This window comes from Micromonospora cabrerizensis, assembly GCF_022230955.1.
In the GTDB taxonomy this organism is placed as follows: domain Bacteria; phylum Actinomycetota; class Actinomycetes; order Mycobacteriales; family Micromonosporaceae; genus Micromonospora; species Micromonospora cabrerizensis.
In genome coordinates this window covers 57,353-112,499 of the sequence record NZ_JAKKFI010000077.1, presented here as the reverse complement: position 1 = coordinate 112,499, position 55,147 = coordinate 57,353, and the positions used below count along the sequence as shown (strand labels likewise).

58 protein-coding genes and 1 pseudogene (2 of these 59 cut by a window edge) are annotated in these 55,147 nt (G+C 70.5%); 32 read left to right on the top strand and 27 right to left on the bottom strand.

Features of this window, described 5'->3' with window-relative positions; all coding sequences use genetic code 11:
* Window positions 1–3,389: the 3' portion of a methionine synthase gene (gene metH, locus LADH09A_RS19680; RefSeq protein ID WP_274529811.1), read on the top strand. The gene continues 112 nt to the left of window position 1, outside the view; the window shows 3,389 of its 3,501 coding nt (coding positions 113–3,501); its start codon lies off the left edge, out of view; its stop codon occupies window positions 3,387–3,389.
* Between the two features lie 71 nt (window positions 3,390–3,460).
* On the opposite strand, the gene LADH09A_RS19675 is transcribed toward metH, so the two are convergent.
* A complete protein-coding gene (locus LADH09A_RS19675) occupies window positions 3,461–4,147 on the bottom strand; it encodes a hypothetical protein (protein WP_238646937.1) in 687 nt (228 codons plus the stop codon).
* Window positions 4,148–4,756: 609 nt separating this feature from the next.
* Between LADH09A_RS19675 and LADH09A_RS19670 the strand changes: the two genes are divergently transcribed.
* From LADH09A_RS19670 to LADH09A_RS19660, 3 genes are all read left to right on the top strand, one after another.
* The gene (locus LADH09A_RS19670) at window positions 4,757–5,083 is read left to right on the top strand and encodes a zinc finger domain-containing protein (protein ID WP_238646936.1); all 327 of its coding nucleotides are present in this window, start codon (window positions 4,757–4,759) and stop codon (window positions 5,081–5,083) included.
* Between the two features lie 204 nt (window positions 5,084–5,287).
* A complete protein-coding gene (locus LADH09A_RS19665; protein ID WP_238646935.1) occupies window positions 5,288–5,974 on the top strand; it encodes a Type 1 glutamine amidotransferase-like domain-containing protein in 687 nt (228 codons plus the stop codon).
* A gap of 229 nt (window positions 5,975–6,203) precedes the next feature.
* The gene (locus LADH09A_RS19660) at window positions 6,204–7,427 is read left to right on the top strand and encodes an NsdA family TPR-like regulatory protein (RefSeq protein ID WP_372492315.1); all 1,224 of its coding nucleotides are present in this window, start codon (window positions 6,204–6,206) and stop codon (window positions 7,425–7,427) included.
* On the opposite strand, the gene cutA is transcribed toward LADH09A_RS19660, so the two are convergent.
* Window positions 7,381–7,704 (bottom strand): divalent-cation tolerance protein CutA, encoded by a 324-nt coding sequence (cutA, locus tag LADH09A_RS19655; protein WP_238646932.1) that lies wholly within the window; start codon window positions 7,702–7,704, stop codon window positions 7,381–7,383. The genes LADH09A_RS19660 and cutA overlap by 47 nt on opposite strands.
* A 178-nt stretch (window positions 7,705–7,882) precedes the next feature.
* Here cutA and LADH09A_RS19650 point away from each other — a divergent pair, with 178 nt between their 5' ends.
* The 3 genes from LADH09A_RS19650 to LADH09A_RS19640 all read left to right on the top strand — a co-directional run bounded on the left by LADH09A_RS19650 (window position 7,883) and on the right by LADH09A_RS19640 (window position 8,742).
* Window positions 7,883–8,068 carry a hypothetical protein gene (locus LADH09A_RS19650; protein WP_238646931.1) on the top strand — a complete coding sequence of 62 codons (186 nt, stop codon included), beginning with the start codon at window positions 7,883–7,885 and terminating at the stop codon, window positions 8,066–8,068.
* Window positions 8,065–8,331: a hypothetical protein gene (locus tag LADH09A_RS19645; protein WP_238646929.1), complete on the top strand. Its 267-nt coding sequence runs from the start codon at window positions 8,065–8,067 to the stop codon at window positions 8,329–8,331. Before LADH09A_RS19650 ends, LADH09A_RS19645 begins: the two co-directional genes overlap by 4 nt.
* A 222-nt stretch (window positions 8,332–8,553) precedes the next feature.
* On the top strand, window positions 8,554–8,742 hold the full coding sequence (locus tag LADH09A_RS19640; protein WP_238646927.1) for a DUF397 domain-containing protein: 189 nt from the start codon (window positions 8,554–8,556) through the stop codon (window positions 8,740–8,742).
* A 175-nt stretch (window positions 8,743–8,917) separates the two neighbouring features.
* Here the strand turns inward: LADH09A_RS19640 and LADH09A_RS19635 are convergent, their stop codons facing one another.
* Complete coding sequence (locus LADH09A_RS19635) at window positions 8,918–9,247, bottom strand: hypothetical protein (protein ID WP_238646926.1); 330 nt, start codon at window positions 9,245–9,247, stop codon at window positions 8,918–8,920.
* Window positions 9,248–9,393: 146 nt separating this feature from the next.
* On the opposite strand from LADH09A_RS19635, the gene LADH09A_RS19630 reads away from it, so the two are divergent.
* The 6 genes from LADH09A_RS19630 to LADH09A_RS19605 all read left to right on the top strand — a co-directional run bounded on the left by LADH09A_RS19630 (window position 9,394) and on the right by LADH09A_RS19605 (window position 12,370).
* Window positions 9,394–9,993 (top strand): hypothetical protein, encoded by a 600-nt coding sequence (locus tag LADH09A_RS19630; RefSeq protein ID WP_238646925.1) that lies wholly within the window; start codon window positions 9,394–9,396, stop codon window positions 9,991–9,993.
* Between the two features lie 86 nt (window positions 9,994–10,079).
* Window positions 10,080–10,436, top strand: a complete 357-nt coding sequence (locus LADH09A_RS19625) for an ArsR/SmtB family transcription factor (protein WP_238646923.1) — start codon at window positions 10,080–10,082, stop codon at window positions 10,434–10,436.
* Complete coding sequence (locus tag LADH09A_RS19620) at window positions 10,437–10,664, top strand: hypothetical protein (RefSeq protein ID WP_238646922.1); 228 nt, start codon at window positions 10,437–10,439, stop codon at window positions 10,662–10,664.
* Window positions 10,661–11,251 carry a CDP-alcohol phosphatidyltransferase family protein gene (locus LADH09A_RS19615; RefSeq protein WP_238646921.1) on the top strand — a complete coding sequence of 197 codons (591 nt, stop codon included), beginning with the start codon at window positions 10,661–10,663 and terminating at the stop codon, window positions 11,249–11,251. The genes LADH09A_RS19620 and LADH09A_RS19615 overlap by 4 nt, the downstream gene beginning before the upstream one ends.
* Window positions 11,248–11,748, top strand: a complete 501-nt coding sequence (locus LADH09A_RS19610) for a hypothetical protein (protein ID WP_238646920.1) — start codon at window positions 11,248–11,250, stop codon at window positions 11,746–11,748. The genes LADH09A_RS19615 and LADH09A_RS19610 overlap by 4 nt, the downstream gene beginning before the upstream one ends.
* Before the next feature lie 181 nt (window positions 11,749–11,929).
* The gene (locus tag LADH09A_RS19605; protein WP_238646918.1) at window positions 11,930–12,370 is read left to right on the top strand and encodes a VOC family protein; all 441 of its coding nucleotides are present in this window, start codon (window positions 11,930–11,932) and stop codon (window positions 12,368–12,370) included.
* A 176-nt stretch (window positions 12,371–12,546) separates the two neighbouring features.
* Here LADH09A_RS19605 and LADH09A_RS19600 read toward each other — a convergent pair whose 3' ends face one another.
* The gene (locus LADH09A_RS19600) at window positions 12,547–13,266 is read right to left on the bottom strand and encodes an SDR family oxidoreductase (protein ID WP_238646917.1); all 720 of its coding nucleotides are present in this window, start codon (window positions 13,264–13,266) and stop codon (window positions 12,547–12,549) included.
* Between the two features lie 121 nt (window positions 13,267–13,387).
* Here LADH09A_RS19600 and LADH09A_RS19595 point away from each other — a divergent pair, with 121 nt between their 5' ends.
* A complete protein-coding gene (locus tag LADH09A_RS19595) occupies window positions 13,388–14,290 on the top strand; it encodes a LysR family transcriptional regulator (protein ID WP_238646916.1) in 903 nt (300 codons plus the stop codon).
* Window positions 14,291–14,490: 200 nt separating this feature from the next.
* Window positions 14,491–14,970, top strand: a pseudogene (locus LADH09A_RS19590) (GNAT family N-acetyltransferase); the annotation flags it as partial.
* Here LADH09A_RS19590 and LADH09A_RS19585 read toward each other — a convergent pair.
* Window positions 14,967–15,881: an NAD-dependent epimerase/dehydratase family protein gene (locus LADH09A_RS19585; protein WP_238646913.1), complete on the bottom strand. Its 915-nt coding sequence runs from the start codon at window positions 15,879–15,881 to the stop codon at window positions 14,967–14,969. The pseudogene LADH09A_RS19590 and the gene LADH09A_RS19585 sit on opposite strands and share 4 nt — an antisense overlap.
* A 67-nt stretch (window positions 15,882–15,948) precedes the next feature.
* Window positions 15,949–16,986: a trypsin-like serine peptidase gene (locus LADH09A_RS19580; RefSeq protein ID WP_238646911.1), complete on the bottom strand. Its 1,038-nt coding sequence runs from the start codon at window positions 16,984–16,986 to the stop codon at window positions 15,949–15,951.
* Window positions 16,987–17,177: 191 nt separating this feature from the next.
* On the opposite strand from LADH09A_RS19580, the gene LADH09A_RS19575 reads away from it, so the two are divergent.
* A complete protein-coding gene (locus tag LADH09A_RS19575; RefSeq protein WP_238646909.1) occupies window positions 17,178–17,762 on the top strand; it encodes a hypothetical protein in 585 nt (194 codons plus the stop codon).
* A 119-nt stretch (window positions 17,763–17,881) separates the two neighbouring features.
* On the opposite strand, the gene LADH09A_RS19570 is transcribed toward LADH09A_RS19575, so the two are convergent.
* The 5 genes from LADH09A_RS19570 to LADH09A_RS19550 all read right to left on the bottom strand — a co-directional run bounded on the left by LADH09A_RS19570 (window position 17,882) and on the right by LADH09A_RS19550 (window position 24,861).
* Window positions 17,882–20,710 (bottom strand): PQQ-dependent sugar dehydrogenase, encoded by a 2,829-nt coding sequence (locus LADH09A_RS19570; RefSeq protein ID WP_238646908.1) that lies wholly within the window; start codon window positions 20,708–20,710, stop codon window positions 17,882–17,884.
* Between the two features lie 84 nt (window positions 20,711–20,794).
* Entirely contained in the window at window positions 20,795–21,973 is a 1,179-nt protein-coding gene (locus LADH09A_RS19565) for a ThuA domain-containing protein (protein ID WP_238646907.1), read from the bottom strand.
* Between the two features lie 485 nt (window positions 21,974–22,458).
* Window positions 22,459–23,187, bottom strand: a complete 729-nt coding sequence (locus tag LADH09A_RS19560) for an alpha/beta fold hydrolase (protein ID WP_238646906.1) — start codon at window positions 23,185–23,187, stop codon at window positions 22,459–22,461.
* An 83-nt stretch (window positions 23,188–23,270) separates the two neighbouring features.
* The gene (locus LADH09A_RS19555) at window positions 23,271–24,080 is read right to left on the bottom strand and encodes a CPBP family intramembrane glutamic endopeptidase (protein ID WP_238646905.1); all 810 of its coding nucleotides are present in this window, start codon (window positions 24,078–24,080) and stop codon (window positions 23,271–23,273) included.
* A gap of 37 nt (window positions 24,081–24,117) precedes the next feature.
* A complete protein-coding gene (locus tag LADH09A_RS19550; RefSeq protein ID WP_238646904.1) occupies window positions 24,118–24,861 on the bottom strand; it encodes an SAM-dependent methyltransferase in 744 nt (247 codons plus the stop codon).
* A 74-nt stretch (window positions 24,862–24,935) separates the two neighbouring features.
* On the opposite strand from LADH09A_RS19550, the gene mug reads away from it, so the two are divergent.
* Window positions 24,936–25,505 (top strand): G/U mismatch-specific DNA glycosylase, encoded by a 570-nt coding sequence (gene mug / locus LADH09A_RS19545; RefSeq protein ID WP_238646903.1) that lies wholly within the window; start codon window positions 24,936–24,938, stop codon window positions 25,503–25,505.
* Window positions 25,506–25,523: 18 nt separating this feature from the next.
* On the opposite strand, the gene LADH09A_RS19540 is transcribed toward mug, so the two are convergent.
* Entirely contained in the window at window positions 25,524–26,039 is a 516-nt protein-coding gene (locus LADH09A_RS19540) for an SRPBCC family protein (RefSeq protein WP_238646902.1), read from the bottom strand.
* A complete protein-coding gene (locus LADH09A_RS19535; protein ID WP_238646901.1) occupies window positions 26,036–26,398 on the bottom strand; it encodes a metalloregulator ArsR/SmtB family transcription factor in 363 nt (120 codons plus the stop codon). Before LADH09A_RS19535 ends, LADH09A_RS19540 begins: the two co-directional genes overlap by 4 nt.
* 111 nt (window positions 26,399–26,509) lie before the next feature.
* On the opposite strand from LADH09A_RS19535, the gene LADH09A_RS19530 reads away from it, so the two are divergent.
* Window positions 26,510–27,610 (top strand): calcium:cation antiporter, encoded by a 1,101-nt coding sequence (locus LADH09A_RS19530; RefSeq protein WP_238646900.1) that lies wholly within the window; start codon window positions 26,510–26,512, stop codon window positions 27,608–27,610.
* Window positions 27,611–27,646: 36 nt separating this feature from the next.
* Here LADH09A_RS19530 and LADH09A_RS19525 read toward each other — a convergent pair whose 3' ends face one another.
* Both LADH09A_RS19525 and LADH09A_RS19520 read right to left on the bottom strand, forming a co-directional pair.
* Complete coding sequence (locus tag LADH09A_RS19525) at window positions 27,647–28,903, bottom strand: RNA polymerase sigma factor (RefSeq protein ID WP_238646899.1); 1,257 nt, start codon at window positions 28,901–28,903, stop codon at window positions 27,647–27,649.
* A gap of 4 nt (window positions 28,904–28,907) precedes the next feature.
* A complete protein-coding gene (locus LADH09A_RS19520) occupies window positions 28,908–29,300 on the bottom strand; it encodes a YciI family protein (protein ID WP_238646970.1) in 393 nt (130 codons plus the stop codon).
* A 316-nt stretch (window positions 29,301–29,616) separates the two neighbouring features.
* Between LADH09A_RS19520 and LADH09A_RS19515 the strand changes: the two genes are divergently transcribed.
* Together LADH09A_RS19515 and LADH09A_RS19510 are read left to right on the top strand one after the other, a co-directional pair.
* Window positions 29,617–30,360 (top strand): neutral zinc metallopeptidase, encoded by a 744-nt coding sequence (locus tag LADH09A_RS19515; RefSeq protein WP_238646898.1) that lies wholly within the window; start codon window positions 29,617–29,619, stop codon window positions 30,358–30,360.
* A 120-nt stretch (window positions 30,361–30,480) separates the two neighbouring features.
* Window positions 30,481–31,137, top strand: a complete 657-nt coding sequence (locus LADH09A_RS19510; RefSeq protein ID WP_238646969.1) for an HAD family hydrolase — start codon at window positions 30,481–30,483, stop codon at window positions 31,135–31,137.
* A 14-nt stretch (window positions 31,138–31,151) separates the two neighbouring features.
* Here the strand turns inward: LADH09A_RS19510 and LADH09A_RS19505 are convergent, their stop codons facing one another.
* From LADH09A_RS19505 to LADH09A_RS19485, 5 genes are all read right to left on the bottom strand, one after another.
* The gene (locus tag LADH09A_RS19505) at window positions 31,152–31,529 is read right to left on the bottom strand and encodes a carboxymuconolactone decarboxylase family protein (protein WP_238646897.1); all 378 of its coding nucleotides are present in this window, start codon (window positions 31,527–31,529) and stop codon (window positions 31,152–31,154) included.
* Window positions 31,530–31,689: 160 nt separating this feature from the next.
* Entirely contained in the window at window positions 31,690–34,245 is a 2,556-nt protein-coding gene (locus LADH09A_RS19500) for an ABC transporter permease (RefSeq protein WP_238646896.1), read from the bottom strand.
* On the bottom strand, window positions 34,245–35,012 hold the full coding sequence (locus LADH09A_RS19495) for an ABC transporter ATP-binding protein (protein ID WP_088948102.1): 768 nt from the start codon (window positions 35,010–35,012) through the stop codon (window positions 34,245–34,247). Before LADH09A_RS19495 ends, LADH09A_RS19500 begins: the two co-directional genes overlap by 1 nt.
* Window positions 35,013–35,370: 358 nt before the next feature.
* Entirely contained in the window at window positions 35,371–36,057 is a 687-nt protein-coding gene (locus LADH09A_RS19490) for a response regulator (protein ID WP_238646894.1), read from the bottom strand.
* A gap of 227 nt (window positions 36,058–36,284) precedes the next feature.
* Window positions 36,285–37,199 (bottom strand): RecB family exonuclease, encoded by a 915-nt coding sequence (locus LADH09A_RS19485; protein WP_238646893.1) that lies wholly within the window; start codon window positions 37,197–37,199, stop codon window positions 36,285–36,287.
* A gap of 77 nt (window positions 37,200–37,276) precedes the next feature.
* Here LADH09A_RS19485 and LADH09A_RS19480 point away from each other — a divergent pair, with 77 nt between their 5' ends.
* The 3 genes from LADH09A_RS19480 to LADH09A_RS19470 are packed head-to-tail and all read left to right on the top strand — an operon-like array spanning window position 37,277 to window position 40,039.
* Window positions 37,277–38,431: a site-2 protease family protein gene (locus LADH09A_RS19480; protein ID WP_274529774.1), complete on the top strand. Its 1,155-nt coding sequence runs from the start codon at window positions 37,277–37,279 to the stop codon at window positions 38,429–38,431.
* Window positions 38,428–39,420: a tRNA (adenine-N1)-methyltransferase gene (locus LADH09A_RS19475; protein WP_238646892.1), complete on the top strand. Its 993-nt coding sequence runs from the start codon at window positions 38,428–38,430 to the stop codon at window positions 39,418–39,420. Before LADH09A_RS19480 ends, LADH09A_RS19475 begins: the two co-directional genes overlap by 4 nt.
* 46 nt (window positions 39,421–39,466) lie before the next feature.
* Complete coding sequence (locus LADH09A_RS19470) at window positions 39,467–40,039, top strand: hypothetical protein (protein ID WP_030491082.1); 573 nt, start codon at window positions 39,467–39,469, stop codon at window positions 40,037–40,039.
* 52 nt (window positions 40,040–40,091) lie between these two features.
* On the opposite strand, the gene LADH09A_RS19465 is transcribed toward LADH09A_RS19470, so the two are convergent.
* Window positions 40,092–40,385 carry a ferredoxin gene (locus LADH09A_RS19465; protein ID WP_053661350.1) on the bottom strand — a complete coding sequence of 98 codons (294 nt, stop codon included), beginning with the start codon at window positions 40,383–40,385 and terminating at the stop codon, window positions 40,092–40,094.
* 177 nt (window positions 40,386–40,562) lie between these two features.
* Here LADH09A_RS19465 and arc point away from each other — a divergent pair, with 177 nt between their 5' ends.
* From arc to prcA, 7 genes are all read left to right on the top strand, one after another.
* On the top strand, window positions 40,563–42,347 hold the full coding sequence (gene arc, locus LADH09A_RS19460; protein ID WP_238646891.1) for a proteasome ATPase: 1,785 nt from the start codon (window positions 40,563–40,565) through the stop codon (window positions 42,345–42,347).
* 173 nt (window positions 42,348–42,520) lie between these two features.
* Window positions 42,521–44,488: a hypothetical protein gene (locus LADH09A_RS19455; protein ID WP_238646890.1), complete on the top strand. Its 1,968-nt coding sequence runs from the start codon at window positions 42,521–42,523 to the stop codon at window positions 44,486–44,488.
* A gap of 110 nt (window positions 44,489–44,598) precedes the next feature.
* The gene (gene dop, locus LADH09A_RS19450) at window positions 44,599–46,116 is read left to right on the top strand and encodes a depupylase/deamidase Dop (protein ID WP_372492313.1); all 1,518 of its coding nucleotides are present in this window, start codon (window positions 44,599–44,601) and stop codon (window positions 46,114–46,116) included.
* Between the two features lie 104 nt (window positions 46,117–46,220).
* Complete coding sequence (locus LADH09A_RS19445) at window positions 46,221–46,436, top strand: ubiquitin-like protein Pup (RefSeq protein ID WP_088948111.1); 216 nt, start codon at window positions 46,221–46,223, stop codon at window positions 46,434–46,436.
* Window positions 46,437–46,698: 262 nt separating this feature from the next.
* A complete protein-coding gene (locus LADH09A_RS19440) occupies window positions 46,699–47,145 on the top strand; it encodes an endonuclease VII domain-containing protein (RefSeq protein WP_308194624.1) in 447 nt (148 codons plus the stop codon).
* Complete coding sequence (prcB, locus tag LADH09A_RS19435) at window positions 47,064–47,903, top strand: proteasome subunit beta (protein ID WP_238646888.1); 840 nt, start codon at window positions 47,064–47,066, stop codon at window positions 47,901–47,903. The genes LADH09A_RS19440 and prcB overlap by 82 nt, the downstream gene beginning before the upstream one ends.
* 61 nt (window positions 47,904–47,964) lie before the next feature.
* Window positions 47,965–48,795, top strand: a complete 831-nt coding sequence (gene prcA, locus LADH09A_RS19430) for a proteasome subunit alpha (RefSeq protein ID WP_238646887.1) — start codon at window positions 47,965–47,967, stop codon at window positions 48,793–48,795.
* 94 nt (window positions 48,796–48,889) lie between these two features.
* Here prcA and LADH09A_RS19425 read toward each other — a convergent pair whose 3' ends face one another.
* Genes LADH09A_RS19425 through rfbB form a run of 6 tightly spaced genes read right to left on the bottom strand, consistent with a single transcriptional unit; the run spans window position 48,890 to window position 54,169 of the window.
* Window positions 48,890–49,915, bottom strand: coding sequence for a glycosyltransferase family 2 protein (locus LADH09A_RS19425; protein WP_238646886.1), 1,026 nt, complete (start codon window positions 49,913–49,915; stop codon window positions 48,890–48,892).
* 2 nt (window positions 49,916–49,917) lie between these two features.
* Window positions 49,918–51,225, bottom strand: coding sequence for a lipopolysaccharide biosynthesis protein (locus LADH09A_RS19420; protein ID WP_238646885.1), 1,308 nt, complete (start codon window positions 51,223–51,225; stop codon window positions 49,918–49,920).
* Complete coding sequence (locus tag LADH09A_RS19415; RefSeq protein ID WP_238646884.1) at window positions 51,222–51,923, bottom strand: glycosyltransferase family 2 protein; 702 nt, start codon at window positions 51,921–51,923, stop codon at window positions 51,222–51,224. Before LADH09A_RS19415 ends, LADH09A_RS19420 begins: the two co-directional genes overlap by 4 nt.
* The gene (locus LADH09A_RS19410) at window positions 51,916–52,287 is read right to left on the bottom strand and encodes a DUF2304 domain-containing protein (protein WP_238646883.1); all 372 of its coding nucleotides are present in this window, start codon (window positions 52,285–52,287) and stop codon (window positions 51,916–51,918) included. Before LADH09A_RS19410 ends, LADH09A_RS19415 begins: the two co-directional genes overlap by 8 nt.
* Complete coding sequence (gene rfbD, locus LADH09A_RS19405; protein ID WP_238646882.1) at window positions 52,284–53,171, bottom strand: dTDP-4-dehydrorhamnose reductase; 888 nt, start codon at window positions 53,169–53,171, stop codon at window positions 52,284–52,286. Before rfbD ends, LADH09A_RS19410 begins: the two co-directional genes overlap by 4 nt.
* Window positions 53,168–54,169, bottom strand: coding sequence for a dTDP-glucose 4,6-dehydratase (gene rfbB / locus LADH09A_RS19400; protein WP_238646881.1), 1,002 nt, complete (start codon window positions 54,167–54,169; stop codon window positions 53,168–53,170). The genes rfbD and rfbB overlap by 4 nt, the downstream gene beginning before the upstream one ends.
* An 85-nt stretch (window positions 54,170–54,254) precedes the next feature.
* Between rfbB and rfbA the strand changes: the two genes are divergently transcribed.
* Both rfbA and rfbC read left to right on the top strand, forming a co-directional pair.
* On the top strand, window positions 54,255–55,145 hold the full coding sequence (rfbA, locus tag LADH09A_RS19395) for a glucose-1-phosphate thymidylyltransferase RfbA (RefSeq protein WP_238646880.1): 891 nt from the start codon (window positions 54,255–54,257) through the stop codon (window positions 55,143–55,145).
* Window positions 55,142–55,147: the start of a dTDP-4-dehydrorhamnose 3,5-epimerase gene (gene rfbC / locus LADH09A_RS19390; protein ID WP_238646879.1), read on the top strand. It continues 618 nt past the right edge of the window; the window shows 6 of its 624 coding nt (coding positions 1–6); it begins with the start codon at window positions 55,142–55,144; its stop codon lies off the right edge, out of view. Before rfbA ends, rfbC begins: the two co-directional genes overlap by 4 nt.

The window sequence follows — 55,147 nt, the reverse complement described above, 5'->3', positions numbered from 1 at the left end:
TCCTCAACGTCACCCGGCCGGACGTGGTGCGTGGGGTCCACGACGCCTACCTGGCCGCCGGCGCGGACTGCGTGGAGACCAACACGTTCGGCGCCAACCTGGCCAACCTCGCCGAGTACGACATCCCGCAGCGCATCCGGGAGCTGTCCGAGGCGGGCGCGCGCATCGCCCGGGAGGCCGCCGACGCGGCCAGCACCCCGCAGCGACCCCGGTTCGTGCTCGGCTCGATCGGGCCGGGCACCAAGCTGCCCACCCTCGGGCACGCCGGGTACGCGACCCTGCGCGACGCGTACCAGGAGAACGCCGCCGGTCTGATCGTCGGTGGCGCGGACGCGTTGATCATCGAGACCTGCCAGGACCTGCTCCAGGTCAAGGCGGCCGTGGTCGGGTCGAAGCGGGCGATGGCCGAGCTGGGCCAGACGGTGCCGATCATCTGTCACGTCGCGGTGGAGACCACCGGCACCATGCTCGTGGGCAGTGAGATCGGTGCGGCCCTGGCGGCGATCGAGCCGCTCGGCGTGGACCTGATCGGGCTCAACTGCTCCACCGGCCCGGCCGAGATGAGCGAGCACCTGCGGTACCTGTCGCAGCACTCCCGCATCCCGCTGTCGGTGATGCCGAACGCCGGCCTGCCGGTGCTGACCGCCGACGGTGCGTACTTCCCGCTGACTCCCGTCGAGCTGGTCGAGGCCCTGGAGCGGTTCATCACCGAGTACGGCGTGGGGCTGATCGGTGGGTGCTGTGGCACCACGCCGGAGCACATCCGGGTGCTGTCCGAGCGGCTGCACGGCGTCACCGCTCCGCCGCGCGAGCCCCGGCACGAGGCGGGTGTCTCCTCGGTGTACCACCCGGTGCCGTTCGCCCAGGACGCGTCGGTGTTGATGGTGGGGGAGCGGACCAACGCCAACGGTTCCAAGGCGTTCCGCGAGGCGATGCTCGCCGGTGACTGGCGGGCCTGTGTGGAGATCGCCCGCAGCCAGGCCCGCGACGGCTCGCACCTGCTCGACCTGTGCGTCGACTACGTCGGCCGCGACGGCACGCAGGACATGCGCGAGCTGGCCGGCCGGTTCGCCACCGCGTCCACGCTGCCGATCATGTTGGACTCCACCGAGCCGGCGGTGATCGAGGCCGGGCTGGAGATGCTCGGCGGCCGGTGCGTGGTCAACTCGGTGAACTTCGAGGACGGCGACGGCCCGGAGTCCCGCTACGGGCGGGTGATGCCGGTGATCCGGGAGCACGGTGCCGCCGTGGTGGTCATGTGCATCGACGAGGAAGGGCAGGCGCGCACCGCGGCGGACAAGGTCCGCATCGCCTCGCGCACCATCGACGACCTGACCGGCCGGTGGGGGATGGACCTGTCCGACATCCTGATCGACACGCTGACCTTCCCGATCGCCACCGGGCAGGAGGAGACCCGCCGCGACGGGCTGGAGACCATCGAGGCGATCCGGGAGATCGCCCGGCGTTACCCAGGGATCAACTTCACCCTCGGCATCTCCAACATCTCCTTCGGGCTCAACCCGGCGGCCCGGCAGGTGCTCAACTCGGTGTTCCTGCACGAGTGTGTGCAGGCCGGCCTGACCTCCGCGATCGTGCACGCCAGCAAGATCCTGCCGATGGCGAAGATCCCCGACGAGCAGCGGGAGGTCGCCCTGGACATGGTCTACGACCGTCGCCGCGAGGGGTACGACCCGTTGCAGCGCTTCCTGGAGCTCTTCGAGGGCGTCGACGTGACCAGCGCCCGGGCCAGCCGGGCGCAGGAGTTGGCCGCGCTGCCGTTGGACGAGCGCCTCAAGCGGCGGATCATCGACGGTGAGCGCAACGGCCTGGAGGCCGACCTGGACGAGGCGATGGCCGGCGGCCGGTCCCCACTGTCGATCATCAACGACATCCTGCTGGACGGCATGAAGGTGGTCGGTGAGCTGTTCGGCTCGGGCCAGATGCAGCTGCCGTTCGTGCTCCAGTCCGCCGAGGTGATGAAGACCGCGGTGGCCTACCTGGAGCCGCACATGGAGACCATCGAGGACGGCGGCAAGGGTCGCATCGTGCTGGCCACCGTGCGCGGCGACGTGCACGACATCGGTAAGAACCTGGTCGACATCATCCTGTCCAACAACGGCTACGAGGTGGTGAACATCGGCATCAAGCAGCCGATCAGCGCCATCCTGGACGCCGCCGAGCAGCACCGGGCCGACGCGATCGGCATGTCCGGGCTGCTGGTCAAGAGCACCGTCATCATGAAGGAAAACCTCGCCGAGATGGCCACGCGCGGGGTCGCGGAGCGCTGGCCGGTCCTGCTGGGTGGGGCGGCGCTGACCCGCGCGTACGTCGAGGACGACCTGCGGTCGATGTTCCCCGGGCAGGTGCACTACGCCCGGGACGCCTTCGAGGGGTTGTCCCTGATGGACAAGGTGATGACCGCCAAGCGTGGCGGCGCGCCGGTGATCGACCCGGAGCGGGAGGCGGCGCTCGCGGCGCGGCGGGCCCGCCGGGAACGGCAACGGTCCATGGTCAGCGAGTCCCTGCCGGAGCTGCACGACTCCTCGATCCGCTCCGACGTGGCCGTGGACGTGGCCGTGCCCACCCCACCGTTCTTCGGCACCCGGGTGATCAAGGGCGTGCCGATGGCCGACTACGCGGCGCTGCTCGACGAGCGGGCCACCTTCCGTGGGCAGTGGGGGCTCAACGGCGCCCGAGGCGGCAACGGTCCGTCCTACGACGAGCTGGTGGAGACCGAGGGTCGGCCGCGTCTGCGGTACTGGCTGGACCGGCTGATCGCCGACCAGGTGCTGGAGGCAGCCGTGGTGTACGGCTACTTCCCCGCGTACTCCGAGGGCAATGACCTGGTGGTGCTCGACGAGAACGGGCACGCGGAGCGCGCCCGGTTCTCGTTCCCGCGCCAGCGCCAGGAGCGGCGGCTGTGCCTGGCGGACTTCTTCAAGCCCAAGGGCGACCAGCTTGATGTGGTCGCGTTGCAACTGGTCACCGTCGGCCAGCCGGTCAGCGAGTACGCGGCGAAGCTGTTCGCCCGCAACGAGTACCGCGACTACCTGGAGGTGCACGGCCTGTCCGTGCAGCTCACCGAGGCGCTCGCGGAGTACTGGCACCGGCGGATCCGGGCCGAGTTGACGCTGCCCGACGGCCGTCCGCTGGGCCACGACGACCCGACGGACCTGGCCGGTCTGCTGCGCAACGACTACCGGGGCTGCCGGTACGCGTTCGGCTACCCTGCCTGCCCCGATCTGGAGGACCGGGCGAAGATCGTGGACCTGCTCGGGTCGGAGCGGATCGGGGTCGAGCTGTCCGAGGAGTTCCAGCTGATGCCGGAGCAGGCCACCGACGCGATCGTGGTCCACCACCCGGAGGCCAGCTACTTCAACGCCAAATAGCGGTTGGGGCGGTCAACAGGCCGCAGAGTCATCGACGCGTTCGCGTGTCCGAGCCGGGCGGCGACCGCCGCTCAGACAAGCGGGAACGTCACCGCCCGTTCCTCTGCGGGGTAGGGCTCGGTCGTCCGCGACACCTCGCCGTCGCTCGCTATCTGCCACGCCTGGTTGGTGTGATCGATAAAGCAGACCGTGACGGTTGCCTCCAGCGTGCCGATTTTCGAAGGGCCCGGATACGGAACGGGCTTGCCGGACTTCTCCTTGATCTGCCCTCGCCCACCTGGCCCGATCATCGCGACTCGGGGAAGAAGCAGGCGAGGTCCTCCCTCGGGCAGGGAAACGATGAACGCGACGTTCCGGACGCCCGTCGAGCCGTGGTTGTAAATGGCGGTTTCTACCTCGTAGATGTGCTGCTCCCCGCTCGGGCTTGCACCGCCACTGAGGAGAGCGGGGAGGACGACGATCGCCCTGGGCACACTCAGGGCGCTCTCTGCCCGCTCCTCCGCGAGTTGTCGCTCCGCCACCTCGGCTCGTCGCCACTCGTGCAGTAGCAGCGCCGTGGCGGCCCCTGCGGCAGCCAAGCCAGCGACCACCCCCGCGATGCTGCCCCACGCCTGCATCCAGTCGGTGACCTTCGGCTGTTCCTCGTCCGACGGGGCCCTGTACGCCGCAGAGATGGCGGCGGCGAAGAGCGCCAGGGCGAGCACGATCAACGCTACGGATCCGGCGGCGAGCAGCCACGTCTTCCGATCCAGCTTCACCAAGGCATCGTGACAGGTTCCGTCAAGGGCGAGCATGGTCGCCTCAGTGCCCTGACCTGCGGAGTCTCATCTACGGGACTGCGCATCGCACCGCCTGTGCGACGGTCATTCACGTCCCCGCCGTTGATCGCCCCGCCAGGCAACTGGGTCTGGCAGGGGGTTGGAAGGGGCGGTGCACCGCGGACACGATGCACCGCCCCGGCCTCTGCTCCATTGGGAGGGCATCGGCAATGTCGGAAACGAAGGGCAAGGGGTCCCGGGTACGCCATAGACGGGGCCGGATCGCCAACCGTGTGGAACTTGCGCGCCTGGTGGTGACCGCTGCCGGCGTCGCGGTGGGGTTGGCAGAGCTGATCGCTGGCTGCTCGGCGTGAGGTAGCAGGGCGCCCGCCAGTTCAGCTACTGGCGGGCGCCATTCGCTGGGCCAACAGGGGGTCGGGATCCCAGGCGGGGGCGTAACAGCAGCTCAAGAGCAAGTCGTTCGCTTCGATTGACTGCGCCCCGCCGCTGATCAATCAACGCCAAGGGACGGGCGGCTGAGATCTCTGGTGTGGACAAGCCGGAGCCGTTGCTGAGGTTTCGTCGGCCCGGTGGCGGGCAGGCGCAGGAGTGCGCATCAGGGTGGAAGAGCCAAGGGCTGCCGAACGGTTCTGGGAAGGGATGCGGGAGGTGGCTGCTGCCGCTGCCCGGCATCAGGATCCCGACTTGTACCACTCGATCGTCAAGATCGGCAGAGCGGCGCTGGCCCAGGGCGTCGAGCTGGTGCCGTCGAGTGGGCAATTCCTGGAGTGCCCTGTGTGTGAGGTCCTGCCTGGTCAGCGGTGTGTCAACGTGCCCAAGCACCCTCTGGAGGACAACGTCCTTCATGTGGAGCGAACGGAATTGGCCGAGAAGGCGCTGAGGGGGGAGATCCCCTTCCCCATTCCCCTTCGCTGACGCCGCCGGGCCGGACCCGGAGGTGTCGCGAGGATCGTGCCGCTCACCGAAGCACTCGCGGAGTCCTGCGGGCGTCGGCGATTGACGGTTGGACGGCCGCGAGCGGATGATCCAGCGATGCGTTGCTTCGGTCAGCGAGCCGGGGCGCTGGCCTCATGGACATCATGATCGCCGTCGTGCGGTGGCTTCAGGGGAGCGGACGTCATGAAGTTTCTTCTCACGTCGTCGGGCATCTGTAACCCGAGCATCTCCGACGCGCTGGTCGACCTGCTGGGCAAGCCGATCGCCGAGTCCACGGCCCTGTTCATCCCCACCGGTGTCTACCCCTTCCCCGGCGGAGGAGAAAGGGCGTGGAAGGCGATTCACGGCCACGCCTCCATCCCGCTGTGCCAGCTGGGTTGGAAATCCCTGGGGATGTTGGAGCTCACCGCGCTGCCGACCATCCGAGAAGAGAACTGGGTCCCGGCGGTCCGGGAGGCAGATGCCCTCCTCGTCTGGGGTGGCGATGTGCTGTACCTGACCTACTGGCTGCGCCAGTCGGGCCTGGCTGGCCTGTTGCCGTCGCTGAGTGACACGGTCTATGTGGGGGTCAGCGCCGGGAGCATCGCGGTCACCCCGTACAACTGCGACTCCGAATTCGACAGGCAGTTCGTCCCTGATGGCAGCGACATGGCGCAGGGCGCTGATCGGGCGTTGGGGTTGGTGGACTTCACGCTGTACCCCCACCTCGATCATCCGGACATCGAGGACGTCACGCTGTCCCACATCCAGAAGTGGGCCTCCGGAATCCCGGTCCCGACGTACGCCATCGACGACAACACTGCCATCAAGGTGGTCGATGGCACCGTCGAGGTCATCTCCGAAGGCGACTGGAAACTGATCAACCCCTGACCGAGGCGTCCCATTAGCCGAGCCAGCCCTACAGGTCAGGTCAGCAACTCACGAATACAGCAGTCGGGGCCCGCTGGTGAGGATCACCGGCGGGCCTGTTCGTCTGTCGCAGGCGGCGAGGAGGCGTGACGGGCGGGCACACCGGCGGTACCGTCAGTGATGGCGCGAAGCCGTTGTAGAGGCCGGTGGTGCCGCCGCCCAGTCCAGTCCTCTACCTGGGGTGGCAGCTGTGACTGAACCATCGTTTCCTGGCCGGATGCGCCAGCTCCGCGCAGAGCGCGGCCTGTCCCTGCGCGACCTGGCCAAGCTCACCTACCACGGCAAGACGTACCTGCACGAGCTGGAAACCGGCGCGAAGATGCCCACCTCGCAGGCCGCACAACGCGTCGACGACGCCCTCCAAGCCGGCGGGGAGCTGGCCGCGCTCGCCGCGGTACGTCCGGGTATCCGACGCCGCGAGTTCGTCGCCGCCGCCGGCCTGGCCGCTGCTCTCCCGCACACCTTGCTCGCCCACGGCCGCCATGTTGGCAACGCCGTTCCCCGCCGGCTTGCTGATCGCACTGCCCGCCTGCGCCGGCTCGACAACTACCTCGGCGGTGCCGACACCCACCAGCTGTACAGGGCTGAGGTTGCTTCCACGACACGGCTGATTCAGGACGGTTCTTACAGCGAGGCAACCGGCAGGCAGCTGCTGGCGATTCTTGCCGAACAGGCGCAGTTGGCCGGGTGGGCGGCATTCGACGCTGGTGACCATCCGGACGCCGAGAGGCTTTATCGGATCAGCCTCGCCGCAGCCCGCGACGCCGAGGACCACGCGCTCACGGGCAACGGACTGGCGTTCCTGGCCTATCAGCAGCTCGCCAGCGGTGGCCGGGCGGCCGACACCGCCAGCGCGGCCTGCGATGCTGCTGGCACCACCGCTACGCCGAAAGTTCGGGTTCTGCTGAATCTGCGGGCCGCGTGGGCATTCGCTGTCACGGGTGACGCGACGGCCGCGGACCGGCACCTCGGCATCGGATTGACTTTCCTCGCCGAGCACGACGACCGGCCCGAGCCAGATTGGGTGTACTGGGTCGATCGCCTCGAAGGCGAGATCATGACGGGTCGGTGTTGGACGGTACTTCATCGGCCAGTCCGGGCGATCCCCCTACTGGAGCGCGCTCTGGGCACCTATTGCGACACGCAGGCCCGTGACAAGGCTCTCTACCTGTCGTGGCTTGCCGACGCCTATCTCGACGCGAACGAAATCGAGCAGGCCTGCCAAGCAGCCGGTAGCGCCGTCCGCCTCGCCGGCGGCGTCGGGTCCGTCCGTCCGGGTCAACGCCTCGACGCGTTCCTACACCGCCTGGAGCCGCACGCCGCGATGCCTTGCGTAGTCGACCTGCAGGCCCTCGCCGCAGCCGCGTCTACGCGTCCTCGACTGAGCGGCTCAACCACGTCAGGTACTCCGTAGAACCCTGCACGATCGGCACCGCGCTGAGTTGCGGGTTCGTCCAAGGATGCTGATCGAGAACGAACCGCTCCAGCTGCGGGTACCGCTCTGCCGTGGTGTAGAGCAGCACCTGCCACTCTTCGCCCGAGCCCTGCTCCCCGTGGTGCCAGAACACGCTCGTGACCGGGCCGATGACCTGCGCGCTGGCGGCGAGCCGAGCGCCGACTGCCCCTTCAGCAAGCCGCACGGCGGCGTCGCGCGTTTCGATGGCCGTTGACACCTGCAGGTAGCCGCTCACCCGCACACCCTAACGGCGCTGCTGTCCGCGGACAGCGCGGACAACCAGCGGACATTGTCAGTCTGGATCAGCCCGGCTGCCGGGGAGACGCTGTTTGCACAGGCAGCGTGCAGGACCCCGGCGAACGATGCCCGCACTGAGGCCGGGCCGCGTCCACGAGTGGAGGGAGCCGATCCTGATGAAGACCATCGTCGGGCTGTGGCGGAGGCTGTGGCACCGACCCGTACCCCAACGGCAGGCACCGATGTTCCTTGACATCGGCCAGCGCATTCAGGCCCGCGAGCAGGCCGCCGCCCGGGGGCGGGTGCGTGCGCTGGGCCGGCAGCGGCGGGCGGAGCACCTGTACGACGGGCTGACCCGTTGACCGCCCGGACGATGCCCGGCCCGGGCACCCGGCTGTCGGTGCGGCCCGGCGAGTGGAAGCCCGGCCCCGACGGCGATGGCCACACCTACCACGACATTGTCGTCGTCTCCGTCCACGAGTCCCACGAGCCCGCCTACTGGTGGGTGTACGGGCACGGCCCTGAGTGCTCGTGGGAGTCCGCCGACTGCACACAACCGTGGTGCTTCGAGGTGCTGGTCGACCTTGACGTCCTGGCCGCGACCGCCGCGGGTGAGCGGCCGTGAAGGCGTCGGCGCTCGCCCGCCTGGCGGAACGCTGGCAGCGGACCCTCGTCGAGCACCAAGGCGTGGGTGGCCGCTGCCCGCGCTGCCGCACCGTCGCCCGGTGCCGCGAATGGGCGGAGGCCTTCGGGCAGCTCATCGCCTACGACCTCCCGCTATCCCGATAGACCCCTCACCCAACGACCAGCCGCACCCGACGGCCGGCGGACAAGAAGGAGCGACACCGTGGAGCAGCTCAATTTCGTCAAGCCCGCTCAGTGCGAGAGTGGCACCTCGAACTGTGTCGAGGTCGCCATCGACGCCAAGCTCAACCGGATTGTCCGGAGTTCCCAGCGGCCGGGTGAGCAGGTCATGTTCGACCAGACCGAGTGGGCGACGTTCGTCGCCAGCGTGCAGGCCGGTCAGACCTTCTGACCGATGGAGGGGCCGGCCAGCACCATGCCTGGTCGGCCCCTCCCGGCCGGCGAGTTGCGGTGCGAGGGCTACGTGCCCGGATCCCCGTCGATGGCACCGTCGAGGTCATCTCCGAAGGCGACTGGAAACTGATCAACCCCTGACCCGAGACGTCCCTTGAGCCGGGCCAGTGAAGTCAAGGCCGCCTGCGCCCCTTCCTGATCACCGCGACGAACACGCCGGCGCAGACAACCGAGCAGGCGCCCATGACTGTCGCCGCGAACGGATCACCTCTCGGGCTCGCCAGGATGCTCACGGAGGTCATTCCGAGCACGATGGCGAGCATGGGCAACACAACCCGTACGGCACGACGGTGATGACGTTGGTTGTGCGCGAGGTTGATCCGACGTTGCTCGGGGCTGAGCTTCTTCGCCCACGGGGTGTGGAAGGGCCAGTTGGCGATCCAGATTATTGCGGCCAACCCCGCAAGGGGCACCAGCGCGACGGTGATGGCTTTGAGGAGCATGTTCTACCTCCAGACGCCCTCAGCCCTGACCGCAAGGTGTTGGTAAGGGTCTTGATCAAGGGTGTGGGGTGATGGTGACGGGTGAGCCGGCGGTCTGTAAAGCGGCGCCGTCGGGGTGGCCAACCAGGTGATCGAGGAGGCTACGGTTGGCGGGCATGGGGAGACGTTCGAAGGTTCGGCTGTCGCTGGGTGCCGGCACGGCGCGCAAGGTCAGGGCGGCGGTGCTCGCGTCACCCGTGCTCTTCGTGGCGGGTGTCCTGATCTGGATGCCCGCTGACCTGATCGTCGAGTCCCTCACCGAGGACCCCGTCAACGTGTGGGGCTCGCTGGTGCCGCACCTGTTTGTCGCGGTCGGGTTCATGCTCGGCGTGTACATCGTGGGGGCGGTCGGTCTGGCGATACTGGCGGTGATCCCCTACGCCTGGTGGCTGGACGGGACGCTGCTCGGCGAGCGCCGGTGGCTCCGGCCGAGGTGGGTGGACCTCTCGACGGCGGATGTCAGCTCACGCGACGACCCGCGACGTGATGTCGTGTCGGTGCTGGTCGCCCACTCCGCGGAGTCGGGGATTGTGCTGAAGCTGCCCGTCAGTCAGGGAGGGAGCAGCCTGCCGTCGGCGGAACTGATCGCGTTGGCAGATGCGCTGACCGGTGCGAGGGTAAGGGACGACTCGGACGACGCGGCCTTCGCGATCGCCGATCGTCTGCGCGGCATGGCAGCACGGCACGACGCGCGGGCGCACGCGTAGCGACACGGACCACGCGACAAGCCCCCCTTCTCCCGTAGCTCAACCCGGTTTGACGTTCGCGCTTGCGTATGCCAATAATAGTTGGCATGAGCCAAGGTGAGGTATGGGAGCTGAGCGGTGACCGGCTGGTCGAGGTCCTCGCCACGCTGGCCAGCCCGCACCGACTGCGCGTGCTCGCGGCGCTGACCGACGGACGCACGTACGTCTCGCAACTCGCCCGTGACCTGGGCATCAGCCGGGCCCTGTTGCAGGTGCACCTCAAGAAACTGGAGAAGGCCGGGCTGGTCACCGCGCACCTGGAGTTGTCCCCGGACGGCAAGGCACTCAAGTACTACGAGGCCACCCCGTTCTCACTGCACCTCACGCCCGACGTGGTGGCGGTCGCCGCCACGACCCTGAGCACCGCCGGAGACGGCGACGCCGCACCCAAAGGAAACAGTTAGATGGACATCGCCGCTTCGGTTTTCCTCATCGTCATCGCCGCCGTGGTCATCGCGGCCATCTGGTATGCCGGCGTCCGCAAGCGGGTCGCCGTCTCCGGTGAAATGCAGCGGCAGTACGCCGAACAGGCCGCCGAAACGCAGCGCCTGCTCGCCGACATGGGCGCGCAGCTGGCCGATCTGAACCGGCGCACCACGGAGATGCACCGCATCCTCAAGGACGCCGAATGACCGCCCTGGGCCTCAGCCCGCCGGTCACGCTGGTCAACGTCCCCAACGCCATCACCGCCGTCCGCACGGCCATCTCGGTGGCGCTCGCCGTGGCGGCGCTGACCCACCGCAGCGTCCACCTGCTCGTCGCCGCGTACCTGATCTATTGGATCGGCGACATCCTGGACGGCGCCGCCGCCCGGGCTTTCATGCAGGAGACGCGCACCGGCGCGGTCTTCGACATCGTCGCCGACCGGGCCTGCACCTCGGCCTGCGCTGCCGCGCTGGTCGTGCTGCGGCCCGACACCGCTCTGCCGGTCGCGGTGTTTCTGGTCCAGTTCATGGTCGTCGACCAGTTGCTGAGTCTGATGTTCCTGCGCTGGCCGCTGCTGAGCCCGAACTACTTCGCCAGCGTCGACCGCCGCATCTACTGGTGGAACTGGTCGCCCCCGGCGAAGGCGTTGAACACCGCCGCGGTGGTGATCCTGGCGATCGTCGCGCCGACGGCCGTGGCCGTCACGTTCGCCCTCGCGGTCGCCGCGGTGAAGGTCGTCTCGTTGGTCTGCGCCGCCAAGCTGCCGGCGGGCCTGCCGCACACCCGGCCATGATTGCCGTCCTGACGGCTGCCGCCGTCGGGCTCCTGTCGGCCTTCCTGCCGTTCACCCCGGCCGAGCCGTACCTGATCGCGGCGGTGGCGACGACCGGCGCACCGTCGGTGGCGCTGGGAGTCGCCGCAGCGGCCGGTCAGACGGCCGGCAAGGTCCTGATCTTCCTCGCCGCCCGCGGCGCGATCCACTCGTCCTGGCTGCAAGGCCGGCTGCGCAGGCGCACACCCACCGTACGGGAGCCAGCCGGCCGGCTGGCGACGATGCTCGCCCGTCCGAAGGCGGCCGGGGCGCGACTTGTCGAGGTGATGGAACGCCCCCGCCAGGCCACCGGGCTGCTGCTGGTCAGCGCGGTCACCGGATTTCCGCCGCTGCTGGCCGCCAGCGTCTACCTGGGTCGCACACCCATGCGTTCCGCGGCCTTCGCGGCGACCTGCCTGCTGGGCCGGACGATTCGGTTCGTGGCGATCGCGCTGGCCCCGCACGTCGCCGGCTTCTGAGCAGCCGCCCCGCAGCGGGCGTCACCGGGCCCGAACACTTCCGGACGTGGCCGTCGACCGGAGCCGTTGCCCGCGCGGCGTCGGCCACTGACTGACCACACCGACGTCGAGAACGGCCGGGCGGCTCCGTCTCAGGAAAGGATGCGGTCACCGGGGCCGCACCGGACCAGGGAGATCCAGCATGGCGATCCAGCGGATGGACAACGTCCTCATCGTTGTCGAAGACCTCGACGCTGTCATTGCGTTCTTCGTGGAGCTGGGCATGGAGTTGGAGGGCAGAGGGCCGGTCGAGGGACGGTGGGTGGAGCGTGTCATCGGGGTCGACGACGTCCGACAGGAGGTCGCGATGCTGCGGACCCCGGATGGCCAGGGCAAGGTCGAGCTGGCGATGTTCCACACGCCGACGGCCATCAGCCCCGAGCCGAGGGACGCACCGGCGAACACGCTCGGCATTCGTCGCATCATGTTCGCCGTCGACGACATCGAGGACGTCGTCGCCCGCCTGCGTGCCCGTGGCGCGGTCCTCGTCGGTGAGCTGGAGCGGTACGAGGACATCTTCCGGCTGTGCTACGTCCGTGGTCCCGAGGGCATCATCGTCGGGCTGGCCGAACAGCTCAGGTGAAGCCCGGCGGGGTGTGGTCAGCTCCGGCACGTCGTCGCTCACGTACCCGTAAGCCGGACCGGCGGCGGTCAGGTACCGGAACCACGCCGCCCCGACCGGCCGGCCCGCCGGCTCTGTCGCGACCATCCCGAAGTTGTGGGGGTGGGAAGGCGACGCGACCCCCGTGGGGAAGGCGCTCAGGCGACCAGGGTGCCGCCGTCGACGGTCACCACCGTGCCGGTGGCATAGGTCGCCCGGAGCAGATAGACGAACGCCTCGGCGACCTCCTCCGGCTCGCCCACCCGACCGAGCGGCAGTGACCCGCTGAGCTGGGCGTACATCTGCTCTCGGGTTTCCTCCGGAAGCGGGTCCCAGAGCGGCGAGCGGATCACGCCGGCGGAGACGGCGTTGACCCGGATCGGGGCGAGTTCGACGGCGAGCGCGCGGACCAGCGCGTCGATCGCCCCGGTGATGCTGGCCGCCACCGACCAGCCGGCGCTCGGCCGGTGGTTGGCGGTGCCGGTGGTGAGGGTGATCGACCCGCCCGGGCGCAGGTGCGGCAGTGCCGCGTTGACCGCTGACAGGGAGCCGAAGTAGCGCAGGTCGAAGGCGGTGCGGGCGGCGGCGAGGTCGAGGGCGTCGACGGACATCAGCGCGAGCGGCTCACCGGCGGTGTAGACGAGGTGGTCGAACGGCCCGAGGCCCTGGAACAGCCGGACCACGTCGCCGGGGTCGGTGAGGTTGGCGACGTACCCCTGGGTGCCGGTCGGCAGGGTCGCCAGGGCGCGGTCGACGCTGCGCTGGTTGCGGGAGGCGACCACGACTTGGGCGCCCTCGCGGGCGGCCCGGGTGGCGGTGGCGAGCCCGATTCCCGAGGTTCCGCCGAGTACGACGACACGCTGGTCGCTGAGGTTCATGATCGTGTCCTTCCGGGGTTCGTGGTGAAGACGGTTCCCACCATGCGTCGACCACGACGCCCGCGTCCAAGACCTCTTCCACCTGCTGTGATACCCGATGAGCATGAAGCCGGTGGGTATCGTGGAACGATCAGCAACCGAACCGGACGGGGACCGGATGGACGTCGATCTGCGCAAGCTGCGCTACTTCGTGGCGGTCGCCGAGGAGCTGCACTTCGGTCGGGCCGCCGCGCGGCTGCACATCGCCCAGCCGGTCCTGTCACGCCAGATCCGAGCCTTCGAGCACGAACTCCGCGCGGAGCTCTTCGTCCGGGATCGTCGCTCCACCGTGCTGACCGACGCCGGCCGTCAACTCCTGACCGACGCTCGTCCGCTGCTGGCCTCCGCCGAGGCACTGCACCGGCGGGTGCAACGTGCCGCGCACGGCAGACCGACGTTCACCATCGCGTTCATGCCCGGCATCATCGTCACCGCCGAGGCTCGCGCGATCGCCGACCTGCACCCCGACCTGTCCGTCGGTGTCGTCCGAACGTCCTGGAACGACCAGGCCGAGGTGGTACGCGAGGGGCGCGCCGACGTCAGCTACGTGCGGCTTCCGGTTGACCGGCGCGGCCTGAGCCTGCGCCCCCTGTTCACCGAACCCCGTGTCGTGGTCCTGCCTCACGAGCACCGCCTGGCCGGGAAGGAGTCGATCGACCTGGCCGAGCTCGTCGAGGAGCGGCTGCTCCAGGACCCGGACGCGGTGCCCGAGTGGCGGGACCTGCCAAACCGTCCGACGGATCCCGACCCCCGCCCGCGGCCCGAGCTGAACTCCGTCGAGGAGAAGCTGGAACACGTCGCCGCGTACGCCGGGATGGTGATCCTTCCGCTGTCGACCGCGACGTTCTACACCAGGCCGGACGTCGTCCATGTGCCCGTCGGCGACCTCGGGCACAACCAGGTGTGCCTGGCCTGGGCCGAGGACGACCGGTCGCCGCTGGTGCGGGAGTTCGTCGAGATCGCCGCGCGGCAGGCGCAGGCGTGAGCGACGGCGCCCTGGTGGATCTACGTCCCCGTCATCCTCGGGAGCAACTACGTGAAGCAGTACCTGGTTGACGACCTGCCCGTGGTGGTCAACGCCGCGCTCACCCTCGTGCTCGGCGGCACCCTCTTCCTGATCATCACTGTGGCGTACCGCAGGGTGAGACGCGACGACCGCCAGCAGCGCCGACGCGGCGCACCGCGAGGCCGCGCACTGGCCGGGGTTCTCGTTACGCTGAGGGCATGTTCCGTGCGGCTCGGCCCGACGACCTGGCGCAGATCATCCGCCTGTACCGGCAGCTGAACCCGGACGACCCGGTGCTGGACGATGACACCGGTGCAACGGTCCTCCGGCAGATCCTCGGCTCACCGGGGCTGCACCTGTTCGTCCTCGAAGTGGACGGGGCCGTCGTCGCCTCGACGTACCTCAACGTCATCCCCAACCTGACCCGGTCGGCGTCGCCGTACGCCGTCATCGAGAACGTCGTCGTGGAGGAGTCGCGGCGACGCACCGGTCTGGGTCGCCAGATCATGGCCGACACGCTCCAGGCCGCATGGGATGCGGGCTGCTACAAGGCAATGCTGATGACGGGCTCGCGCGACCCCGCGACGCACGGCTTCTACCGCGCCTGTGGGTTCTCGGCCGACGTCAAGACCGCGTATCTCGCCCGACCACCCGCCTAGGAGTGCCGGGCAAAGGTCTCCCGCAGCGCCGGATCCAGTGGCCGGCCGGTCGTCGGCTCGATGAACAGGTCGGCGAGCAGGAGATCGGCGAGGTAGCTGGGGTTGACGCCCGACTCCTTGCGGCCGAGGGCCTGGAGCGTGCCGCCGAGTCGCAGGGCGGCCTTCGCCGCGCCGGCCGGCAGCCGGGTGACCCGACGGCGTCGGCCGACCGCCTCGGCGATGCGCCCGATCATGTCGGCCCAGGTGAGGTTCTCGTCGGCGACCGGGATGTCCGCGCCGTTGGCCTGCTCCAGGGCGTCGGTCGCGACCTCGGCCACGCTGCGGGCCGACGCTGCGGCGCTCCCGCCGGTCGGCGCGACCAGAGGTGTACGCGAGCGCGCCCACCGGTCCAGCGGCCCGGCCCAGTTCGGCAGCCGGTCACCGGCCCGACCGAAGACGAAGGGCAGTTCGAGGACGGCGACCGGCAGATCCGTGCCGGCTGCGTCGCGCCCCTCGCGGGCCTGCTCCAGCCGGCAACGGATGTACGTGTGACGCTCGGCGAGCCGCCACTGCGGATGCAGCCGGTCGAAGTAGGTGTAGTACGAGCCCATCACGACCCCGCGGGTGAGACCCTCCAGGCGGGCGGCGGTGAACAGGCGTACCACCGGCTCGACGTTGTCGCGGCGAAACTGCGGATAGATCGGCTTGGGCAACGGCCGCTGCTCTTCGGTGCGGGTGGCGTACACGACACCGTCGTGACCGGCGAGCAGCGGCCGCAGTTCCTCGATCGAGGCGGACCCGACATCGAGCAGGTGGTCGACGCCCGGGTGGGCGGTTCGCGCCACCGTGGTGGTGGCGTGGCCGCGCTCGCGCAGCACGTCCACGACATGAGCGCCGATCAGGCCACTGCCACCCACCACGAGAATTCGCACGGTGCATCGTCCACTCTGGAACCGGGTACTTGTCAAGCGTCGGCGGAAACCACCGTCCGGGCGCGGGTCACTGCTTGTTCTTCGCGACGTTGTAGATGTCCAGGACGTCGTCGTCGAAGTAGGGGCCGTACATGTTGCCGGAGAACTTGTACGACATCACCGAGTTGACGTACCCGAATCGGAGGGCGTTGTCCCAGGCCCGCAGGAACGGGCCGCCGCTGGCGCCACGGTTGAGCGGGCAGTCCTTCAGCTTGACCCGCTGCACGCCGGCGGCCTTGATGTTGCCCTGGTCGTAGTACTGCGACAGGCCGTCGTAGGGGGCCTCGGCCGGATAGCCGAGCAGCAGCGCCGAGAGCGTCTTGGACTTGTTGACGCTGAGCCCCTGCCCTCCGGTGACGTGCACGAGCCGGTCACCGTCGAGCGGGAACATGGTGACGAACGCGAAGTCCCACCAGAGGTAGCCCCAGTCGACCCAACCCTCGACCGAGGTGAACTCCTTGGCGAACCAGAGGCCGTGCACCTCCTCGCCGTCGGTGTACTCCGGCGCGTACGCCCAGTTGTCGTACCAGACGGACCCACCGTTACCCGGGTGTACGCAGTGCCCGGCGGTGGACACCATGTTCGCCTGCGGATTGTTGATCGTTCCGCCGGAGCAGAAGTAGTCCTCGTTGTTGTGGGTGTAGAAGACCCGACCGACGCCGGGTGAGGCGTTCACCGCCTGGGTCTGGTGGCTGGTGCCTCCCGTGGCCGCGCTCACGTCGGCTGTCGAGGATCGTGGCGGCGCGGGTGTCGCCACGTCACGGGGCGCACCGATTCGGCCGGGGCGGTCGGCGGCTTCACCGTCGGGAGCGTCGACCCCCTCCGGCATGGGGGCGGGGCGTGCCGCCCGCATCCGTTCCGGCGTCCAGTAGGCGTTTCCCGCGGACGCCGCCGTGTCCGCGTCGGTGGGCACCCGCCCGCGGATGGTGGCGCGGGCCTCGGTGACGGTCGCGGACGCGGCGGGCGAGCGGTCTGCGGCGGGAGCCGCCCGGGCCGGCGTCTGAGCGGTGGCGAGAGTGGTGAGCAGCATGATGCCCACCGAGACGAATCCGAGTTGCCGGCGCACGGGACCTCCTGGGGTCGGCGGTCGGAGTCGGTACGCTCCGACGTCGCACGGCCCACGCTAGGTGCGACCTACCGATCCACAGTGGTCCAGTCGTGTACGGTCAGTGACGGTTGCCTGACTGCGACACCCACCACCTCGTGCCTGAGAACTTCTCACGAACGTGGCACGGGATGCGACGAACGGGGGAAAGGATGCCGGAGCCGCGCGCCTTCTGGCTGGATGAGCAGTTCGACCGGGAGCACGGCACCGACGGGCGGGGACGCTACGAGGCCGAGGTGCTCAGGCGGATCGACGAGTTCACCGACACCTGGGGTGACATCGCGCCGGTCGAGTTCGCGGCGACAGCCTGGCGGCTGGGCAGTGAGCTGTCGCCCGGCTTCGTCCGCTGGCATCGGCGGATCGTGTCGGCGACCTGCGCGCGAAGCCCCTGGGACGGCAGCATGGTCTGCGCCGTGACGGTGGTCTCCGGCTGGCCGGCCGAGCTGACCTGGACCAAGCAGTGGCAGCGCGACCGTGGCTGGCGGGACTGGCCCCAGCTGTTCGGCCAGTTCACCACACCCACCGAGCAGGATCAGACGCGAAGCCCGCACCTGCGGGCAATGCTCCAGGTGGAGGCTCCGCTCCCGCTCGACGATCTGCCGCCCGCCCCGGACGGTCCGGACGACTCCGTGACGGTCACCGCGCGCCGAGCCGTGGGGGTGCTGGTCCGGGAGCTCAACGACCTCCTCGCGCCGATGATCGGTCAGCTGGAGGCAGGGGTGCCGGCGGGCTCCTGAGCCCGCACCCGAGGCGAGGGCGAACAGGACCGGGGCGGGCGATGGTCATCGCCCGCCCCGGAATCCCGCTCTGGATCAGCGGGCCGGCCCGGCCACCGACCAGGCCGGGCACTCGCCGATCAGCCAGTCAGGACGAACCTCTCCCAGGAACCGACCGACGTACGGTTGGCGATCAGCGCCCCGGCCCCGGCGTTCTCGGCGGCCACGATCTGGTTGTTGGCCAGAGCCCGCAGACCGACGGTCCCGTCGGAGTTGGTGATGATCTGGAACGTCTCCCACGGCCCGATCGTCGTGCGGTTCGCGATCAACGGGTTGGCGCCCGCGTTGTCGGCGCAGACGTACAGGCCGTTGGCCCGCGACCGGAGGGCGATGTTGCCGTTGCCGGCGTCCACCCGGTCGAACTGCTCCGTCGACGAGACGCTGGCCTTGTTGGCGATCAGCGGGTTGGTGCCGACGGCCGACACGTACTGGTTGTTGACCTGCGCCCGCAGCGTGATCCCCCCACTGGGGGTGGTGGTGCCGGTGGTGAAGGTGAACGCGTCGACGTCGAACAGGTTGCCCGAGCCGCCCTTGAACACCAGGTACAGCGTGGTCGACGAGGCGGGCGGGTTGCTGATCGCGCCGGACACCTCGGTGAAGGTCTCCCAGCTACCGGTCACCGGCACCGTGACGGTGCCCAGCAGGCTGCCGGTGGCGGACCCGGCACGAACCTCGATGGTGCCGCCCGCGCCGGCCGAGGAGACCCGCGCGGTGAACCGGGTCGCGTTGGACAGGTTGTACGGCTGGTACGAGATCCAGTCGTTGTTCTCGATGAACCCGGCCGTGCGGCCACCCTCGGCGTTGGTGTGGTCGGTGGCCTGCACCCCGGACTGGGCGCTGAAGTGCTCACCCTGCCGGTGCTTCGGTTGCAGGGTCCGGATGCTGTGCGTGGTGAGCCCACCGTTGTCGGTGTAGGCGGCGTCGAAGACTCCGTAGATGTTGGCCGCGGAGTCGTGCTCGCCGTCCGTCGGGACGGTGATCGTGCCGCTGCAACCGTTCTTCGAGGTGATCTGGTGGGCGTGGCTGTCGTGGCCCAGCGCGTACGTCAGGCTCACCTTGGAACAGTCGATCGTGCCGTCCTGCGGGTCGCTCACCGAGATCTGATACGGCACCGTGTCACCGAAGGTGAACAGCTGCCCGTCGGTGGGCGAGGTGAGCGTCACCGTCGGAGCGGTGTTGCCCACGGTGACGACCAGGCTCGCCGTGCCGGACAGGCCGGTCGGGTCGGTGACCTTCAGGGTGGGGGAGTAGGTGCCGTTCGTGGTGTACGTCTTCGTCGGGTTGGCCGCCGTCGACGTGGTGCCGTCGCCGAACGTCCACAGGTAGCTCAGCGCGCCGCCCTCCGGGTCGGAGCTGCCGGCCGAGGAGAACGCGATGGTCAGCGGGCTGGGCCCCGAGGTGGGGTTCGCCGAGGCGACCGCGATCGGGCTGCGGTTGCCACCACCGATGTACTCGATCCGGAAGAGCGCCTGGTTGTTCGAGCCGGTGCCGTAGTCCAGCACGTAGAGCGCGCCGTCCGGGCCGAAGGCCATGTCCATGACCTGCGTGCCGCTCCACGGGAAGTTGGAGATCTCCCCGCGCGAGCCGTCGGAGTTGACCGCGATGGCCTTGATCCAGCGTCGGCCGTACTCGCCGGCGAAGAACTGGCCGTTCAGCGACGACGGGAACTTGATGCTGGAGTTGAGAGAGGCGTCGTACCGGTAGACCGGCCCGCCCATCGGTGACTCCGAGCCGCTGCCGAACTCCGACGGCGAGCCGGAGTCGCCGGCGTACTTGATCCAGGCCGCCCTGGCCGCCGGCAGCGTGCCGAGCCCGGTGTTGCGGAACGAGTTGTTGGTCGGCCCGCCCGAGCAGTTGTACTTGGACTGCGACGGCCCGGACGGGAAGGTGTATTCATTGTATGTTTCGGTGCTGGTGTTGGCGCCCGTGCAGTACGGCCAGCCGTAGTTGCCCGGCGACGCGATGCGGTTGAACTCGACCTGACCGGAGGGGCCGCGGCTGGAGTTCGTGGAGCCGGCGTCGGGGCCGTAGTCGCCGAGGTAGACGACGCCGGTGGCCTTGTCGACGCTCATCCGGAACGGGTTGCGCAGGCCCATGGCGTAGATCTCCGGGCGGGTGCCCGACGTGCCGGGGGCGAACAGGTTGCCCGACGGGATGGTGTACGTGCCGTCCGCCTGCGGCTTGATCCGCAGCACCTTGCCCCGCAGGTCGTTGGTGTTGCCGGACGTGCGCTGGGCGTCGAACTGCGGGTTGCGGTTGGTCCGCTCGTCGATCGGCGCGTAGCCGGACGACTCGAACGGGTTGGTGTCGTCGCCGGTGGTCAGGTACAGGTTGCCCGCGGCGTCGAAGTCCAGGTCACCGCCGACGTGGCAGCACTGCCCACGGTCGTTGGCGACCTGGAGCACGATCTTCTCGCTGCCCAGGTTGAGCGTGTCGTCGCTGTTCAGGGTGAACCGGGACAACCGCAGGTGTCCCTTCCACCGGTCCCAGTCGGACTGCGAGCCGGTGGTCGGGGCGTCCCCGGACGGGGTGCTCAGGGTGGGCGAGTAGTACAGGTAGATCCACCGGTTGGTGCTGAAGTTGGGGTCGACGGCGACGCCCTGCAACCCCTCCTCGTCGTGGGTGTAGACGGACAGGGTGCCGGAGGTCTTGGTGTTGCCGGCCACGTCGGTGACCCGCAGGACGCCGTTGCGGGCGGTGTGCAGCACCGAGCGGTTGGGCAGGACGGCCAGGGACATGGCCTCACCCAGCTCGGCCGAACCGGTGGCGAGTTTGACCTGCTGGTAGTCGGAGGCGGGGATGACCGCCGCCTGCGCGGTGGACGGTGCGGCCACAGCCAGGGCCACGCTCGCGACGGTGGTGACCGCCGCCACGAGGACCCGGGGCCAGCGCCGGGGGTACGAGAGCATGATCGTCCTTTCTCGACGATCGGGGCCGGGCACGCGGGGGCGCACCACGACCGGGAGGGGGTGGTGAGGTGGGTCGAGGTGCGCTCAGCCGGTGACGAGGTCGAACTTCTCCCACTGACCGATGGAGGTCCGGTTGGCGATCAGGGGGGAGGCGCCCGCGTTGTCGGCGGCGACGTAACGGTTGTTCACCGTGGCCCGCAGGCTCACCGTGCCGTCGGAGTTGCGCACGAGCTGGAAGGTCTCCCAGGCGCCGGCGCTGGCCCGGTTCGCGATCAGCGCGGCGGCACCGGCGTTCTCGGCGGCGACGAACTGCCCGTTGCTCTTGGCGCGCAGCGCCACGTTGCCGTTGGCGAGGTTGACCAGGTCGAACCGCTCGGTGGTGCCGACGGCGCTGCGGTTGGCGATCAGCGCCGTGGTGGCGTTGGGCGCGCTCACGTACTGGTTGTTGGCCCGGGCCCGCAGGGTGGAGCCGCTCGGCGGCGGGGTCGTCGTGCGCGGCGAGCAGTCGGCCGTCACGGAGCCCGCGGCGACCTGGAGACCACCGAGCAGCATCCGGGTGAAGTTCGGGTCGGTGTACGACGCCTCGGTGTGCCCGAGGCCGGTGTACCAGGCCCGCCCGCCGCCGTACGCCTTGCACCAGGTGATCGGGTGGTCGCCGCTCATGTTGCCGCCGCTGTAGGACGACTCGTCGAGGCTGGCCAGGACCCGTGCGCTGGACCGGGGGTTGGTGCGGTAGTTGTACCACTCGTCGGAGCGGACCCAGGTGTCGCTCAGGTGGGCGGTCGACGGGTTCGTCCGGTCCTCGATCTTCACGGTCGCGGTCTGGATCGCCGGGTGCGAGTCGAACCACGCCCCGACCAGCGAGCCGTACCACGGCCAGCTGTACTCGGTGTCGGCGGCGGCGTGCACGCCGACGTAGCCGCCACCGGCCGCGATGTACGACTCGAAGGCCGTCTGCTGGCTGGCGTTGAGGACGTCACCGGTCGTCGACAGGAACACCACCGCCTGGTACTGGGCCAGGTTGCTGGTGGTGAACTGGGCGGCGTCCTCGGTCGAGGTCACGGTGAAACCGTTGGCGGAGCCGAGCTGCTGGATCGCGGCGATGCCGTTCGGGATGGACGAGTGCCGGAAGCCGGCGGTCTTGCTGAACACCAGGACCTTGGTCAGGGGTGCCGCCGAGGCCGGCGTCGGAAGGGCCACCAGGCTGGTCAGAAACACGGCCAGGGCGGTGACGAGTGCTAACAGACGGGGGCGGGAACGCATGGTCTTGCTCCTCTGCTGAGCGTCGGCCCGGGCGCGCACGTCACGAAGCTGTGCGGGCTCGCCGGGGCCGAGGTGGCGGTGGTACGGAGCCGGGCCGCCGATGCTCGGCTGAGATGGTGCGGGGTGGTGCCGTGCGGGTGGGATCGTCCCTGCGGGGGAGTGCGCGACGCTGCGCCGTGCGGGTTGCCGTGCCGGTGCTCCCCGCCCGCCGAGGGGGGAGCGTCGCTGCCGACAGCGCCAGGGGACGGCTGGCGCGGGGGCGGCGACCAAACGCGATCGCACCGCCGAGGAGCCCGACCTACCAGAATGGACGGTCAGGCGGCATCGACTTCTATCGCTGACGCAGTAAACCTCCGATGTCTACGCTCCGTCAAGCCCGCGCCCGCCGACGTCGACCAGCCGGGAAGGCTGTCGCACACGACGCGCGGCCCGGGTGCCGACGGCGGGCAGAGCGGTGGAGGTCGGCCGCGATGGCCGGGCCGCGGTCAGCCCCGGCCGGACGAGGCAGGATCGTGTGTGCCTCTGGTGGCCATCAGGATGAGGTCGGCGATGGCGTCCGGGTGGGTCACCATGGCGAGGTGCGAGGAGTCGACCTCGATCGTCGTCGCGTTCATCCGGTCGGCGAGAAACCGCTCCAGCTCCGGCGCGGTCGTGCGGTCCTGCGTCGAGATCGAGTAGTAGCAGGGCCTGTCCCGCCAGGCGGCCGTCGTCGTGCGGCCCTGGAAGAGGTCCTTGGCGATCGGGCCCTGCACGGCGTACAGGGAGCGGGCGCGGGCTTCGTCGACCCCACCGGCGAAGTCGGTCAGGAACGCGCTCTCGCTCAGCTGCGCGTACCCGTCGTGGTGCACGAGACCGGCGTTCGCCGGCGGCGTGGGAAACCTCGCCGCGAGCGCGGTGAAGTCCTCACCGGCGTCCGGCGCGCGGGCCGCGACGTACACCAGGGCGCTGACCGCCGGGTGGTTGCCCGCCTCGCTGATGATCGTGCCGGCCCAGGAGTGGCCCACCAGCACCGTCGGCCCGTCCTGGCGGTCGAGGGCCCGGTTGGTGGCGGCGACGTCGTCGGCCAGGGAGGTCAGCGGGTTCTGGACGGCGGTGACCGTCAGCCCGGCCCGCTGCAGGAGCGGGATGACGTCCGACCACGAGGAGCCGTCGGCGTACGCGCCGTGGACCAGGACGACGTTGCCGGCGGGCTTGGCCGGGGACGTGTCGCTCATCGGACCCCCTCGACGTGACGGCTTCCGCCTGCCACTCTTCCCCACCCCGGTCGGGTCGGTGGGCCGAACGCCGAGGATTGGCGTCAGCGCGCCGGGTCTGGTGCGAGGGCTCCCCAGTCCAGGCGGCCCCGGTAGAGGCGGCGCAGGACGAGCCAGCTCACCGAGAACGGGATGAACCCCATGGCCACGACCCCCAGCACGTCGGCCCCGACCACGTCGAAGACCGATCCCACGTCACCGAAGAGTTGCGCGACGGTCTGGAAGGCGACGTGGAAGCCGATGCCCGCCCAGATGTCGCCGGTGGCGGCACGGAAGGCACCGAGCAGGAGCGCGAAGACGAGGAAGAGCGCGAGTCGGTCGACGGACCGGGCGGCGCCGGTGAGGAACCCGAACAGGGTGAACAACCCGGCCTGCCCGACGACCGCCTGCCACGCCGGCAGCCGGGTGGCGAGGTTGTGTTGCAGGTAGCCCCGGAACACCAACTCCTCGGGCAGCGCCTCCTTGAGGAAGACGAGCACGACCAGCAGCGCCGCCACGCGCGCGGCGTCCCCGACGGACGTCCGGACGCTGATCTCGACCCAGCCGAGGCCGAGGCAGAGCGCGAAGCCGAGGGCGGCGGGGACCAGCCAGCAGGCCATGCCGAGCAACAGACGCCGCCAGCCGGCCCGCAGTGAGGGCAGGCCGAGGCCGGTCCAGGGGCGGCGGTCGAGCAGGCGCCGGGCGGCCACCACCAGGGGTACGACGAGCACCGTGGTGAGGACGGCCCCGACGGCATGGGTCAGACGGTCGTAGTCGCGGTCGAGAAGCGCCCCGAGCAGCAACCACACCAGCACGGTGCCGACGGACACGACGAGGATCCGCCAGGGCAGGGCGAGACGGGGTCGGGCGCTCACCACGCGCAGCGTAGCCAGCGGCGTCAAGAACGGGCCGTCACCGGCCGAGGACGAGGTAGGCGAGGCCCAGCACACCGCGGTAGCCGTCGACGTACTCGCGCAGGCGGTCGTCGAGTTCCGCGCGGACGTCGGCCGCCCGGGGGTCCTCCGGGTAGCTGAGCAGCCACTCCTGACGGCCCGCCAGCCAGGTGGACTCGAAGTCGTCCCACTCCCGTTGGTCGGCGGTGCTCAGGTGCAGCACCCGCCAGCCGCGCTCACGGGCGGCCTCGACGAGCGCCGGGAGGGTCGTGACGTCCGCTCCGAAGGTCTGCTCGATCGCCGACGTGGGGGGACGTTCCCAGTACGCGTCACCGAAGAGGAGCCGGCCACCTGGTCGCACCACGGCGGCGAGCGCGTCGAGCGCGGCCCGGGTGTCGCCGAAGGCGTGCGCCGAGCCGATGCAGAGGACGCGGTCGGCCGGCTCCTGCCAGGCCGCCGCCTCTCCCATGACGAAGGTGACGTGTCGGTTCAGCGACCGATCCGCGGCCAGCCGCCGCCCCCGGTCCAGTGCGTCGCCGTCGGTGTCGACGCCGACGCCCCGCGTCGCCACCGGCCCGGAGACGCCCCCGGCGGCGACCGCGCGCAGCAGCAGCTCACCCCAACCGCAGCCGAGATCGAGGACGCGCGCGCCGGGGCGGACGTCGAGTCGTTGCAGCAGCAACGCCGCGTGCTCCTGCGACAGGGGGGTGTTCCAGCGCATCCGGGCGTAGCGGCTGGCGGCGAGGTGGTCGGCTGATTGCATCCGTCGAGGGTGCCATGTCGTGATCGTCGCCGTGCGCCGTGTCCGGTGCCCACGCGTACGGCAGGATCGGTCAGGTGGGCGCGCAGCAGGTGGGGCCGTTTCGGCGGCCGACCCCGCAGGAGGTGGCGGCGGCGGCCGGCCGGGGCCTGCCGGACGTGATCGGCCCCGGCCTGCGGGTGTTGTTCTGTGGCTTCAACCCGGGCCTCTACTCGGCCGCGGTGGGGCTGCCCTTCGCCCGTAGGGGCAGCCGGTTCTGGCCGGCCCTGCACGGCAGCGGCTTCACCGACCGGGAGCTGCACCCGTGGGAGCACGACGAGCTGCTGCGCCACGGTCTCGGCATCACCAGCCTGAGCAACCGGGCCACCGCCCGCGCCGACGAGCTGACGTCGGCGGAGCTGGTGGCCGGCGTGACGGGGTTGGCGGTGAAGGCGCGGCGGTACCGGCCGCGGTGGGTGGCCATCCTCGGGGTGACCGCGTACCGGATCGCCTTTGTCCGGCCCCGGGCCGGGCTGGGTCCGCAGCCGGACCGGCTGGGCCCAGCCCGGGTCTGGGTGCTGCCCAACCCCAGCGGCCTGAACGCGCACTTCCCGCTGCCGGCGCTGACCGCCGAGTTCGGCAGGCTGCGTCAGGAGATCGACGGTTAGGCGTGCGGGCGCCTGCGGTCAGGCGTGCTGGGCGGACGCCTCGGCGGCCAGTGCCTGGTAGTAGGGCTGCATCGCGGGGTGGTAGTCGTCGAACTGGGGGCGGGGTGAGCCGTCCCGGGAGGCGACCAGCATGTCCAGGTAGTACTCCCAGCCGGCGCCCGTCTCGGCGACGCCGTCGAGACCGCTGAGGTGCTGGACGAACCGCAACTCGGTGGTGCCGTCGGCCTCGGTCAGCGACAGCTCCATCAGCCAGGTGCCATAGCTGTCGATCATCGACACGGCGAGGCGTCGCTCCGGCTCGCACGCGTCGATGCGGACGTCACACCAGGGTTGCTGCTCCTCGTACGCCATCTGGACCCGGATGGTCCGTCCGGGTGCGGCGTCGCCCTCCCAGGGGCCGAACCAGCGGGCCGTGCGCTCCGACTCGGTCAGGCTGGCCCAGACGTCCGTCGCCGGGGCGCGGAACGTCCGGGTCAGGACGAGATCGTGGCCGGTGGCGGTGCGAAACAGGCGTCCGGCGGGTGTACGGGTCATGCCGTGTGCTCCCTTCGGTGCTCCGCCGGGCCGCTGCTGCGGCGCTCTCGGCGGGTGCGATAGACCTCGGTCTCCAACGCGTCGAGATGCCGCTCCCAGCGGTCGCCGGCGACGAGCCCGGTCAGCCAGTCGACCAGCGGGGCGAGCGCGCCGGGGTCGAGGCGGTAGATCCTCCGGCGGCCGACCATCTCGTCACGGACCAGCCCGCTCTCGCGCAGCACCCGCAGGTGACGGCTGATCGCGGGCCGGCTGATCACGAACCGCTGGGCGATGTCTCCCGCGGCCAGCGGCTCGTCGCGCAGCATGGTCAGGATGTGCCGCCGCACCGGGTCCGCGATCGCGGTGGCCACCTCGTCCACCGCAGAAGCGTAACCCGTAAGTTACGGGTTTGCACACCGTCGACCTCGGACATCGCGCAGCACCGCGTCGATGGTGGGCACATGATCACTTGACCTGGCACTCTTTACGGCATGGCCGCCCTGCTTCGCTCCCGCATGACCGACTGGACCGTCGTCGTACCGGTACTCGCCGTCCTGGTGTTGATCGCCACCTGGGGGCGGAACCTGCCCGGCCCGATCATCGTGGTGGTCGCGTTGCTGCTCGGCGGCGCTGTGCTCGCGGCCGTGCACCACGCGGAGGTGGTCGCCCACCGGGTGGGGGAACCGTACGGGTCACTGGTGCTCGCCGTCGCGGTCACCGTGATCGAGGTCGCGCTCATCGTCACGCTGATGATCAGCGGGCCGGAGAAGACCCAGTCACTCGCCCGCGACACCGTCTTCGCCGCCGTCATGATCACGTGTAACGGGATACTCGGCCTGTCCCTGCTGCTCGGCGCGCTGCGCCGCCGCGTCGCGGTGTTCAACCCGGAGGGCACCGGCGGGGCACTGGCCACTGTGATCACCCTGGCCACCCTCAGTCTGGTCATCCCGACCTTCACCACGGCCCGCCCCGGCCCGGAGTTCAGCCCGGCCCAGCTCACCTTCGCCGCGGTCGCCTCGCTGGCCCTCTACGGGTTGTTCGTCCTCGTGCAGACCGGCCGGCACCGCGACTACTTCCTGCCGGTCGACAGCCGGGGCAACATCGTCGACGCCGAGGAGCACGCCAAGCCGCCCACCACCCGCGCGGCGCTGGTCAGCCTCGGCCTGCTGCTGGTGGCACTGGTCGCCGTGGTCGGCGACGCCAAGACCGTCTCCCCGACCATCGAGGCCGGTGTCGCGGCGGCGAACCTGCCGCACGCGTTCGTCGGTGTGATCATCGCCCTGCTGGTGCTGCTGCCGGAAACCCTGGCCGCCGCCCGCGCCGCGCGCCGCGACCGCGTGCAGATCAGCCTGAACCTCGCGCTCGGCTCCGCGATGGCCAGCATCGGCCTGACCATCCCGGCCATCGCGATCGCCTCGATCTGGCTGGACGGCCCGCTCCTGCTCGGCCTCGGCGGCACCCAGCTCGCCCTGCTCGCGCTGACCGCGGTGACCGCGGTGCTGACCGTCGTGCCGGGCCGGGCCAACGTGCTGCAGGGCGGCGTGCACCTGGTGCTGATGGCCGCGTTCGTGTTCCTGGCCGCCAGCCCCTGACCGTCCGCCGCCAGCCCTTGACCGTCCGCCGCCGGCTCAGCCGGCAGGCGGCGGGTCGCCCGTGAGGCGGTCGGCGCGGGCGTTCAGGTAGCGCTGCTGCGCCAGGTTCGTCGACCGCGCCGCCGCCGTCCGGTACGCCTCCCGCGCCGCGACCCGCTCACCCACCAGCTCCCACAGGTGCGCACGGGCGGCCGGCAGTCGGGGGTCGTCGGCCAGCCGCGCGTCGTCGGCCAGGTCGGCGAGCAGCGCCAGCCCTGCCGACGCGCCCCGGCTCATCGCCACCGCCACCGCGTGGTTGAGCGCCACCACCGGGTTGTCGGTGATGCCCAGCAGCACCTCGTACAGGGCGGTGATCTGCTCCCAGTCGGTGTCCTGCGCGCTGGGCGCCTCGTCGTGCAGGGCCGCGATCGCCGCCTGCACCTGGTACGCCCCGACGACCCCGCGCGGCAGCGCTCCGGTGATCAGCTCGACCCCCTCGGCGATCTGGTCGGCCCGCCACCGACTCCGGTCCTGCTCGGCCATCGGCACCAACTCGCCGTGCGGGCCGAGGCGCGCGGGAGCCCGCGCATCGGTGAGCAGCATCAACGCGAGCAGCCCGGTGACCTCGGGATCCTCGGGCAGCAGCCGGTGCACCAGGCGGGTCAGCCGGATCGCCTCGGCGGTCAGGTCGGCGCGCAGCAACCCGGGGCCGGCCGTGCGCGCGTACCCCTCGGTGAAGATCAGGTAGAGCACGTGCAGCACGGCGGCGAGCCGGTCGGCGCGCTCCGGGCCGGTCGGCGGCGCGAACCGTAGTCCACTGTCGCGGATCCGCTGCTTGCCCCGGCTGATCCGCCGGGTCATCGTCGCCTCCGGCACCAGGAACGCCCGCGCCACCTCGGCGGTGCTCAGCCCGCCCACGGCGCGCAGCGTGAGCGTGATCTGCGACGCCGGCGACAGCGCCGGGTGGCAGCACAGGAAGAGCAGGATGAGCGTGTCGTCCGCGTCCGCCGGGCGTTGGTCGGCCGCCGGAGCGCGCCACTGCTCCGGCAGCACCCACCGCGCCACCGTGTCCTCCCGCCGCATCCGGGCCTGCTCCCGGCGCAGCAGGTCGGTCAGCCGGCGGGACGCGACGGTGATCAACCAGCCGCGCGGGTTGTCCGGTACGCCGTCGCGCGGCCACCCGCCCGCCGCCGCGATCAGCGCCTCCTGCACCGCGTCCTCGGCGGTGTCGAAGTGCCCGTAGCGACGGACCAGCGCGCCGAGGACCTGCGGCGCCAGCTCGCGCAGCAGGTCCTCCACGGGTGTGTCCGGCATCAGGTCAGCCGGCCAGGTCCTCGATGCCCTCCAGCACCGGCCGCACGTCCACGTACGCGTCAGGGGCGTTGGGGTCGACCAGACCGGCGGCGATCTCGGTGGCCCGGTCGAAGCTGGCGCACTCCACGATCGTGTAACCCGCCAGCACCTCTTGCGTCTCCGGGTACGGCCCGTCGGTGACCACGGGAGCGCCACCGCGTACCTGCACCCGGCGTGCGTGCACGGGCTCGCTCAGCCCCTGGGCGTCGACCAGCTCCCCGGATTCGGCCAGCGCCTGGTGGAACGTCTCCATGTGCTGGTGCATCGCCGCGATCTGCTCGGCCGACATGGCGGGCCGGTCGGAAGCCCGCCCCGACAACACGTCGTAGTCCTGCTGCGACCCGTACAGCAAAATCATGTACTTCACGGTGTTCCTCCTGTCTCTGGTGCCGCCCCCGGCACCGCTCACCAGAAACGTCGAACCCAACCCCCACCCCCGGACACCCCACCCCAACCCGACCCCACCAGATCTGTTGATCATGAAGTTATCGTCACGACACGCCGAGCCGAGTGACGCTAACTTCATGATCGACGAGGGCTGGGACCTGGTGAGCCGCCGCCCGGGCCGCCGCCGTGAACCTTCCGGCCGCGCCGCACGTGAATCCGGTGACGGGGCGTTTCGGTCGCATCGTCGGGGTACTACCACCGCGAGCACCGATGTCTGGGGAGGCACAGTGGGCACACGGTCGAGACGCGCTTCCCGGGGCCCGGTGGCCGCCCTCCTGATCGCCGCGCTGGTGTCGCTTGCCTGCGCGGGCGGCGGGCTGGCCGAGCCGGAGGGCGAGCGGCCCGCCTCGGAGCGGTCGCAGGCCTCCCCGGGGGCCAGCACCACCCGGGCCGACAGCACCACCAGCGTCGCCGAGTTCGAGCAGGACGTGGCCGACGCGCAGGAGATCGCCGAGCGTTACTGGGCGGCCCAGTTCAAGGAGTCCGGGCAGCGGTTCCAACCCATCCGGCGGATCACCCCCTACCAGCGGGCGGGTGAGGTGTCCTGCGGCGGCCAGGCGTTGCCCCGCAACAACGCCGTCTACTGCTCGCAGGGCGACTTCATCGCGTACGACGTGGCCTGGTCGGTGGCGGCGTTCCGCCAGGTCGGTGACGCGTTCGTGTTCTACCTGCTCGGCCACGAGTACGCGCACGGCATCCAGGTGCGCCTCGGCATCAACTACAGCTTCACCATCCAGCAGGAGTTGCAGGCCGACTGCATGGCCGGGGCGTACCTCGGCGACTCGGTGCGTGCCGGTGTGCTGACCCTGGCCGAAGGCGACCTGGACGAGTTCCGCGAGGGGGTGGCGGCGGTCGGTGACGACCCCGACCAACCGTGGTTCGCGGAGGGTTCGCACGGCACGGCCGAGCAGCGCACCGACTCGTTCTTCCGCGGCTACGAGCGCTCACTGGAGGCCTGCGACCTGGGCTGAACGGGTTGCCCGGATCACGTCGGCGCCCGTCGCGGCCACCGGCGGTGGCCGGGCCTGGCAGGATCGCCGGTGTCGGCCACGACTCTGGAGGATCCGCTGAGCAGCCATTACCCCGCCGCCGTGCTCTTCGACATGGACGGCACGCTGGTCGACAGCGAGAAGCTGTGGGACGTCGCGCTGCAGGAACTCGCCCGGGAGTACGGGGGGGAGCTGTCCGAGGACGCCCGCCGCTCGATCATCGGCACGGCCATGGCCGAGTCGATGCGCCTCCTGCACGACGACCTGGGGCAGCCCGAACGGGATCCGGACATCAGCGCGGCGTGGATCAACGCGCGGATCCTGGAGCTGTTCCGCACCGGACTGCCCTGGCGACCTGGCGCGTTCGAGCTGCTGCGCGCGGTCCGTGCGGCGGGAATCCCGACCGCGCTGGTCACCTCCAGCCCCCGGGCGCTGGTCGAGATCGCCCTGGACACCCTGGGTCGGGAGAACTTCGACACCGTGGTGGCCGGCGACGAGGTGGTGGCGGCCAAACCGCACCCGGAGCCCTACCTGACCGCGGCGAGGCTGCTCGGTGTGCCGATCGAGCGTTGCGTGGCGATCGAGGACTCCGCGACCGGGGTGGCGAGCGCGCTCGCCTCCGGCGCGGCGGTGCTGGCCGTACCGGCGGAGGTGGCGCTCGCGAGCACTGCCGGCGTACGCCAGACGGCGAGCCTGACCGGCGTTGACCTGGAGTTTCTCGCGGCGTTGCTGGCCGACCGGGCCGCCGCGACCGGCTGACGGGTCGGCACCGGTCACGGGCGTTCGGCGAAGACCGCCCCGACCACCTGGTAACTGTCGAACGCCCTCGCGGCCCCCGCGTACGCGGCCAGGTGGATGAACACCTCGACGATCTCCTCCTTGGTCACGCCCGAGCTCAACGCGATGCGCAGCTGGCCGCGCAGCGGCTCGTGGGTGCCGAGGGTGGCGGCGATCGCCACCGAGACGAGGCAGCGGCTGCGCAGGTCCAGGCCGTCCCGGGGCCAGGCCTCGCCGAAGGTCTGCACGGTGGCGAGACGACGGAAGTCGTGCCCGACCGGCGGTTCGCCCTCGCCGAGCGGCAGCACCAGTGGCTGACCGAGGAGCCGCTCGGCGTTGTCGAGTGCCCGCTGGTACGCGTCCTGATCGGTCATGTCACCGGCCCCGGCTCGCCGCCGCAGTCGTCGGCGGGCCGGCGCCCTGCCGGCACCACCAGCCTGGCAGTCGGTCGCCTGCGGCAGAGGTCGAATCGGTCAGCCGGAACGGCCGATGCCCCCGATCGCAGCGTGCGACCGGGGGCATCGATGGTGCCGGTCAGTCGTGGGCGATGGCGCCCAGGACGTTGATCCGGGCCGCCCGGATGGCCGGCAGCACCGCTGCCACCACCCCGATGATCGCGGCGAGACCGAGGAAGAGACCCATCTGCCCCCACGGCAGGATCAGGTCGGTGATGCCCTCGTCCTTGAGTGCCTCGACCACCGCGGCGCCGAGGCCGGTGCCGACCGCGACGCCCAGCAACGCGCCGAACACGGAGATCACCACCGCCTCCACCGTGATCATGCCCATCGTCTGGCCGCGACGCAGGCCGATGGCCCGCAGCAGACCCAGCTCGCGGGTCCGCTCCAGCACCGAGAGCGCCAGGGTGTTGATGATGCCGAGCACGGCGATGATGATGGCCAGCGCCAACAGGATCTGGATCATCGTGAGCAGCCCGTCGAGTGAACTCGTCTGCTGCTCGATGAACGCGTCCCGGTCGGCCACCGACACCTCGGGGCTGTCCGCGAGGAGCGCCTCCACCTGCGGTTGCACGTCGGCCACCCGCGCGCCCGGGGCCAGTTGGATGAAACCCTGGATGGGCTGCGGGATGGCGAAGTCCTTCGCCGCCGCCGGCGGCAGCGTCACCGGGTTGGTCAGCTGCGACGACTCGTAGATGCCACTGACCGTGTATGTGCGTGCCTCACCGCGGGTCAGCTGCACGTTCACCGTCGAGCCCACCGACCAGCCACGGGACGTGGCGGTGTCCGAGCTGGCCAGCATCTGGGTCGGCCCGAGCCGGTCGATGTCACCGGCGGTGGCCTTCGCGCCGAAGATCTGCCGCAGCGACGCCACGTCGCTGCTGGCCGCGACCCAGGTGCTCTCGCCGTCGACCCTCGCCATGTCGCCGTACTCGCCGTCGACCAGTTGCACGCCCGGCAGGGCCTTGGCCTGGTCCAGCACACCCGGGTCGAAGCTCGGCGGACGCGGGCCACCCTGCACGCCGGCGATCACCAGCTCGGCCTTGATGGTGTCCTGGGCGAGCGCGCTGATGCTGCCCTTGGCCGAGTCGAGGATCACCGTCACGCCGGTGACCAGCGCGATGCCGACCATCAGCGCCGCGGCGGTGATCGCGGTACGGCGCGGGTTGCGCCCGGAGTTGAGCCGGCCCAGCTTGCCCGGCACCGACCAGGAGAAGATCGCGCCGAGCAGGCTCACCACCGGCCGGCTGATCAGCGGGGTCAGCAGTGCCACGCCGATGAAGGCGAACAGCACCCCACCGAGGATGGTGGGCAGCGTCTGCCCGTCGGCGTTGCCGCTGAGCCCGAGGAACAGCAGCACCGCGCCGATGCCGGTGACCACCGACCCGGTCACCGTGATCTTGGTCAGTGGCCGGTCTGGCGTGGCCACGTCCTGCATCGCCGCGATCGGCGGGATCCGGGACGCCCGCAGCGCCGGCAGCAGCGCCGCCACCACCGTGATGACCAGCCCCACGCCGAACGACCCGATCACCGCAGCCGCCGGCACACCGATCCCGGCCAGGGTCAGCCCACCGGCCAGCTTGCCGAACAGGAACGCCAGCAGCGCACCCACCCCGATGCCGGCGGCGAGGCCGAGCACCGAGGCGATCAGACCGACCGCGATGGCCTCCAGCACCACCGAACCGATGATCTGCCGCCCGCTGGCCCCGATGGCGCGCATCAGCGCCAACTCCCGGGTGCGCTGCGCCACGATGATCGAGAAGGTGTTGAGGATCAGGAACGTGCCCACCAGCAGCGCCACCGCGGCGAAGCCGAGCAGGATCTTGTTGAAGAAGGACAGACCCTCCTTCAGGCTGGCCGAGGCGTCCGCGGCAACCTGCTCGCCGGTCTTCACGTCGAAGTCCGCGCCCAGGGTGCGGGCCACGTCGTCGCGCAGCTTCTCGTCGGAGACCCCGTCGGCGGCGCTCACGGTGATGCTGCTGAACGTGTCCGGTTGACCCAGCATCAGCCGCTGCGCCACCGGCGTGGTGAAGAAGACCTCGTTGACCCCGCCGATGGAGTCCCGGTCACCGCTGTAGCCGAGGATGCCGACCAGGGTGAAGTCCCGCTTCTTCGACTCGAACGCGGTGAGCACGCCGACCTTCTGACCGACCTGCACCTTCGCCGTGGTGGCCAGGGACTTGTTGATGACGATCTCGTCCTCGGCCTGCGGCGCGCGCCCCTCGCGCAGCTGCAACAGGTCGCTCTCGCCGGTCCAGTTCTCGCCCAGCTGGGGAGGGCCGAACGAGCTGACCACCTTGCCGTTGCTGCCGATCACCCGCGCGCCGTCGGCGTTGACGATGCCCGTCGCCGAGGCCACGCCCGGCACCTGCTTCACCCGGTCCACCAGGGCGGCCGGCAGGGGAGCGGACGTCTGCTCGCCCTCCATCTCGTTGAGCTCCACCTTCGGCTTCGCCGCGACGTTCACGTCGATCTCGGAGAAGCCGTCAGCGAAGACCGAGTCGAAGGAGCGGCCCAGCGTGTCGGTGAGCACGAAGGCGCCGGACACGAACATGACCCCGAGCACGACCGCCAGCCCGGACAGGATCAGCCGGACCTTGCGGGCCAGCAGACTCTTCAGTGTCGCCCGGAACATCAGTTGCCCACCTCAGCCGGAGTGTCCAGCTTCTTCATGGTGTCCAGCACCGTCTCGGCGGTCGGCTCGATCAGCTCCGAGACGATCTCACCGTCGGCGAGGAAGACCACCCGGTCGGCGTACGCGGCGGCGGTCGGGTCGTGGGTGACCATGACGATGGTCTGGCCGTGCTCCCGCACCGAGTTGCGCAGGAAGCCGAGCACCTCCGCGCCGGAGCGCGAGTCCAGGTTGCCGGTCGGCTCGTCCGCGAAGATCACCTCGGGGCGGGAGACCAGGGCCCGCGCGCACGCCACCCGCTGCTGCTGCCCACCGGAGAGCTGCGCCGGCCGGTGGTCCAGCCGGTCCCGCAGACCGACCGTGTTGATCACCGTGTCGTACCAGGCCGGGTCCGGCTTGCGCCCGGCGATCGACAGCGGCAGCAGGATGTTCTCCTTCGCGGTCAGGGTGGGCAGCAGGTTGAACTGCTGGAAGATGAACCCGACCTTGTCGCGGCGCAGCTTCGTCAGACCCGCGTCACCCAGGCCGGTGACGGTCGTCTCACCGATCTGCACCGTCCCCCGGGTCACCGAGTCCAGGCCGGCCAGGCAGTGCATCAACGTCGACTTGCCGGACCCCGACGGCCCCATGATCGCGGTGAAGCGGCCACGTTCGAACTCCGCGCTGACCCCCCGCAGCGCGATGACCTGAGCCTCGCCGCTGCCGTACACCTTCCACACGTCGTTCGCCCGGGCCGCGGCCTGCGCCTGCTGGCCTACCGTCGCGGTCACGTCATCTACCTCTTCCGTCTGTCCGAAAACGCACGCCGCCCCCCGATGGTCCGGCGCGACTGTTCAATCATCGGTGCTGCTCACGCCCGCCCCGTCCGCCCAGGGGCTGATCCGCAGCGGATATTCCGCTGCGGGTGCACCCCCATGTCGGATCAGGGTTGCCCCTGACCCGACGGCCGGTCGAGCGGGTTTCCAACCGGCGAAACCCCCGCCGGACCCGACTGTGTCCCCTCACGTCACAGGAGGGTCAACCGCGCCGGTCCGTCTTCGGTCACGGTAGGTGACGGAAGCAACGGCGGCCGTCCCCCCACGGTGGGATCTTCGAGTACGCCGGGTGAGGTAGTCGGGCCGCCGGCGGCTACGCCCTGGGGCGGACCAACCCCGACTCGTACGCCAGCACGACCGCCTGCACCCGGTCGCGCAGCCGCAGCTTGGTCAGCACATGCCCGACGTGGGTCTTGATGGTGGTTTCGCTGACCGACAGCACCGCCGCGATCTCGGCGTTGGACAGCCCCCGGGCGACCTGCACCAGCACCTCGCGTTCCCGGTCGGTGAGCGCGTCGAGCGCCGCCGACGGCGTCGCCGCCGGGTCGGGCAGCAGCTCGGCGAAACGGTCCAGCAGCCGCCGCAGGATGCGGGGAGCCACCACCGCGTCCCCACCGGCGACCGTGCGGATCGCCGCGATCAACTCCTCGGCGGGCACGTCCTTGGCCAGGAACCCGCTGGCACCGGCCCGCAACGCTCCCACCACGTACTCGTCCAGGTCGAAGGTGGTCAGCACCAGCACCCGCACCGGCAGTCGGGCGTCGACGATCGCCCGGGTCGCGGCCACCCCGTCCATCCGGGGCATCCGGATGTCCATCAGGACGACGTCGGGCAGCAGCCGGCGGGACAGCTCCACCGCCTCCACGCCGTCACCGGCCTCCGCGACCACGTGCAGGTCGCCCTCGGCGCCCAGCACCATCCGGAACCCGGTACGCAGCAGCGGCTGGTCGTCGGCGAGCAGGATCCGCACCGGCCGCCCCGGGGCCCCCCGATCGGTCATCTCGCCTCCTGTCCGGTCGACATCGTGCTGCCGCACCCGGTCATCCTCGCGTACGGGGGCGGGTGCGTCGCGGATCACCGTAGAGGCCGGCCGGTCGCCCTGTCCCGACCGCGGCGGCACCGGTGCGGTCGGGTCCACCGGGTCGGCGCGCGACACGCCCACCGACCCGAGGGGGCGATCAGCGTCGCCGGGGCCGGACCGGACTCACCGGGTCGCGGGGACGGCCGTCACTCGTCGGCGCCCGGCGTCGCCGGAACCGACCGGGAGTCGCGCAGCGGATCGGCGCTCGCCGCCGCGACCGGGAACGGCGGCGGAGTGCCACCGAAGGTGGGGCACAGCGCCTGGTGGCTGCACCAGTCGCACAGCTTGCTGGGTCGGGGCCGGAAATCCTGCCGGGCGGTGGCCTGCTCGATCGCCCGCCACAGGGCCACCACGGTGCGCTCGAAGCGGACCAGCTCGTCGGAGTCCGGCGTGTAGTCCAACACCTCGGCGTCGCGCAGGTAGAGCAGCCGCAGCACCCTGGGCACCACCCCCCGGGTGCGCCACAGCACCAGGGCGTAGAACTTGAGCTGGAACAGCGCCCGCGCCTCGAACGCCTCCCGTGGAGCGCCGCCGGTCTTGTAGTCGACCACCCGCAGCGCCCCGTCCGGGGCGACGTCGAGCCGGTCGAGGTAGCCCCGGATCAGCAACTCGTCGTCGACCACCGCCGAGATCAGGCTCTCCCGCTCGGCCGGCTCCAACCGGGTGGGATCCTCCACGGCGAAGTAACCCTCCAACAGCCCGGCGGCCGAGCGGAGGAACTCCACAGGGTCGGCCGGCTCCGCCCCGTCGAACACCCCGGCCAGCTCCGGTTGCTCGGTGACCAGCCGGTCCCACTGGGGGGCCACCAGATCGCCGGCCGCCGCCGGTGTGCGGCCCTGCGCGGGCAGGTCGAACAGGCGCTCCAGCACCGCGTGCACCAGTGTGCCCCGGGCCTGCTCCATGGTGGTGCGCTCGGGCAGCCGGTCGATGCTGCGGAACCGGTAGAGCAGCGGGCAGGTCTTGAAATCCGCCGCGCGCGACGGCGACAGCGAGGCCCGCACCGTCGGCGGCGCCTGCGCCGGGGTGGGAGGTTGGGGGGTGGTGACCGGTTCCGCCGTCATGTCGGCAAAGGTTAGGGCACCGGTGTGACACCGACCGCCGCCCGCCCCACACAGCGACGGTCCGTAGCATCGTGGCGATGGAGCAGACATCCCCGCCGCCGCGCCGACCCGACCGGCGCCTCGGCCTGAACGTCGGCCGGGTGTTCGGGGTGCCGCTGCACCTCAACGGCTCCATGGTCCTGTTCGCGGTGCTCATCGCCGTGCTGTACGCCGAGTTCGCCCGCCGGCAGCTGGACCTGCCGCAGATCAGCGTCTACCTGATCGGTTTCGGCTTCGTGGTGTCGCTGCTCGGCTCGGTGCTGCTGCACGAGCTGGGTCACGCCCTCACCGCCCGGCGGTACGGCATCGGTGTGCGCGGAATCACCCTGGAGCTGCTCGGCGGCTACACCGAGATGGACCGCGACGCCCCGTCCCCCCGCGTCGACCTGCTGGTGTCCCTGGCCGGCCCGGCGGTCTCCGCGGTGCTCGGCGTCCTCGCGGTCGCCGCCACGCTCGCCCTGCCCGAGGGGACCGTGGCCCACCAGCTCGCCTTCCAGCTCGCGGTCAGCAACGTCATCGTCGCGCTGTTCAACAGCCTGCCCGGTCTGCCGCTCGACGGTGGCCGGGCGCTGCGCGCCGCGGTGTGGGGGCTGACCCGCGACCGGCACCTCGGCACCGAGGTCGCCGGCTGGGCCGGCCGCGTCGTCGCCGTCGGCACCACGGTCCTGGTCCTGCTGCTCACCGTCGCCGACCGCCTGGCGCCGCTGGCGCTGCCCCTGATGCTGCTGGTCGCCGTCACCCTCTGGCGCGGTGCCGGGCAGTCGATCCGGGCCGCCCGGGTCAGCCGCCGCTTCCCGCTGATCGACCTGTCCCGGCTGGCCCGCCCGGTCTGGCCGGTGACCACCGGCACGCCCCTGGCCGAGGCGCAGCGCCGACGCGCCGACGCTGCCCAGCCCGGCGCCGCCCTGCTGGTCACCGACTCCACCGGCCGGCCGGTGGCGCTGGTCGACCCGGCCGCCGCCGAGGCGGTCCCCGCCGAGCGCCGGCCGTGGCTGGCGGTGGACGCCGTGGCCCGGTCCCTGGGCACACTTCCCACGCTCACCCTCGGGTGGGACGGCGAGCGGGTGATGGAGGCCGTACAGACCCACCCGGGCGCGCAGTACGTGGTGACGTCAGGCGAAGATGTCGTCGGCATTCTGCACATCGCGGACCTGGCACAGCTCCTCGAACCCAACCGGAAGATGACACCGTGACCGCAACTCCCTCCACCGTCCCCGCCACCCCGGCGCTGACACCCGTGCACCGAGGGCCGTTCCGGCCCGGCGACCGGGTCCAGCTGACCGACCCCAAGGGGCGGATGCACACCGTGACGCTGGAGCCGGGCAAGGAGTTCCACACCCACCGCGGCATCCTGGCGCACGACACGCTGATCGGGCTCCCCGACGGCAGTGTGGTGACCACCGCCGGTGGCGGCACCGCGTTCCTGGCCCTGCGGCCACTGCTGTCGGACTACGTGCTGTCCATGCCGCGTGGCGCCCAGGTCATCTACCCGAAGGACTCGGCGCAGATCGTCGCGATGGGTGACATCTTCCCCGGCGCGAAGGTCCTCGAGGCCGGCGCCGGCTCCGGCGCGCTGAGCTGCTCACTGCTGCGCGCCGTCGGCGCCGAGGGCGAGCTGCACTCGTTCGAGCTGCGTGACGACTTCGCCCAGATCGCCAAGCGCAACGTCGAGGCGTTCTTCAACGGCCCGCACCCGTCGTGGAACCTGCACGTGGGCGACGTGGCGCAGTGCCAGGAGACCGGCTTCGACCGGATCATCCTGGACATGCTGACCCCGTGGGAGACCCTCGACATGGTCGAACGGGCGCTGGTTCCCGGCGGGGTGTTCATCGGCTACGTCGCCACCACGCCGCAGCTCTCCGAGCTGGTGGAGGCGCTGCGCGAGCGCGGTGGCTGGACCGAGCCGCGCGCCTGGGAGTCCCTGGTGCGCGACTGGCACGCCGAGGGCCTCGCCGTCCGCCCGGACCACCGGATGATCGCGCACACCGCGTTCCTGGTGTCCGCGCGCAAGCTGGCCCCGGGGGTGACCGCGCCGCCGCGCCGCCGCAAGCCCAGCAAGGGCACCGAGGCGTACGCGCAGCGCCGCCAGGACCTGCGCGCGGCGGAGGCGGCCCGGCAGGCCGCCGCCGCCCAGGCGGCCGGTGCGCAGCCCGACGGTACGGGGGAGATGGACAGGCCGTGACCAACGAGCTGGGCGTCGGCACCGCCGAGCAGGGGGAGGCGCCGGCATGAGCCGACCGGGCTACGGCGGCGGTGACCTCCCCGCGGTCTTCCCCGACTGGTCGCCCTACCAGGATCTGGAATCGGCGGCGCGGGCCTACCTGCGTGACCCGGACGTCGCCCTGGAGGCGCTCGGCGGCGTGCTGCGCGGCGCATCGGTGCTCGGCTTCACCCTGGAACGCTTCGTCAACGAGGTCAACGGCGTGTGGCAGGAGGTCGTCGTCTGCGACGGCAGCCGCCTGATCCTCTGGCACGGCGAGGACGTCCCTCCGGAGGAGGGCCCACCGGGCTCGATGACCTCGTCGCTGCGGGTGGTGCCGGTCTCGACCGTGACCGAGGTCGGCTGCCGGCGGCGGCTCAACCGCTCCGAGAGCGGCGAGATCCGGGTCGACAGCATCGACGTCTACCTGCTGCTGACCTCACTGGACGAGGCGCCGCCGAGCGAGGAGATGGCCGGCACGCCACGGCACGACGCGCTGCGCTTCGGCAAGACCCTCGACGACGGCGGGGCGGGTCAGATCGCCCGGCTGGAGGAGTTCGCGCGGCTGGTCGCCTCGGTGGTCGGTCGTCCGATGCTCTGAGGCGTACCCCTTTCGGGGCCGGCCGGGCCGCGCGGCCCGGCCGGTGGGTCGCTCAGTCGTCCTCGGCGTCCGGGCCGGCGACCTCGACACCGTCGCCGCGCACCACGTGGATGCAGTCGCCCGGGCACTCCTTCGCGGAGTCGATCACTTCGAGTCGCAGGTGCTCCGGCACGTCGACGCGGCTGCCCGGCGCCATCCGCAGCTCACCGTCGGCTCCCTTGACGTAGGCGAGACCGTCGATGTCGAACTCGAAGACCTCCGGCGCGTACTGCACGCAGAGCCCGTCACCCGTGCAGAGATCCTGGTCCACCCAGACCTGCAGCTGATCGGTCGCGACCTCGGCCACGGTGCACCCCCCATGTTCTCCCGTCCTACGCTTCGACGGTACCCGAACGCCAGTAACGGCCCGTCAGGCCACCCTTGGCGATCAAGGTTCGGTGACGAGGGTGTTGCGTGGGACCGAATCGGCCTCATAGCGGCTAGTGTTAGGGCAGAACGTTCAAGCCCCCCGGGGAGGTGGGACGTGGCAGCACGCAGCGACGACGCGGACTCGCGCGCCGCACGGTGGGAGAAGGAAGCCCACGATCTCTCCACGCAGGTCGCGTTCCTTCAGGAGGAACTCGCTCTGGTGCGGCGTAAGTTGACCGAAAGCCCCCGACACGTCCGGCAGCTCGAAGAGCGGCTGGCGGCCACCCAGGCACAGTTGGCGCGGCTGACCGAGAACAACGACCGGCTGGTGAGCACCCTCAAGGAAGCTCGCACGCAGATCGTGACGCTCAAGGAGGAGATCGACCGGCTCGCGCAACCGCCGAGCGGGTATGGCGTCTTCCTGGCCGGGCACGAGGACGGCTCGGTGGACGTCTTCACCGGTGGCCGCAAACTACGGGTCGCGGTCTCACCCTCCCTCGAGGTGGGTGACCTGCGCCGTGGCCAGGAGGTCCTGCTCAACGACGCGCTCAACATCGTCGACGCGTTCGGCTACGAGCGGGTCGGCGAAGTGGTGATGCTCAAGGAGATCCTGGAGGGGCCGAACGGCGGGCCGGGCGACCGGGCGCTGGTGGTCTCCCACTCCGACGAGGAGCGCATCGTGCACCTCGCCGAGACGCTCATCGGCTCGGCGATCCGGGCCGGCGACTCGCTCATGATCGAGCCCCGCTCGGCCTACGCGTACGAGCGGATCCCGAAGAGCGAGGTCGAGGAGCTGGTCCTGGAGGAGGTGCCCGACGTCGACTACGGCGACATCGGTGGCCTCCAGTCGCAGATCGAGCAGATCCGCGACGCGGTGGAGCTTCCCTTCCTGCACGCGGACCTGTTCCGTGAGCACCAGCTCCGCCCGCCCAAGGGCATCCTGCTCTACGGCCCGCCCGGCTGTGGCAAGACGCTCATCGCCAAGGCGGTGGCCAACTCGCTGGCCAAGAAGATCGCCGAACGGCAGGGCAAGGAGAAGCACACCAGCTTCTTCCTCAACATCAAGGGCCCCGAGCTGCTCAACAAGTACGTCGGCGAGACCGAGCGGCACATCCGGCTGATCTTCCAGCGGGCACGGGAGAAGGCCGGCGAGGGCACGCCGGTGATCGTGTTCTTCGACGAGATGGACTCGATCTTCCGGACCCGCGGCTCCGGCGTCTCCTCCGACGTGGAGAACACCATCGTCCCGCAGCTGCTCAGCGAGATCGACGGCGTGGAGGGCCTGGAGAACGTCATCGTCATCGGCGCCTCCAACCGGGAAGACATGATCGACCCGGCGATCCTGCGCCCCGGTCGGCTCGACGTGAAGATCAAGATCGAGCGACCGGACGCCGAAGCGGCCAAGGACATCTTCTCCAAGTACATCCTGTCCGGGCTGCCCCTGCACCCGGACGACCTGGCCGAGCACGGGGCCGACGCCCAGGCCACGGTCGCGGCCATGATCGACGCCGTGGTGCTGCGGATGTACTCCGAAACCGAGGAGAACCGCTTCCTCGAGGTCACCTACGCCAACGGTGACAAGGAAGTCCTCTACTTCAAGGACTTCAACTCCGGCGCGATGATCCAGAACATCGTCGACCGGAGCAAGAAGATGGCCATCAAGGAGTTCCTCACCTCCGGTCGCAAGGGGCTGCGCCTGCAGCACCTGCTCGACGCCTGCGTCGACGAGTTCCGCGAGAACGAGGACCTCCCCAACACCACCAACCCCGACGACTGGGCCCGCATCTCCGGCAAGAAGGGCGAACGGATCGTCTACATCCGTACGCTCGTCTCCGGAGGCAAGGGCGCCGAGGCCGGTCGGTCGATCGAGACCGCCAGCAACACCGGTCAATACCTCTGACCGCCAGCGGCGGCACCGGACTCCCCGGTGCCGCCGCTGCGCGCCTCGGGTCCTCCCGCGAGTCGGCCGACGGGCACAACGACCGCGCTGAGCTGGGCTAGACTGCGGCGATTTCGCTGACCTACCTAACGAGGACTCGCGTGCGTGCCCAGGCCACCTTGGAGATGCCAGGAGTGCCGGAAGGCACCGACAGCCGAGTCGTCGCACCCCCACCGGCACGCCCACGCCCCGGGGCCGGTGTGCTGCTGGCCATCCTGCTGGCCTGCTGGCTCGTGCCGCTCGCCGCGAACGCGATCCACGCCGCGTGGCTGCTGCCCCCACTGATCCTGCTCGGCACCGCCAGTCTGCTGCGCTCCGGCCGCAGCCTGCTCGACCGGCTGGTCCTCGCCCTCGCCCTGCTGGCCGGCCTCACCTGCGCCGCCGGCCTGCTCTTCACCGTCTGGCCCTGGGGCCTGCACCCGGTCCCGGTCACCGGCCTCACGCTGACCGTCCTGGCCCTGGCCGCCGTGCTCTCCCGACGCGCGCCCCGCCTGCCCCGCGCCCGGTGGTCCGACCTGGTCTCGCTGGCCGCCGCGGCACTCGCCGCCGGCTACCTCGCCACCCCCTACCTGCGGGCCAGCGGCTTCGGCCAACGACTCAACCTCGCCATGATCGGCGAGGACAACGCCCGCCACCCCGCACTGTTCGACGAGATCGGACGCCTCGGCGGCTACCTCTTCATCGACCCCGACACCGCCCGGCAGCACATCTTCTCCGGCCTGGTGCACTACCCGCAGGGCTGGCACTTCACCACCGCCCTGCTCGACGGCTTCCAGAGCCCCGGCGACGTGCCCGCCGGGCCCGCCCTGCTGAACCACTACCTCTTCTGGTCCCTCGCCACCTTCGCGATGCTCGTCCTCGTGCTGGTCTGGGCCGCCCACCACATCGCCGGCCCCCTGCACCCGCTGCGCCGACTGGTCCTCATCACCGCCGTGACCGCGCTGATCCTCGGCACCGAGCTGCCCCGGCTGCTCGTCGCCGGCTACCCCAGCGAGACGTTCGGGCTCAGCCTCGCGGCCATCCTCGTCGCCCTCGTCGCCCGCCCCCTGCACCGGCTTCGCGAACAACTCATCCTCGTCGGCGCCCTCCTGATCGGCATCGGCTTCAGCTACTACCTCTTCCTCCTGCCGACCGGCGCGATGGTCCTCTGCTGGCTGATCGCCGACCGTCGGCGGTTGCGCGCCCGCCCCGGCACCGTCGCGATCGTCGCGGTCCTCACCGGCATACTCGCCCCGCTGATCGCCGTCATCGGCGTGCTCGTCGCCGGCCAGAGCGAGGCGCTCGCTGCCCCCGGCGGCGCACCGCTGTCCGAGACCTACAACACCGTCGTCGGGCTCGGCGCACTCGTCGTCGCCGCCGTGCTCGTCCGCACCAACCTCGACGAAACCACCTGGCGGCGCTACCTCGGCGTCCTCGCCGTGGCCCTGCTCTTCTCCGCCAGCATGGCCGCCATCAACCTCGTCAACGGCGACCCACCCGCCTACTACTTCGGCAAGAGCGCCCACCTGCTCATCCTCGCGCTCATCATGGGCACCGCCGCCCTCGCCCGGCTGCTGCCGGTGCCCGCCCAGAACACCGACGCCGAACCGCGACGCCGCCCGATCGCCGCCGCCCTGCCCACCGTCGCCACCGCCACCCTCATGACACTCGCGGTTCTCGCCGGCACCGGCCTGCTCGGCCTCACCGGCGGCTTCTTCCACCGCAGCGCCAGCAACACCACCTGGACCCAGGACTGGGTCAACCGCGACCGGTCGGCCATCAGCCGCTCAGCGGCGGTCACCGCCGCAGCCGCTCGCGCGTACCCGGCAATCCCCGGCACCGTCACGCTCGTCGTCGACGGCAAGGGTGAGCAGAGCTACCGGGAGTCGGTCTTCCTCTCCGCCATCCAGAGCACCACCGCGCAGACCGAACCCGGCATCTACTTCTCCGTCTTCCAGGAGCCCGCCCGCACCGAGGAGGTCCTGCGTCGGACCCCCCGCCCACTGCGGCTCATCATCGCCAGCCCAGCCGCCCAGCAGGGCGTCGACGAGATCCTCGCGGCGAACCCGTCCCTGCGGGAGGGCCTGACCGTCGTGCCGCTCAAACCCGCCACGGCACGGTAGCCGCGCCGCGCCGACCCGCAGGGCCGCGCGGTAGGCCACGACGCAGACTAGTCTCGATGGTGTGAGCGGCGGGCACGCCGGCTCCAGGGGCGAGCGAAGCGAGTGGTCGCATGACGGTACGTCGGATCATGGGCACCGAAGTCGAGTACGGCATCTCCGTGCCCGGACAGGCCGGAGCCAACCCGATGGTCACCTCATCACAGGTGGTCAACGCCTACGGGGCCCGTCCAGAGCTCAACCGGGGCGGGCGAGCCCGCTGGGACTACGAGGAAGAGTCGCCGCTGCGCGACGCCCGCGGCTTCACCTACTCCGGCGCGGCCTACGATCCGGCCGAGGCACTGGCCGACGAAGACCTCGGCCTCGCCAACGTGATACTCACCAACGGCGCACGCCTCTACGTCGACCACGCCCACCCCGAATACTCCACCCCGGAGGTCACCACCCCCCGCGACATCGTGCGCTGGGACAAGGCCGGCGAGCGGGTGATGGCCGAGGCGTCCCGCCGCGCCGCCACCATCCCGGGCACCCAGCCGATCCACCTCTACAAGAACAACACCGACAACAAGGGCGCCAGCTACGGCGCGCACGAAAACTACCTGATGCGCCGGCAGACGCCGTTCGCCGACATCGTGTCGTACCTGACGCCGTTCTTCGTCACCCGCCAGATCGTCTGCGGCGCCGGCCGCGTCGGCATCGGCCAGGACGGCGGGCAGAGCGGCTTCCAGATCTCCCAGCGCGCCGACTTCTTCGAGGTCGAGGTCGGCCTGGAGACCACGCTCAAGCGACCGATCATCAACACCCGCGACGAGCCGCACTCCGACGCCGACAAATACCGCCGGCTGCACGTCATCATCGGTGACGCCAACCTCTCCGAGATCTCCACCTACCTCAAGGTCGGCACCACCGCGCTGATCCTCACCATGATCGAGGAGAAGGCGCTCGGGGCCGACCTCGGCATCGCCGACCCGGTCAGCGAGCTGCGCGCGGTCAGCCACGACCCCGGCCTGTCGCACCTCATGCGACTGCGCGACGGTCGCCGGCTCACCGCCCTGGACCTGCAGTGGGCGTACCTGGAGCGGGTCCGGTCCTTTGTCGACGACCGGTACGGCACCGACGCCGACGAGCAGACCGTCGACGTGCTCGACCGCTGGGAGAGCGTCCTGGACCGGCTGGGCCGTGACCCGATGCTCTGCGTCGACGAGTTGGACTGGGTGGCCAAGCTGCGACTGCTCGAGGGTTACCGGGAGCGGGAGAATCTCGGCTGGGGCTCGCACAAGCTGCAACTGGTCGACCTGCAGTATTCCGACGTCCGACCGGAGAAGGGCCTCTACCACCGGCTGGTCAGCCGGGGGGCGATGAAGACGTTGCTCACCGACGACGAGACGCGCACCGCGATGACCGAGCCGCCGGAGGACACCCGGGCCTACTTCCGTGGTCGCTGCCTCGCCCAGTACGCATCCGAGGTCGTCGCCGCGAGCTGGGACTCGGTGATCTTCGACGTGGGCCGGGAGTCACTGGTCCGGGTGCCGATGATGGAGCCGGAGCGGGGCACTCGCGCGCACGTCGGGGCACTGTTCGACCGTTGTGCCAGCGCCAAGGACCTGCTGGAGACGTTGACCGGGGGCTGAACGCGTGTCCGGATGCCCGTCGTGTGCCGCAAGCCGGCGCGCGGCGGGCTTTTCGTCGCCCCCGCGAGGTAAGTTCATCGCAGACGATCGTGGAGGAGGCAGCAGTGGCCACTCATGACAGCGGCGGCCAGTCGCAGTCCGGCAAGTCCCGTCAGGGCGAGGAAATCGAGGACGTCACCACCGAGGCCAACCCCGAGGTGGCCGAGCGGCACGCCGAGATCACCGAGGATGTCGACGATCTCCTCGACGAGATCGACTCCGTCCTGGAAGAAAACGCAGAAGAGTTCGTGAGAGGCTACGTGCAAAAAGGGGGTGAGTGAGCATATAGGGTTAAATCGGACATGCCTAGAGCGGGCGATGATCGTGACGGACTCCGTCGCTGCCGGGATTGCAGCGAATGGAAGGGGCTCGATCAGTTCTGCGCGAGCTCCAAGAGGCCGGATGGACGGGGAAGTTACTGCAAACCCTGCTTCAACGAGCGGTCCAAGGCTAGTTACGCGCGTCGGGTGAAGGCAAAGTTCGACCGCGGGGTGCGCGTAGGTCGCATCGTGCCCGAGGGCCACAGGTTCTGTTCGGCCTGCGATGCGGTCAAGCCGTTCGATGCCTTCCCCCGTAACCGGGCGGACACCTCCGGTTATGCCACCTACTGCAAGCCCTGCCACAACGCCAGGACCAAAGAGACGAAAGAGCGGCTGTACGGGGGCAACCGCGAGTACCACCTGCGGCGGCCGGTACGGCGTGGGAGAGAAGGAGTTTCAGGAGCTCCTGGCCGAGCAGGGCGGGGTGTGCGCGATCTGTGGCGGCGCGGATCCCCAACATCTGGACCACGATCATCGCACCGGATGGGTGCGCGGGATACTCTGCTTCAACTGCAACGGTGGTCTTGGCCAGTTCCGTGACAGTCCCATGAGGCTGGCCAGGGCGATCACGTACCTGAGAGGAACCACGTGGCAGCGGGCTTTGATCCATCCGGGCGTCTACCAGATGTGTTCACCAACGCGGGGACGTCCTCCTTCACGACGTTCCTGAGTCGGGTGGCCCCCGAGATGCTGCCCGGTCGGCGGCCGCTGCCGCCGGGCATGGCAGCCGACCTGGCGCCGCACGCGACCACCATCGTGGCCATCGCGGCCGCCGAGGGTGTGGTGATGGCGGGCGACCGACGGGCCACCATGGGCAACCTGATCGCCCAGCGCGACATCGAGAAGGTGCATCCGGCCGACGCGTACTCGCTGGTCGGCATCGCGGGCACCGCGGGCATCGGCATCGAGCTGATGCGACTGTTCCAGGTGGAGCTGGAGCACTACGAGAAGATCGAGGGCGCGATGCTCTCGCTGGACGGCAAGGCCAACCGGTTGGCGTCCATGATCCGTGGCAACCTGGGCGCGGCCATGCAGGGCCTGGCCGTGGTGCCGTTGTTCGCCGGCTTCGACCTGGCCGCCGCGGACCCGGCGAGGGCTGGTCGGATCTTCAGCTTCGATGTGACCGGCGGTCCGTACGAGGAGACCGGCTACGACGCGATCGGCTCCGGTTCGCTGTTCGCGAAGTCGGCGTTGAAGAAGCGTTTCCGGGCTGGTCTGTCGGTCGACGACGCCACCCGGCTCGCGGTCGAGGCGCTCTACGACGCGGCCGACGACGACACCGCGACCGGCGGGCCGGACCTGACCCGGCGGATCTATCCGGTGGTGATGACCGCTACCGCCGAGGGCACCCGCCGGCTGACCGACGCCGAGACGGCGGCTATCGCCGAGGGTGTGGTCGCCGGTCGGATGGAGAACCCGGGCGGTTGAGCCCTGTCCACCCCCACCAGTCAGCAGTCGTCAGCACAGCGCCGTAAGGAGAACCGCCGCCGTGGCCATGCAGTTCTACGCCTCGCCCGAACAGATCATGCGCGACCGCTCCGAGCTGGCCCGCAAGGGCATCGCTCGGGGTCGCAGCGCCGTGGTCCTCAGCTACGCCGGCGGGGTGCTCTTCGTCGCGGAGAACCTCTCCAGTGCCCTGCACAAGGTCAGCGAGATCTACGACCGGATCGGCTTCGCCGCGGTCGGCCGGTACAACGAGTTCGAGAATCTGCGCCGGGCCGGTGTGCGGATGGCCGACCTGAACGGTCTGAGCTACGACCGGCGTGACGTCACCGGCCGGGCCCTGGCCAACGCGTTCGCGCAGACTCTCGGCGCGATCTTCACGGAGCAGTCGAAGCCGTTCGAGGTGGAGATCTGCGTGGCGGAGGTCGGTGCCACCGCGGACGATGACGAGTTGTACCGGTTGACGTACGACGGCTCGGTCAACGACGAGCCGGGGCGGATGGCCATGGGTGGTCAGGCCGAGGCGATCACCGGTGTGTTGAAGTCGCAGCACCGGGCGGACATGTCTCTCGGCGAGGCGGCCCGGGTGGCGGTGCAGGCGTTGAGCACGGTCGGTGGTGAGGGCGGTGCCGCCCGCACGATCGCCGCCAACCAGCTCGAGGTGGCGGTGCTGGACCGTCACCGGGTTGGGCGTACGTTCCGTCGGATCACCGGTGCGGCACTGACCGCGCTGCTGGACGGCGATGTGTCTGACGCCGAGCAGCCGGCGGAGGCGGGTGGCCCCGACACGCCGGCACAGCCGACCACGGAGGCGCACAAGCCGACGACGTCGGCGGGTTCGGCTGACCTGGAGGACAAGCCGGCGGACGGCAAGTAACGAGCAGTTGAGGTGGCGGGCGGTCGAGGAAACTCGGCCGCCCGCCATGTCATGTGTGGCGGAGGCAGGCCGTCGGTGGTGAAGCCAGGCCCGTTCAGCTGCGCTTGAGCAGTGGTTTGGCGAGGGTCCAGTAGGTCCCGGCCAGCATGTTGAAGACGCCCAGCCCGGGGGCGGTGACGTCGGTGAGGGGTAGCCGACCGGTCATCAGCTCGGCGATGACGCCGTCAGGCACCAGGCGTTCGGCCTGGAGTTGGCGGCGGCGGCTGCGCAGCCAGCCCCGGTGCTGCCACAGCCACCGCCAGCCGCGGATCTTGTGTCGGGCCCAGCCGTCGGCCAGCGCGGTGGTGAGCATCGCGGCTTCGGTGAGCAGCAGCGCGGGGGCGAGCACCACGAGGGTGCGGGCCTGGTACGTGGTGAACAGGGTGACCAGCCGGTTGCGTTCGACCAGGTAGAGCTTGAGCGCGTTGCGGGAGAACTCGTAGTGGTGGCGGACCACGGCGTCCGGCACGTACTCCAGGCGCAGGCCGCGTTGGCGCAGCCGCAGGCTCAGCTCGGTGTCCTCGTGGTAGGCGAAGTATTCGGGGGCGAAGCCGTCGAGTTCGCGCCAGAGGTGTCGGTCGATGACGAAGCAGCAGCCGCTGAGTGAGGGTACGGAGCGACGGTGGGCGTGGGCGGTGGCGGGTTCGCCGTTGCCGCCGGCCCAGGAGAGGCCGGCGAAGTGCAGGGGGTTGCCGGCGGTGTTGATCAGGTCGGGTCGGTCGGCGAGGCGGATGGACGCCATGGCGGCGCCCACGCCGTCCTCGGCGGCCACGGCGGTGGTCTTGGCGAGGGCGTCGGCCGCGACGATCGCGTCGGAGTTGACGAAGGCGAGCCAGTCTCCGGTTGCCTCGGCGGCCCCGACGGCGCAGCCGCCGGAGTAGCCGGTGTTGTGCTCGAGGCTCAACACCCGTACCCCGGGGAGGTTCTTGACGGCGTCGATGCCGTCGCCGGTGCAGCCGTTGTCGACGACGATCAGCTCGACCGTGATGTCGGTGCTGGCGAGGACGGCGCGGGCGGCGTCGACCAGGTACGGCTCGGGGCCGTAGGCCAGCATGACCACGGTGATCCGAGGTGTTGCCATGATCAGATCCCTCCGCTTACTCCAGGCGTGACAGCCTCGAGGGGAGGGGTGTGGGTGGGCGTCGAGGGGGAGGTGCGCTTGCGGAGCAGAACGGCCATGGTGGCGGCGACCACGACGGAGCCGATGGCGTAGCCGAGCTCCACGCGCAGCGCGGTGGACACCGGGGAGAGCGTGGCGACGACGAGGGCTGCCACGCCGACGGCCCAGGCGAGGGCCTGTGCCCGGTGTCGGTCGAGTGCCAGCAGCGCCTGACCGAGGACCATCGCCCACAGGTAGGCGAGGGTGGCGACGGCGAGCCAGGCGAAGTCGCCGTGGCCGAGGACGCCGGGCGCGTCGAAGAGGGTCTGCACCAGCCAAGGGCCGAGGAGTACGGCACCGACGGCGCCGGTGAGGCCGAGCGCGGTGACGACGCCGAGTGCCCGGCGCAGCAGGCTGTGGAAGCCGGCGAGGTCACCGGTGGTGGCCGTGGTGGCGAGACCGGGCAGCAGTGATGCCTGCAACGACGCGAAGACGAACAGCGGGATCCGGACGAGCACCAGCGCGGAGAGCAGTGCGCCGGCGGTCTCCACGTCGGATGGGTCCAGCACCTTGACGTTGATCACGCCGATGTTGACCACGACCTGGGCGAGCAGGCTGGAGACGGTGAGCAGGCCGAGGCCGCGCAGCAGGGGTGCCCAGGCCATGGGCACGCCGCCGCCGATGGCCCGTAGCACCGGAGGCGCGGTCAGGACGACGCCGACGACCGGTGCGACGACCAGCACCGCGCCGTACCAGACGGGGTTGGTCACGCCGGTGAGGCCGAGCACCGCGACGAGCACGATGCGCAGGCCGCCGTCGATGCCGAGCTGGGTGCCGTACCAGGGGAACAGTTGCAGGCCGGAGAGGACGCCGCGGGTGGTGTGCGCGATGGCGAGCCCGGCCAGCGCGCCGATCAGGACGGTGACCATGGTGCCGTCGCCGGCGAAGAGCCGGTCGGCCAGCAGCCCTCGCGCGGCGATGATCAGCGCGACCATGGCGGCGAGCAGGCCGGCGGCCAGGGCCGCCCCCCGGGCCAGGACCGGCCCGGGGGACAGGCCCTGGCTGTGCCGGGCGGCGACGAGTCGGGCAACCTCCTGCTCCACCGGCATGAACAGGCCGATGCCGAGGGTGAAGACGATCGACCAGAGCACCGAGAGGGACGAGTAGTCCGCCTTGGTGAGGCTGTGACCGGCGACGGCCAGGTGGACGTAGGAGGCCAACCCCAGCAGGGCCAGGCCGGCGCCGACGGCGACGGTGCCCGGGGGGACCAGACTCAGAAGCCTGCGGATCACCGGCGAATGAGCGCCAACGTGAGGACGGCGAAGGCGCGGCCGAGGTAGATCATGGCCTTGGCGGGGGAGTGGCTGGGGGTGCCCGCCATCCGCTTGCGCATGGCCACCGGCACCTGACGGATCTTGTAGCCGCGTCGGGCGGTGTGCACCAGTGTCTCCACGGTGTCACCCAGGTACTCCACCGGGTACCAGGTGGCGAACATGTCGATCACCCGGCGGTTGGCGGCCCGGAACCCGGAGGTCGTGTCGGTGAGCTTGGTGTGGGCGACGCGGGACAGCACACCGGAGAGCATGACCATCGCCCAGCGGCGGGGGCCGCGGACGTTGTAGTCGCCCTCACCGGCGAACCGGGCGCCGATCACCAGGTCGGTCTCGTCGAGCTGGTCGACGAGCTTCGGCACGTACCGGGGGTCGTGCTGGCCGTCCGCGTCGATCTGGATCGCGACGTCGTAGTCGTGGTCGCGGGCGTAGCGGTAGCCGCACCGCATGGCGCCGCCGACGCCGAGGTTGTACGGCAGTTTGGCCACGCGGGCGCCGGCCGCGGCGGCGACGGCCGCGGTGCGGTCGGTGGAGCCGTCGTCGACGACGAGCACGTCGACGCCGGGCAGTTCGCCGCGGACCTCGTGGACCACCTCGGCGATCGAGCCGGACTCGTTGAGCGCCGGGATGATGATCAGGACCCGCTTGCCGTTAACCATCGTGGGACACCAGTTCGTCTCGGGCCGCCCGGTCCGCGTCGATCTGCGCGCGGAGCAGGGCGAAGTCTTCTGCCAGGGTGCGGGTCTCTTCTTCCAGGTGGCTGACCTCCCAGCTGAGGTGCACGCAGACCAGCAGCAGGAAGACGATGCCCAGGAAGAGCACCAGGCTCACACCGGAGGCGACGCCGAGCAGTTCGGCGACGTTGTCGAGCAGTCGGGGGAAGAGCGAGAGGGGGATGACGATCACCAGAACACCGAGCCAGAGCATGCCGTACTTCTCGCGGAGCTGCCGGCGGCGCAGCAGTTCGACGATCGTGGCCAGCAATATCAGGCCGGTCAAGCCGGTGACGAGGGTGAGCTTCATGCGACCTTCCACGGAGCGGGCGGAGCGGGGGAGTCGAACGCGTCGACGAGGGTGGCGTGCCAGTCCGGGAGCGACGGCAGGCCCGCAGCCGCCCAGCGGCTGTGTGCTAGCACACTGTACGCCGGGCGGGGAGCAGGACGAGGATACCGGTCGCTGGTGGTCGGTCGAATCCGCTCCGGGTCCAGACCGGTCAACGTGAACACCGCGCGGGCCAGCCCGTACCAGGTCGTCTGGCCGGTGCAGGTGCTGTGGTAGACGCCGGGTGCGGCCCGACCGTCCAGAGCGCTGTCGGCGAGGGCGGCGAGCTGCTCGGCGAGCCGGTAGGACCAGGTGGGCTGGCCGTGCTGGTCGTCGACCACGTCGATGTGTTCCCGCTGTTCGGCGAGCTGGAGCATGGTGGCCACGAAGTTCGGCCCGTGCGCGCCGTACAGCCAGGCGGTGCGGACCACGTACCCGGTGTGGGGCAGCAGTCGGGCGACGGCCTGCTCGCCGACCAGCTTGCTGCGACCGTAGGCGTTGACCGGCGCGGTGGGCGCGTCCTCCGGGTAGGGGGTTCGCGCGTCACCGGCGAGCACGTAGTCGGTGGAGACCTGGATCAGCCGGGCGCCGGTGGCGGCGCAAGCTGATGCGAGGTTCGCCACGGCGGTGCCGTTGACGGCGGTGGCCGCCGCCTCGTCGGCTTCGGCGCCGTCGACGTTGGTCCACGCCGCCGTGTTGATCACGATCTCGTCGTCCCCGACAGCGGCGCGGACGGCGGCGGGATCGGTGACGTCCAGGTCGGCTCGGGTGGCCGCGGTCACCTTCAGGTCGGGCCGGGCGTGCAGCACGGTGACCAGGTCCCGACCGAGCATCCCGCCAGCGCCGGTGACGAGTAGTCGGGTCATGCGGTGGGTGTCTTCTTCAGGGGTTCCCACCAGGAGCGGTTGTCGCGGTACCAGGCGACGGTGTCGGCGAGCCCCTGGTCGAGGGTGATGCTGGGGGTGTAGCCGAGCTCCTCGCTGATCTTGGTGATGTCGAGGGAGTAGCGCCGGTCGTGGCCCTTGCGGTCGGTGACCGGGACGACCCGGTCCCAGCCGACGCCGCAGGCGTCGAGGAGGAGGCCGGTGAGCTCCTTGTTGGTCAGCTCGGTGCCGCCGCCGATGTTGTAGACCTCACCGGCGCGGCCCTTCTGCTGGACGAGCGCGATGCCCCGGCAGTGGTCGTGCACGTGCAGCCAGTCTCGGATGTTGCCGCCGTCGCCGTAGAGCGGAACGGTGCCGCCGTCGAGCAGGTTGCTGACGAACAGCGGGATGACCTTCTCCGGGAACTGGTACGGCCCGTAGTTGTTGGAGCAGCGGGTGACCACGACGTCCATGCCGTGGGTGCGGTGGTACGCCAGGGCGAGCAGGTCCGAGCCGGCCTTCGAGGCCGAGTACGGGGAGTTCGGCTCCAGCGGCCAGGTCTCCGTCCACGAGCCCTCGTCGATCGACCCGTAGACCTCGTCGGTGGAGACGTGCACGAAACGACCGGTGCCGTGGCGCAGCGCGGCGTCCAGCAGCGTCTGGGTGCCCAGCACGTTGGTGGTGACGAACGGCGCCGCGCCCGCGATCGACCGGTCGACGTGCGACTCGGCGGCGAAGTGCACGATGACGTCGTGGTCGGCGACCACCTCGTCGACCGCGGTCGGGTCGCAGATGTCGCCCTGCACGAAGCGCAGCCGGGGGTCGTCGCGCACGGGCGCGAGGTTGGCCAGGTTGCCCGAGTAGGTGAGCTTGTCGAACACGGTCACGACCGCCGGATCGAGCGCCGGCACGCCGTCGGCACTGCCGAGGGGCTTGCCCAGCAGTAGGCGAACGTACTCCGACCCGATGAATCCGGCTCCGCCGGTGACGAGGATCCTCACGGGTCCGAAACTATACGATGGCCGGCGGGGAACACGGGACGCGACCCGTCGCACGTGTCGCAGCCGTGCCGCTAGGATTCCCCGGGTGCGTGGAATCCTACTTGCTGGCGGCACCGGCTCCCGGCTCTGGCCGATCACCCGGGCGGTCTCGAAGCAGCTGATGCCGGTCTTCGACAAGCCGATGGTGTATTACCCCCTCTCCACCCTGGTGATGGCCGGGGTCCAGGAGATCCTGGTGATCACCACGCCGGACGACCAGGACCAGTTCCGTCGGCTGCTCGGCGACGGCAGCCAGTTCGGGCTGCGGCTGGAGTACGTCAGCCAGGAGCGCCCGGAGGGCATCGCGCAGGCGTTCATCCTCGGTGCGGACTTCATCGGCGACGAGTCGGTGGCGCTGGTCCTCGGCGACAACATCTTCCACGGCGTCGGTCTGGGCCGGCAGCTCGCCCAGCACGGTGACCCGGTCGGCGGGCGGGTCTTCGCCTACCAGGTGGCCAACCCGCAGGAGTACGGCGTGGTCGACTTCGACGACGAGGGTCGGGTGCTCTCGATCGAGGAGAAGCCGGCCCGGCCGAAGTCCCGGTACGCGGTACCGGGTCTGTACTTCTACGACAACCGGGTCGTGGACATCGCCCGCAAGCTCACCCCGAGCGCCCGCGGCGAGCTGGAGATCACCGCGGTCAACGAGGTGTACCGGGAGACCGGCGAGCTGTCGGTGACCGTGCTGGATCGGGGCACCGCCTGGCTGGACACGGGCACGTTCACCTCGATGATGCAGGCGGCCGAGTTCGTGCGGGTGGTCGAGGAGCGGCAGGGTCTGAAGATCGGCTGTGTCGAGGAGGTGGCCTGGCGGGCCGGCCTCATCGACGACGACCAGCTGCGCGCGCTCGCCGCGCCGTTGACCAAGAGTGGCTACGGCGACTACCTGCTCGGCCTGCTGGCCGAGCAGGACGGCGAGCACGAGGCGGCCTGGTGAAG

What these genes read in the sequence shown, in the direction of transcription:
- LADH09A_RS19625 (WP_238646923.1), top strand. Translation starts at nt 10,080, where the DNA reads ATGAGCCAAGGTGAGGTATGGGAGCTGAGCGGTGACCGGCTGGTCGAG.
- LADH09A_RS19530 (WP_238646900.1), top strand. Translation starts at nt 26,510, where the DNA reads ATGGCCGCCCTGCTTCGCTCCCGCATGACCGACTGGACCGTCGTCGTA.
- LADH09A_RS19500 (WP_238646896.1), bottom strand. Translation starts at nt 34,245, where the DNA reads ATGTTCCGGGCGACACTGAAGAGTCTGCTGGCCCGCAAGGTCCGGCTG.
- LADH09A_RS19635 (WP_238646926.1), bottom strand. Translation starts at nt 9,247, where the DNA reads ATGCTCCTCAAAGCCATCACCGTCGCGCTGGTGCCCCTTGCGGGGTTG.
- LADH09A_RS19610 (WP_238646920.1), top strand. Translation starts at nt 11,248, where the DNA reads ATGATTGCCGTCCTGACGGCTGCCGCCGTCGGGCTCCTGTCGGCCTTC.
- LADH09A_RS19480 (WP_274529774.1), top strand. Translation starts at nt 37,277, where the DNA reads ATGGAGCAGACATCCCCGCCGCCGCGCCGACCCGACCGGCGCCTCGGC.
- LADH09A_RS19490 (WP_238646894.1), bottom strand. Translation starts at nt 36,057, where the DNA reads ATGACCGATCGGGGGGCCCCGGGGCGGCCGGTGCGGATCCTGCTCGCC.
- LADH09A_RS19565 (WP_238646907.1), bottom strand. Translation starts at nt 21,973, where the DNA reads ATGCGTTCCCGCCCCCGTCTGTTAGCACTCGTCACCGCCCTGGCCGTG.
- LADH09A_RS19550 (WP_238646904.1), bottom strand. Translation starts at nt 24,861, where the DNA reads ATGCAATCAGCCGACCACCTCGCCGCCAGCCGCTACGCCCGGATGCGC.
- LADH09A_RS19600 (WP_238646917.1), bottom strand. Translation starts at nt 13,266, where the DNA reads ATGAACCTCAGCGACCAGCGTGTCGTCGTACTCGGCGGAACCTCGGGA.
- LADH09A_RS19440 (WP_308194624.1), top strand. Translation starts at nt 46,699, where the DNA reads ATGCGGTCAAGCCGTTCGATGCCTTCCCCCGTAACCGGGCGGACACCT.
- LADH09A_RS19410 (WP_238646883.1), bottom strand. Translation starts at nt 52,287, where the DNA reads ATGAAGCTCACCCTCGTCACCGGCTTGACCGGCCTGATATTGCTGGCC.
- dop (WP_372492313.1), top strand. Translation starts at nt 44,599, where the DNA reads ATGACGGTACGTCGGATCATGGGCACCGAAGTCGAGTACGGCATCTCC.
- LADH09A_RS19560 (WP_238646906.1), bottom strand. Translation starts at nt 23,187, where the DNA reads ATGAGCGACACGTCCCCGGCCAAGCCCGCCGGCAACGTCGTCCTGGTC.
- LADH09A_RS19485 (WP_238646893.1), bottom strand. Translation starts at nt 37,199, where the DNA reads ATGACGGCGGAACCGGTCACCACCCCCCAACCTCCCACCCCGGCGCAG.
- LADH09A_RS19570 (WP_238646908.1), bottom strand. Translation starts at nt 20,710, where the DNA reads ATGCTCTCGTACCCCCGGCGCTGGCCCCGGGTCCTCGTGGCGGCGGTC.
- LADH09A_RS19470 (WP_030491082.1), top strand. Translation starts at nt 39,467, where the DNA reads ATGAGCCGACCGGGCTACGGCGGCGGTGACCTCCCCGCGGTCTTCCCC.
- LADH09A_RS19505 (WP_238646897.1), bottom strand. Translation starts at nt 31,529, where the DNA reads ATGACCGATCAGGACGCGTACCAGCGGGCACTCGACAACGCCGAGCGG.
- LADH09A_RS19540 (WP_238646902.1), bottom strand. Translation starts at nt 26,039, where the DNA reads ATGACCCGTACACCCGCCGGACGCCTGTTTCGCACCGCCACCGGCCAC.
- LADH09A_RS19605 (WP_238646918.1), top strand. Translation starts at nt 11,930, where the DNA reads ATGGCGATCCAGCGGATGGACAACGTCCTCATCGTTGTCGAAGACCTC.
- LADH09A_RS19575 (WP_238646909.1), top strand. Translation starts at nt 17,178, where the DNA reads ATGCCGGAGCCGCGCGCCTTCTGGCTGGATGAGCAGTTCGACCGGGAG.
- rfbD (WP_238646882.1), bottom strand. Translation starts at nt 53,171, where the DNA reads ATGACCCGACTACTCGTCACCGGCGCTGGCGGGATGCTCGGTCGGGAC.
- LADH09A_RS19650 (WP_238646931.1), top strand. Translation starts at nt 7,883, where the DNA reads ATGAAGACCATCGTCGGGCTGTGGCGGAGGCTGTGGCACCGACCCGTA.
- LADH09A_RS19415 (WP_238646884.1), bottom strand. Translation starts at nt 51,923, where the DNA reads ATGGTTAACGGCAAGCGGGTCCTGATCATCATCCCGGCGCTCAACGAG.
- LADH09A_RS19520 (WP_238646970.1), bottom strand. Translation starts at nt 29,300, where the DNA reads ATGATTTTGCTGTACGGGTCGCAGCAGGACTACGACGTGTTGTCGGGG.
- LADH09A_RS19665 (WP_238646935.1), top strand. Translation starts at nt 5,288, where the DNA reads ATGAAGTTTCTTCTCACGTCGTCGGGCATCTGTAACCCGAGCATCTCC.
- LADH09A_RS19615 (WP_238646921.1), top strand. Translation starts at nt 10,661, where the DNA reads ATGACCGCCCTGGGCCTCAGCCCGCCGGTCACGCTGGTCAACGTCCCC.
- LADH09A_RS19425 (WP_238646886.1), bottom strand. Translation starts at nt 49,915, where the DNA reads ATGGCAACACCTCGGATCACCGTGGTCATGCTGGCCTACGGCCCCGAG.
- LADH09A_RS19620 (WP_238646922.1), top strand. Translation starts at nt 10,437, where the DNA reads ATGGACATCGCCGCTTCGGTTTTCCTCATCGTCATCGCCGCCGTGGTC.
- LADH09A_RS19525 (WP_238646899.1), bottom strand. Translation starts at nt 28,903, where the DNA reads ATGCCGGACACACCCGTGGAGGACCTGCTGCGCGAGCTGGCGCCGCAG.